The sequence below is a fragment of the Vreelandella hamiltonii genome (assembly GCF_014651775.1).
Classification (GTDB): domain Bacteria; phylum Pseudomonadota; class Gammaproteobacteria; order Pseudomonadales; family Halomonadaceae; genus Vreelandella; species Vreelandella hamiltonii.
On the sequence record NZ_BMXN01000025.1, the window covers coordinates 1 to 48,907 of the forward strand.

Annotated in this window: 45 protein-coding genes; 19 read left to right on the plus strand and 26 right to left on the minus strand. The window is 61.1% G+C overall.

Annotation, left to right across the window (positions count from 1 at the left end):
• Positions 1-98: 98 nt before the first annotated feature.
• Genes IE091_RS15635 through IE091_RS15655 form a run of 5 tightly spaced genes read right to left on the minus strand, consistent with a single transcriptional unit; the run spans position 99 to position 3,360 of the window.
• Complete coding sequence (locus IE091_RS15635; protein ID WP_189464065.1) at positions 99-983, minus strand: hypothetical protein; 885 nt, start codon at positions 981-983, stop codon at positions 99-101.
• On the minus strand, positions 980-1,423 hold the full coding sequence (locus IE091_RS15640) for a pilus assembly PilX family protein (RefSeq protein ID WP_096921939.1): 444 nt from the start codon (positions 1,421-1,423) through the stop codon (positions 980-982). The genes IE091_RS15635 and IE091_RS15640 overlap by 4 nt, the downstream gene beginning before the upstream one ends.
• A gap of 1 nt (position 1,424) precedes the next feature.
• Positions 1,425-2,459, minus strand: a complete 1,035-nt coding sequence (locus IE091_RS15645) for a PilW family protein (RefSeq protein WP_096921940.1) — start codon at positions 2,457-2,459, stop codon at positions 1,425-1,427.
• Position 2,460: 1 nt separating this feature from the next.
• Positions 2,461-2,868 carry a type IV pilus modification protein PilV gene (gene pilV, locus IE091_RS15650; RefSeq protein ID WP_096921941.1) on the minus strand — a complete coding sequence of 136 codons (408 nt, stop codon included), beginning with the start codon at positions 2,866-2,868 and terminating at the stop codon, positions 2,461-2,463.
• Between the two features lie 21 nt (positions 2,869-2,889).
• Positions 2,890-3,360 (minus strand): GspH/FimT family pseudopilin, encoded by a 471-nt coding sequence (locus tag IE091_RS15655; protein ID WP_039174952.1) that lies wholly within the window; start codon positions 3,358-3,360, stop codon positions 2,890-2,892.
• A 362-nt stretch (positions 3,361-3,722) separates the two neighbouring features.
• Here IE091_RS15655 and katG point away from each other — a divergent pair, with 362 nt between their 5' ends.
• From katG to IE091_RS15675, 4 genes are all read left to right on the plus strand, one after another.
• Positions 3,723-5,876 carry a catalase/peroxidase HPI gene (gene katG, locus IE091_RS15660; RefSeq protein ID WP_096921942.1) on the plus strand — a complete coding sequence of 718 codons (2,154 nt, stop codon included), beginning with the start codon at positions 3,723-3,725 and terminating at the stop codon, positions 5,874-5,876.
• Positions 5,877-6,124: 248 nt separating this feature from the next.
• Positions 6,125-6,373 carry a helix-turn-helix domain-containing protein gene (locus tag IE091_RS15665; protein WP_016915307.1) on the plus strand — a complete coding sequence of 83 codons (249 nt, stop codon included), beginning with the start codon at positions 6,125-6,127 and terminating at the stop codon, positions 6,371-6,373.
• Positions 6,374-6,376: 3 nt separating this feature from the next.
• Positions 6,377-7,684: a type II toxin-antitoxin system HipA family toxin gene (locus IE091_RS15670; RefSeq protein WP_189464066.1), complete on the plus strand. Its 1,308-nt coding sequence runs from the start codon at positions 6,377-6,379 to the stop codon at positions 7,682-7,684.
• A gap of 169 nt (positions 7,685-7,853) precedes the next feature.
• On the plus strand, positions 7,854-9,875 hold the full coding sequence (locus IE091_RS15675; RefSeq protein WP_189464067.1) for a PhoX family protein: 2,022 nt from the start codon (positions 7,854-7,856) through the stop codon (positions 9,873-9,875).
• A gap of 18 nt (positions 9,876-9,893) precedes the next feature.
• Here IE091_RS15675 and IE091_RS15680 read toward each other — a convergent pair whose 3' ends face one another.
• Genes IE091_RS15680 through IE091_RS15690 form a run of 3 tightly spaced genes read right to left on the minus strand, consistent with a single transcriptional unit; the run spans position 9,894 to position 12,288 of the window.
• Positions 9,894-10,838: a 5-oxoprolinase subunit C family protein gene (locus tag IE091_RS15680; RefSeq protein ID WP_189464068.1), complete on the minus strand. Its 945-nt coding sequence runs from the start codon at positions 10,836-10,838 to the stop codon at positions 9,894-9,896.
• Entirely contained in the window at positions 10,835-11,539 is a 705-nt protein-coding gene (gene pxpB, locus IE091_RS15685) for a 5-oxoprolinase subunit PxpB (RefSeq protein WP_189464069.1), read from the minus strand. Before pxpB ends, IE091_RS15680 begins: the two co-directional genes overlap by 4 nt.
• A complete protein-coding gene (locus IE091_RS15690) occupies positions 11,536-12,288 on the minus strand; it encodes a 5-oxoprolinase subunit PxpA (protein WP_189464070.1) in 753 nt (250 codons plus the stop codon). The genes pxpB and IE091_RS15690 overlap by 4 nt, the downstream gene beginning before the upstream one ends.
• A 412-nt stretch (positions 12,289-12,700) precedes the next feature.
• On the opposite strand from IE091_RS15690, the gene IE091_RS15695 reads away from it, so the two are divergent.
• The 4 genes from IE091_RS15695 to IE091_RS15710 all read left to right on the plus strand — a co-directional run bounded on the left by IE091_RS15695 (position 12,701) and on the right by IE091_RS15710 (position 16,653).
• On the plus strand, positions 12,701-13,690 hold the full coding sequence (locus IE091_RS15695; RefSeq protein ID WP_189464071.1) for a LysR family transcriptional regulator: 990 nt from the start codon (positions 12,701-12,703) through the stop codon (positions 13,688-13,690).
• A gap of 17 nt (positions 13,691-13,707) precedes the next feature.
• Positions 13,708-14,697: a TRAP transporter substrate-binding protein gene (locus tag IE091_RS15700; RefSeq protein WP_039174994.1), complete on the plus strand. Its 990-nt coding sequence runs from the start codon at positions 13,708-13,710 to the stop codon at positions 14,695-14,697.
• Between the two features lie 64 nt (positions 14,698-14,761).
• On the plus strand, positions 14,762-15,325 hold the full coding sequence (locus IE091_RS15705; RefSeq protein WP_039174996.1) for a TRAP transporter small permease: 564 nt from the start codon (positions 14,762-14,764) through the stop codon (positions 15,323-15,325).
• Positions 15,326-15,348: 23 nt separating this feature from the next.
• A complete protein-coding gene (locus IE091_RS15710) occupies positions 15,349-16,653 on the plus strand; it encodes a TRAP transporter large permease (protein ID WP_189464072.1) in 1,305 nt (434 codons plus the stop codon).
• On the opposite strand, the gene IE091_RS15715 is transcribed toward IE091_RS15710, so the two are convergent.
• Positions 16,650-18,194, minus strand: a complete 1,545-nt coding sequence (locus tag IE091_RS15715; RefSeq protein WP_189464073.1) for a sensor domain-containing diguanylate cyclase — start codon at positions 18,192-18,194, stop codon at positions 16,650-16,652. The two genes, IE091_RS15710 and IE091_RS15715, sit on opposite strands and share 4 nt — an antisense overlap.
• Positions 18,195-18,411: 217 nt before the next feature.
• Between IE091_RS15715 and IE091_RS15720 the strand changes: the two genes are divergently transcribed.
• The 9 genes from IE091_RS15720 to IE091_RS15760 all read left to right on the plus strand — a co-directional run bounded on the left by IE091_RS15720 (position 18,412) and on the right by IE091_RS15760 (position 29,517).
• Positions 18,412-21,111 (plus strand): bifunctional diguanylate cyclase/phosphodiesterase, encoded by a 2,700-nt coding sequence (locus IE091_RS15720; RefSeq protein WP_189464074.1) that lies wholly within the window; start codon positions 18,412-18,414, stop codon positions 21,109-21,111.
• Between the two features lie 72 nt (positions 21,112-21,183).
• Positions 21,184-21,912, plus strand: a complete 729-nt coding sequence (locus tag IE091_RS15725; RefSeq protein ID WP_144980954.1) for an HAD family hydrolase — start codon at positions 21,184-21,186, stop codon at positions 21,910-21,912.
• Positions 21,905-22,615 (plus strand): UTRA domain-containing protein, encoded by a 711-nt coding sequence (locus IE091_RS15730; RefSeq protein ID WP_144980951.1) that lies wholly within the window; start codon positions 21,905-21,907, stop codon positions 22,613-22,615. Before IE091_RS15725 ends, IE091_RS15730 begins: the two co-directional genes overlap by 8 nt.
• A 114-nt stretch (positions 22,616-22,729) precedes the next feature.
• Complete coding sequence (locus IE091_RS15735) at positions 22,730-23,761, plus strand: putative 2-aminoethylphosphonate ABC transporter substrate-binding protein (protein WP_189464075.1); 1,032 nt, start codon at positions 22,730-22,732, stop codon at positions 23,759-23,761.
• A gap of 41 nt (positions 23,762-23,802) precedes the next feature.
• Positions 23,803-24,930, plus strand: a complete 1,128-nt coding sequence (locus tag IE091_RS15740; protein ID WP_189464076.1) for a putative 2-aminoethylphosphonate ABC transporter ATP-binding protein — start codon at positions 23,803-23,805, stop codon at positions 24,928-24,930.
• Positions 24,927-26,621 carry a putative 2-aminoethylphosphonate ABC transporter permease subunit gene (locus IE091_RS15745; protein WP_144980942.1) on the plus strand — a complete coding sequence of 565 codons (1,695 nt, stop codon included), beginning with the start codon at positions 24,927-24,929 and terminating at the stop codon, positions 26,619-26,621. The genes IE091_RS15740 and IE091_RS15745 overlap by 4 nt, the downstream gene beginning before the upstream one ends.
• A 57-nt stretch (positions 26,622-26,678) precedes the next feature.
• The gene (locus IE091_RS15750; RefSeq protein WP_222114790.1) at positions 26,679-27,809 is read left to right on the plus strand and encodes a 2-aminoethylphosphonate--pyruvate transaminase; all 1,131 of its coding nucleotides are present in this window, start codon (positions 26,679-26,681) and stop codon (positions 27,807-27,809) included.
• Positions 27,809-28,627: a phosphonoacetaldehyde hydrolase gene (gene phnX, locus IE091_RS15755; protein WP_039175012.1), complete on the plus strand. Its 819-nt coding sequence runs from the start codon at positions 27,809-27,811 to the stop codon at positions 28,625-28,627. The genes IE091_RS15750 and phnX overlap by 1 nt, the downstream gene beginning before the upstream one ends.
• Positions 28,624-29,517, plus strand: a complete 894-nt coding sequence (locus tag IE091_RS15760) for an EamA family transporter (RefSeq protein WP_016915278.1) — start codon at positions 28,624-28,626, stop codon at positions 29,515-29,517. The genes phnX and IE091_RS15760 overlap by 4 nt, the downstream gene beginning before the upstream one ends.
• A gap of 9 nt (positions 29,518-29,526) precedes the next feature.
• On the opposite strand, the gene IE091_RS15765 is transcribed toward IE091_RS15760, so the two are convergent.
• From IE091_RS15765 to IE091_RS15780, 4 genes are all read right to left on the minus strand, one after another.
• Entirely contained in the window at positions 29,527-30,270 is a 744-nt protein-coding gene (locus IE091_RS15765) for a sulfite exporter TauE/SafE family protein (RefSeq protein ID WP_081136022.1), read from the minus strand.
• A 74-nt stretch (positions 30,271-30,344) separates the two neighbouring features.
• Positions 30,345-31,703, minus strand: coding sequence for a magnesium transporter (gene mgtE, locus IE091_RS15770; RefSeq protein WP_039175018.1), 1,359 nt, complete (start codon positions 31,701-31,703; stop codon positions 30,345-30,347).
• Between the two features lie 149 nt (positions 31,704-31,852).
• The gene (locus tag IE091_RS15775; RefSeq protein ID WP_189464077.1) at positions 31,853-32,191 is read right to left on the minus strand and encodes a DUF6482 family protein; all 339 of its coding nucleotides are present in this window, start codon (positions 32,189-32,191) and stop codon (positions 31,853-31,855) included.
• Positions 32,192-32,341: 150 nt separating this feature from the next.
• A complete protein-coding gene (locus IE091_RS15780; RefSeq protein WP_189464078.1) occupies positions 32,342-33,358 on the minus strand; it encodes a 1-aminocyclopropane-1-carboxylate deaminase in 1,017 nt (338 codons plus the stop codon).
• A gap of 207 nt (positions 33,359-33,565) precedes the next feature.
• On the opposite strand from IE091_RS15780, the gene IE091_RS15785 reads away from it, so the two are divergent.
• Complete coding sequence (locus IE091_RS15785) at positions 33,566-34,072, plus strand: Lrp/AsnC family transcriptional regulator (RefSeq protein WP_189464079.1); 507 nt, start codon at positions 33,566-33,568, stop codon at positions 34,070-34,072.
• Here the strand turns inward: IE091_RS15785 and otnC are convergent.
• The 6 genes from otnC to IE091_RS15815 all read right to left on the minus strand — a co-directional run bounded on the left by otnC (position 34,069) and on the right by IE091_RS15815 (position 40,649).
• Positions 34,069-34,728 carry a 3-oxo-tetronate 4-phosphate decarboxylase gene (gene otnC / locus IE091_RS15790; RefSeq protein ID WP_039175063.1) on the minus strand — a complete coding sequence of 220 codons (660 nt, stop codon included), beginning with the start codon at positions 34,726-34,728 and terminating at the stop codon, positions 34,069-34,071. The two genes, IE091_RS15785 and otnC, sit on opposite strands and share 4 nt — an antisense overlap.
• Positions 34,725-36,011 (minus strand): 3-oxo-tetronate kinase, encoded by a 1,287-nt coding sequence (otnK, locus tag IE091_RS15795; RefSeq protein ID WP_189464080.1) that lies wholly within the window; start codon positions 36,009-36,011, stop codon positions 34,725-34,727. The genes otnC and otnK overlap by 4 nt, the downstream gene beginning before the upstream one ends.
• 22 nt (positions 36,012-36,033) lie before the next feature.
• A complete protein-coding gene (locus IE091_RS15800; RefSeq protein WP_016915250.1) occupies positions 36,034-37,524 on the minus strand; it encodes a tripartite tricarboxylate transporter permease in 1,491 nt (496 codons plus the stop codon).
• Positions 37,525-37,581: 57 nt separating this feature from the next.
• Positions 37,582-38,052, minus strand: a complete 471-nt coding sequence (locus IE091_RS15805; RefSeq protein ID WP_039175301.1) for a tripartite tricarboxylate transporter TctB family protein — start codon at positions 38,050-38,052, stop codon at positions 37,582-37,584.
• Positions 38,053-38,163: 111 nt separating this feature from the next.
• Positions 38,164-39,147 carry a Bug family tripartite tricarboxylate transporter substrate binding protein gene (locus IE091_RS15810; RefSeq protein ID WP_189464081.1) on the minus strand — a complete coding sequence of 328 codons (984 nt, stop codon included), beginning with the start codon at positions 39,145-39,147 and terminating at the stop codon, positions 38,164-38,166.
• A 77-nt stretch (positions 39,148-39,224) separates the two neighbouring features.
• Complete coding sequence (locus tag IE091_RS15815; protein ID WP_189464082.1) at positions 39,225-40,649, minus strand: flagellar biosynthesis protein FlgA; 1,425 nt, start codon at positions 40,647-40,649, stop codon at positions 39,225-39,227.
• A 286-nt stretch (positions 40,650-40,935) separates the two neighbouring features.
• Here IE091_RS15815 and IE091_RS15820 point away from each other — a divergent pair, with 286 nt between their 5' ends.
• On the plus strand, positions 40,936-41,598 hold the full coding sequence (locus IE091_RS15820; protein WP_144980915.1) for a GntR family transcriptional regulator: 663 nt from the start codon (positions 40,936-40,938) through the stop codon (positions 41,596-41,598).
• 9 nt (positions 41,599-41,607) lie between these two features.
• Here IE091_RS15820 and IE091_RS15825 read toward each other — a convergent pair whose 3' ends face one another.
• From IE091_RS15825 to IE091_RS15855, 7 genes are all read right to left on the minus strand, one after another.
• Complete coding sequence (locus IE091_RS15825) at positions 41,608-42,354, minus strand: ATP-binding cassette domain-containing protein (RefSeq protein ID WP_189464083.1); 747 nt, start codon at positions 42,352-42,354, stop codon at positions 41,608-41,610.
• Complete coding sequence (locus tag IE091_RS15830; protein WP_229800867.1) at positions 42,348-43,394, minus strand: FecCD family ABC transporter permease; 1,047 nt, start codon at positions 43,392-43,394, stop codon at positions 42,348-42,350. Before IE091_RS15830 ends, IE091_RS15825 begins: the two co-directional genes overlap by 7 nt.
• A complete protein-coding gene (locus tag IE091_RS15835) occupies positions 43,391-44,281 on the minus strand; it encodes a heme/hemin ABC transporter substrate-binding protein (protein ID WP_189464084.1) in 891 nt (296 codons plus the stop codon). The genes IE091_RS15830 and IE091_RS15835 overlap by 4 nt, the downstream gene beginning before the upstream one ends.
• The gene (locus IE091_RS15840) at positions 44,278-45,330 is read right to left on the minus strand and encodes a ChuX/HutX family heme-like substrate-binding protein (protein ID WP_189464085.1); all 1,053 of its coding nucleotides are present in this window, start codon (positions 45,328-45,330) and stop codon (positions 44,278-44,280) included. Before IE091_RS15840 ends, IE091_RS15835 begins: the two co-directional genes overlap by 4 nt.
• Positions 45,331-45,345: 15 nt before the next feature.
• A complete protein-coding gene (locus IE091_RS15845) occupies positions 45,346-47,319 on the minus strand; it encodes a TonB-dependent receptor domain-containing protein (protein ID WP_189464086.1) in 1,974 nt (657 codons plus the stop codon).
• An 85-nt stretch (positions 47,320-47,404) separates the two neighbouring features.
• Positions 47,405-47,572, minus strand: a complete 168-nt coding sequence (gene hemP, locus IE091_RS15850) for a hemin uptake protein HemP (RefSeq protein ID WP_016915235.1) — start codon at positions 47,570-47,572, stop codon at positions 47,405-47,407.
• A 205-nt stretch (positions 47,573-47,777) separates the two neighbouring features.
• The gene (locus tag IE091_RS15855; protein ID WP_039175046.1) at positions 47,778-48,629 is read right to left on the minus strand and encodes an alpha/beta fold hydrolase; all 852 of its coding nucleotides are present in this window, start codon (positions 48,627-48,629) and stop codon (positions 47,778-47,780) included.
• Positions 48,630-48,907: the final 278 nt, after the last annotated feature.

Sequence of the window (48,907 nt, forward strand, 5' to 3'; positions counted from 1 at the left end):
GGGTGGCGGCGCATACCGCACTGGAGCAACTGTTTGCGGGGGAGGTGCCAGCCTTCATGCAGCAAGAAGCCCCGACTCAGCCAACCGGTGCTGAATAGTTACGTTAGTTCTTGGTAGCGGTCTATTGAATGATCCTGTCTGGAGGTGGGGTAAGCATTAGTACGCCAATACTCTGTTCTGTCGTCTGAAGGGCCTGGAAGGTCTCGTAAGTCACGATCGACGATGAAATAACCAGGAACGCCCACATTAAAAAAGGCGTAGAAATCGCTGTTGGGTAAACGAGTGCGATAGCGTTTGGTAGTGGCGTTCCAGGCACCGTCAAAATCAGGGTTATACCAGCTTGGGTTGCTCTGCAGTGAGTAGCGAACGTCAACAGCACGTTCTGTCAAGCGCCACGCTACGGTGTTGCCAGAATTGAAACTATTTCTGTCGGTAGAGGCAGGGTTCTGTTGATAGGCCATTAAACCCAGATTGATGCTAGTACGATAGTCTTTGATTATTTGTAACCCAACACGCTTCATGGTGCTGGATTTGCTCAACGGTGAGCGTGCACCAGCGGGGCAGTTTTCTGCATTGAAAGTATCGGGCTGACAGGCCTCCAGATTTTCTCGGTCACCGTCTTCCTCGCCAATCGCCACCCGGCCATCCAATCCCTCCTGGCCACTTTCCGAGTTGTCCAGAATCAGCAGAACATTGGGGGGCACTCGACTGACGACGTTCAAAGGCGCTGGGGAAATACCGACACGGTCACTGGGAATATCGAAATCTTCGTCGATAGGGGCATCGTCACCTCCGCCAATGGGGGGCTCTGGTTCTGGTGGCGGATCAGGCGTTGGTTCTGGTTCCGGGTCATCCAGATCCAGGTCTTCGTCTGGATCATAATCTGGGGGTGGTGGTGAAGTTCCTCCATGGGCTGGTTCATGTGCCATGCTGAACATAAAGGTAGCCACCAGAATTAACGGTAAAAAACGGATGTGCTTCACGGGGTCACTACCTCCACCGGCTGCTGGCGAACGAACAAGGATTCAAGTATCACGCGAGTATCTTCACCACGGCCAAATCCTTGGGCTTCAACGCGATACAGAATATCGAGGACCTCACCGCCTTCATTATCGGAGCGCAAGTCGATGGTCCCGATTCTTTGTGAACGGTAGCGCGGGTTGCGATTGAGCTGAGCCATGTTCATGGTGTGCGTTGACCACTCCTCCGAAGGGTCTGCGCCGTTTTGCAGGCGTGTCTCAGCTTCCCGCAAGGCGGCTTCGGCTGCCTGAAAGGCAATGCTATGGTCGCGTTGGCTGGAGGCCATGCGGTCCTGTGTCATGGCCCCTTGCATGGACGAAAGGCTCAGTATCGTCACGATGGCCAGGAAAATAAGGCTGAGCACCAGCGCCATGCCTTGCTGTGGGTGGCCTCGCGTCGACATGTCAGCGGTTCCTCAAGGCGATGGTGGTGGTGAACGCCTGATACAGTCGCCCTTCACCGCCGATAAAGGCGTTGGCGCCTCGGAAGTTGCCTACGGCCAGGGTGGTGTCGGCATTGCGCAGGTTGGGCCGGTCGCTTTGCACGATCAGGGTAATGCGTACCGCCCGTACGGCGGGCCATTGGGCATCGTCGATGTCATCCGCTGCGAGATAGTCATCGTCCACCAGAAACGCTGTCCGCATGGCCACCACATGGCTGGCCAAGATTTCATTGCGTGGCGTGGCTTGACTGATATCCAGCCGCATCAGTGCTGGAGTGTCATTGTTGTCCGGGTCAAGGCCCAGGTAGTAGATGGCACTGCCCAGCGCGCTCAGCGATACGTCTTGCCCTGACTGATAGCCGAGCCCGCTGGCAGCGCCCCAAAGGCTGGTATTGGCCGCTACGTTACTCTGCCAACCCGAGGAGCTGGCTTTTCGCAGTACGCCAGCATTATTGGAGGTGTTATAGAAAATATCGCAGTTCAACAGGCCCTGCAGCAGCACCAGCCGTTGATTGAACACGGCACCTGTTTGCGCGTTCAAGGTGATCTGTTGATTGCTGTCGACGCTGGCGATCTCCAAGGAGTCATCGGCAAAGCCAGTGCGTGCAATCAGGCCGCCTCGAAACGCCAGCACATCCTGGTTGGCCAGCGGGCTATTCAAGCTGTCGGCAAAATCGGCGTTGGAGATATCCCGCCATGCCTGTAGCGGCAGGGGCGCGCTGCTGGCATCGGCAATGTTGCGTACGTGCACGGTGGTTTGCGGCAAGGCGCAGCCGCCGCTGTAGTCGGTTTGGCGCAGTTCGCGTGACAGCGTATCCAGGGCAAATCGGCCTGTGTCCTGCATATCGGCCAGGGCCGTCTGGAAGCGAAAGCTCTGCTGCGACGAAATGAACAGCTGCGTCGCCCCCGCCATGACCAGAAGGCCAATGACCATGGCCACCAGCAGCTCGACCAGCGTAAAACCCGCCTGGGTTTGAGGGGGAGTGACATGGCTCACGCTAGAGCTCCGATACCAGTTGGATTTGCCGAACGTCGTCGGGGGCGGAGGTATCGTCCCAGCGCACCGTGACACTGACGCGCCGATTGGCCACCTCGATGCCGCCTTCGCCACCGGGCAGTGCTGCGGCCAGGTCCTCTACCCACTGTGTCTGGTCACGGCCGGGAAGGCCGCTCCCTCCGGGGGCGCTGCCTAATCCCAGCGTGTAGGAGGGGGCTTGTTCGCGATTGGCACGCACTCTGTCCAGCATGTCTTGTGCCATGTTGGTGGCCTGGGTTTCGAAATAAGCGGCGCGGTTATGCACCAGGGATTGGGTTTGTAGCCCCAGTACACCCAACAGGCCGATCGACAGCATCAGCAGGGCAATCAACGATTCCAGCAGTGAAATACCGCTTTGGGCCTTGGGCATCAGGTCATACTCGACGTTGAGTTAGTCACAGGCTTGCCGCTGGGTCAGCACCCGGGAGATTCCGCTAGGCTCCACACGCACGCAGCGGCCGATATCACCCAGCGTTAGCGAGACATTCTGAGAGGTAAAGTCGGCACCCACCAACCGCCCCAGGCTGTTGAACCTGAAATTCGCTGGCGCATCTTCGATCGTCAGGTCCGCCGCAGAGGGCTCCCAGCGGCGCAGGCTTTCACCGTTGGCGATCACTTCCCAACCCGTGCTCCACCCTCCGGCGGCAGGCTGCAGGCGAACTGTCTGATTACGTCGTACGGCCTCGCTGCGCGCAAAGCTCAGCGCTATCTTGTAATCGTTGGTCGTCGTGATGACCCGATTCTCCTGGATGATTCTGGCGAAGCTGGGAACCGCGATGGTGGCCAGCGTGGCAAACAGGGCAAGCGCGACCAGCAATTCCAGCAAGGTAAAGCCGGTGGAGAGACGTTTTGTCGTCAGCATGCAGTGCTACTCTGATAGTCGAAAGGCCGAGTACCACCTGACCAGATTCATCATATCGTTGTTTGATTTTACGTCATGAAAGTATAGCGTTAATAGAGGGACGGGCACGAACCCTGAACGTGGGTATCGGTCATCCTCGTCAACGCTCGTATAAGGGGTATCGACGTAAAGGCCAAAATATTCAATAGTCGAGAGCTATTGAATTGGTCAGAAAATGCAAATTGTGGCTATCGGTAAGGTGCTATAAAACTGTGACACATCAATAATGCATCCGAGGCGCCAGCAATCATCGCCTTCAGCGCAGATGCACTGTACTTGTTCCCTTGGTCATTCCAAGGCATAGAGCAATAAGGGAGAGAGCTATGAGCGGTAAATGTCCTGTCATGCATGGCGGCAACACATCGACTGGTACTTCCAACAAGGACTGGTGGCCGGAAGGGTTGAACCTGGATATCTTGCATCAGCAAGATCATAAATCAGACCCGATGGGCGCAGACTTCAACTACCGTGAAGAAGTGCGCAAGCTCGACTTCGACGCATTGAAAAAAGACGTTCATGCGCTGATGACCGATAGCCAGGAGTGGTGGCCAGCCGACTGGGGCCACTACGGTGGCTTGATGATTCGTATGGCGTGGCACTCCGCAGGCACCTATCGTATCGCCGATGGCCGTGGGGGCGGTGGCACTGGCAGCCAGCGCTTTGCGCCGCTCAACTCCTGGCCGGACAACGTCAGCCTGGACAAGGCTCGTCGTTTGCTGTGGCCGATCAAGAAAAAGTACGGCAACAAGATCAGCTGGGCCGACCTGATGATCCTGGCAGGTACCGTGGCCTATGAGTCCATGGGTCTGCCCTCCTACGGCTTCTCGTTTGGCCGTGCGGACATCTGGGAGCCGGAAAAAGACATCTATTGGGGCGACGAGAAAGAGTGGCTGGCGCCCTCCGACGAGCGCTACGGCGATGTCGAAAAGCCCGAGACCATGGAAAACCCGCTGGCGGCCGTTCAGATGGGGCTTATCTATGTGAACCCGGAAGGCGTGAATGGCCAGCCCGACCCGCTGAAAACCGCCCAGCAAGTGCGCGAAACCTTTGCTCGCATGGCGATGAACGACGAAGAAACGGCCGCGCTGACGGCGGGTGGCCATACGGTGGGCAAGGCCCACGGTAATGGCGATGCCGGTGCGCTGAGTGCCGAGCCCGAAGCGTCCGACGTCGAAAATCAGGGCTTTGGCTGGAACAACCCGCACATGGACGGTAAAGCCAGCAAGGCGGTCACGTCGGGCATCGAAGGGGCGTGGACCACTCACCCGACGAAATTCGACATGGGTTACTTCGACCTGCTGTTTGGCTACGAGTGGGAGCTGAGAAAGAGCCCCGCCGGTGCCCATCAGTGGGAGCCGATCGATATCAAAGAAGAAGACAAGCCGGTCGACGCCACCGACCCCTCCATTCGCCATAACCCGATCATGACCGATGCGGACATGGCGATGAAGATGGACCCGACGTATCGCGCCATCTGTGAAAAATTCATGGCGGACCCGGAGTACTTCAAGCAGACCTTCGCAAAGGCCTGGTTCAAGCTCACCCACCGCGACCTGGGCCCGAAAGCGCGCTACATCGGCCCGGAAGTACCGGCGGAAGACCTGATCTGGCAAGACCCGGTGCCCGCAGGCAGCACCGACTACTGTGAAGAAGTCGTCAAGCAGAAGATTGCGGCCAGCGGTTTGTCCATCGGCGAGATGGTCGCGACGGCCTGGGACAGTGCCCGTACCTATCGTGGTTCCGACATGCGCGGTGGCGCCAACGGCGCGCGTATTCGTCTGGCACCGCAAAAGGATTGGCAGGGCAACGAGCCCGAGCGTTTGGCCAAAGTGCTCAGCGTTTACGAGCAGATTTCAGCCGACACCGGTGCCAGCGTGGCGGATATCATCGTGCTGGCGGGTAGCGTCGGTATCGAGCAAGCTGCCAAGGCGGCGGGCTACGATATCCGTGTGCCCTTCCTGAAAGGCCGTGGCGACACCACTGACGAGCTGACCGATGCGGACTCCTTCGCACCGCTGGAGCCGCTGGCCGATGGCTTCCGCAACTGGCAGAAGAAAGAGTACATCGTGAAGCCGGAAGAGATGTTGCTCGACCGTGCGCAGCTGATGGGCCTGACAGGCCCGGAAATGACCGTGCTGCTGGGTGGCATGCGTGTGCTGGGCACCAACTACGGTGGCACCAAGCACGGCGTCTTCACGGACCGTGAAGGCCAGTTGACCAACGACTTCTTCGTCAACCTGACCGACATGGCCAACACCTGGAAGCCGGTGGGCAGCAACGCCTACGAAATTCGCGACCGCAAGACCGGTGCCGTGAAATGGACCGCTTCGCGGGTGGACCTGGTGTTTGGCTCCAACTCGCTGCTGCGCTCCTACGCCGAAGTGTATGCCCAGGACGATAACGCCGAGAAATTCGTCAAGGATTTCGTGGCCGCCTGGACGAAGGTGATGAATGCGGATCGCTTTGACGTCGCGTAATCACTATTAATGCCAGCAAAAACCCCGCATCTCAAGATGCGGGGTTTTTGCTATCTGCAGCCCTCGAGTCTTTACGTGCCAAAGTCCTTTCTGAGGTGCTCTGAACATGCTACGGCCAACAGGCATATCAAGAAATCCTCTATAGCGGATAATTGCGAAAAATCCTTTATAGGGTATAAAATGCGGTTTATCCGCTAAAGGGGATAGATCCAAGGAATCGTCCTGAGACATCGTCCTGAGACATAGCCATGAAAATTACCTCACCCGATATGCTGGCCAAGGCCTTGAAAGAAGCCCGCTCCCATAATGGCATGAGCCAGAAAGATGCCGCCGAACAGGTCGGCATCAAACAAGCCACCGTCTCCGCTTTCGAGAATCATCCGGAAAAAAGCCGCGTTGAAACGCTCTTCAAACTGATGGCTGCCCTCGGGCTAGAGTTACATGTGGCAAAGAGAGAGAGTAAGCAAAGTGAACAGGTGTGGGATGAGGAGTGGTAACCAGTGGCTAACCTGACGGTAGCACTCAACGGTATCGAGGTAGGCCGACTCAGCCTCGGCCGTTCCGGCGCCATGGCTTTCCGCTATCTGCCTAAATGGCTAGACCGCCCCGGCGCACGCGCTATTTCATTATCCATGCCGTTATCTTCGGCAAGCTATCGTGGCGCGGTGGTTTACAACTTCTTCGATAACCTGCTGCCCGACTCCGAGGCGATTCGCGCCAGAATGCAGGCAAAATTTCAGCTGGCGACCGGACACCCCTTTGACCTTCTCGCCGCCGTAGGTCGTGATTGTATCGGCGCTATTCAGCTGTATCCCGAGACAGACACCATACCCAATGTTCGACAGATCACAGCAGAGCCGCTGGATGAGACGGATATCGCGACCTTGCTCAGCGGCTACCAAGAGTTACCGCTTGGCATGCATCGTGATGGAGACTTCAGAATCTCGCTCGCCGGGGCGCAGGAAAAAATGGCTCTGCTTTGGCACAGGGAATGCTGGCATCGGCCATCATTTGCCACGCCCACCAGCCACATCTTCAAGCTGCCCATTGGGTTTCTCAGTCACAGCAATATCGACCTTCGCGATAGCAACGAGAACGAATGGCTATGCCTGAAGATTCTCGAGGCCTTTGGAGTGCCGGTTGCTAACGCCGAGCTGGCGCGCTTCGAACAGCATACCGTGCTGGTGGTAGCGCGATTCGACCGACGCTGGTCGAGCGACGGCAGCTGGTTGATGCGTCTCCCGCAGGAAGACTTTTGCCAGGCACTGGGCATTGCACCGGCACTGAAGTATGAGAACGACGGTGGGCCAGGTATCCGGGCAGGCATGGAATTGCTGATGGGTTCCCAGCAAGCCACGAGCGACCGGGAGAACTTCTTCAAGGCTCAGATCATGTTCTGGCTGTTGGCCGCCATCGATGGGCATGCCAAGAATTTCAGTGTGTTCATCGAGCCACAAACTGCTTACCGAATGACGCCGCTCTATGACGTTATTTCCGCCTATCCCCTCATGGCAAAAGGAAGCCTGCCCGAAGCAAAGGCCAAGATGGCGATGTCGCTGAAAGGCAAGAACCTCCACTATCACTGGTCACGTTTCTTGCCACGCCACTTTCTCAGTACGGCCCAGCAGGTGGGGTTTTCTCGGCGGCGGACGCTGGAAATCATACAGAGCATACTCGCACAGGCTGACGCAGCCATGAGCCGGGTAGCGGCGCTGCTGCCGGATGATTTTCCTGACACCGTGAGTGCCCCCATCATGGAAGGACTGGGTCGACAGCTAAAGAGACTGGAAAAAGATATAGACCAATGACACCTGCTCCCTGTTCAGGTGCTATTCAGGCTTCGTCAAACCTTCACCCAACCGTCACGAGCATGACATGTTGCGCGCCGATGCTGCTGAGCAAGCCATATTGGCTGTTTCTCATATAAGCAAGCAAATGGGTAAGCCAGCAGTGGGCCGCTCATCAGGGAGATGCATCATGACGAAGAAAACTGTGGCAGGCAGTGTCGATAGCGTAATGGCTCAGGGGGATGAGCCGCTCAGCAACCGTTCCAGCAATGCCTATTTTGGCGACATTCTGGAGCGGCGTTTGAGCCGCCGAGGCGTCATAAAAGGGGGGCTGGCAACGGTGATCGCGGGCCTGATGGCGACCAAGCTGCCGTTGACGCAAGCGCTGGCCGCCAATGCGGGCGTGGGTTCACCCACCATGGGATTCAACCCTGTAGGTATCAGCGCTGCCGATAACGTCGTGGTGCCTGAGGGCTATCGTGTGCAAAGCTTCATCCCCTGGGGGACGCCCATCACGGGCGACATGCCCGCGTTCAGCCTGGCGGCTTCCGGGGAGCAGCAGGCGCATCAGGTGGGCAGCCATCACGACGGCATGCACTTCTTTGCGCTGAACGGCAGCTCCACCGACGGTCTGTTGGTGCTCAACCATGAATACGTGGAGCCACGCTTTTTGCACGCGGCGGCCAGTGGCCTGGCGCTGGACCGGGATGCCTTTCCTCAGCATGAAGATGGCAGCCGCGATGCCGATCAGGTGATCAAGGAGATGAATGCTCACGGCGTGAGTGTCGTGCGCGTTCGTGCCAATGAGCAAGGCGAGTGGGAAGTGGTGCAGGATGCCCTGAACCGCCGCATTACCGCCCAAACGCCCATGCAGCTTTCGGGCCCGGTGGCGGGCACGGAACACCTCATTACCCAGTACAGCCCGGAAGGTCTGATGACGCGTGGCACCTTGAACAACTGTGCCCACGGGGTCACGCCCTGGAACACCTACCTGGCAGCCGAAGAGAACTGGGCGGGCTATTTTGCCAACACGGATACCGACATCGATCGTCGCCAGTCGCGCTACGGGATCGAAACCCGCGACACCGGTCGTTATCAATGGCACCGCGCCGATCAGCAGAGCGATCAGTTCAGCCGCTTCGATGCCAGTAGCCGGGGAGCCAGCCCGGCAGACGACTTCCGTAACGAACCCCATGCGTTTGGCTGGATGGTCGAAATCGACCCGATGAACCCCGATTCCGTGCCGGTCAAGCGTACCCACCTGGGGCGCTTTGCCCATGAAGGCGTCATCTTTGCCCCTGCGGTGGAAGGGCAGCCCGTGGTAGCGTACTCTGGGGACGACTCCCGTTTCGAGTACATCTACAAGTTCGTTTCACGGCGCCCCTTCGACGCCGCGACGGCGGACGGCAGCCTTTTGGATGAAGGCACGCTTTATGTGGCCAAGTTCAACGATGATGGCAGCGGCGAGTGGTTGGCGCTGGCCCCCGGCCAGAACGGCCTGACGCCCGAGAATGGCTTTGCGGACCTGGCGGATATCCTGGTCAATACGCGCAGTGCCGCCGACCATGTGGGCGCCACCAAGATGGATCGCCCGGAGTGGGGCGCCGTCGACCCGCAAACCGGCGACGTCTATTTCACGCTGACCAACAATACGCGCCGCGCAGAGGGCGACGAGCACCCCGCCAACCCGCGCGCCAACAACAGCTTTGGCCATATCATCCGCTGGCAGGAAGAGGGCTCTCACGCAGGCGAGCGCTTTGCCTGGGACCTGTTCGTGCTGGCAGGCGACCAGGACGATAGCCGCGACCTGGCGGGCAATGCACTGGTAGAAGACAACATCTTTGCCAGCCCCGACGGCCTGTGGATCGATGCCGACCGCCGAGTATGGATACAGACCGACATCAGCGAATCCGAAATGAACACCGGTATCTACGAAGTCTTCGGCAATAACCAGATGCTGGTCGCCAACCCGGAAACCGGCGAGATCAAGCGCTTCCTGACCGGGCCTGTGGGCCAGGAAATCACCGGCGTGGTGACCACTCCAGACCAGCGCACCATGTTCGTCAACGTCCAGCACCCCGGCGCCACCACCACCGAAGAAGCCTTTGCCGAAGGCCGCTTCACCAGCCACTGGCCGGAGGGCGGCAGCGCCATCCCGCGTTCCGCCACGCTGGTCATTACCCGCGAAGATGGCGGCATTATCGGCGCGTGAGTGCGGTTTTCAACGCCCTCACGACCAGGCATCCAGCAGGCGGCGATACGCCGCCTGCGCCTGGGTTGCGCTGATAGGCTGCAAACGCACTTCTGTACCCGGCAGGCACTGCGCCAGCCGGGCGCAGGCCATGGGCGTCAAAGCACCTAAACGCGGGTAGCCCCCAATGGTTTGGCGGTCGTTCATCAGAATGATCGGCTGGCCATCGGGGGGGATCTGCACGGCCCCTAAAGGAATCCCTTCAGAGACGATGCCGCCCAGGCGGCTGTTCAGCGCTTTGCCGGTGAGCCGAATGCCCATGCGGTCGGCGCGCTGGTCGACCGTCCAGGGCTGGTTGAAGGCATCGAACAGGCTGCGCCCGGCAAAGTGGGCGGCCTGGGAGCCCAGCACCATATCGAGTCGTACCGTTTGCGGCGTGCTGGAAATCGCAGCCGTTGGCAGCTCAGCGTGGGCGGGCAGCGTGCGCACCGACGCCGAAATGCCTTTCCAGGTCAGCGTATCGCCCGCCTTGAGCGGCTGGCCATCTTCATGCAGCCCGCCTATCTGCTCTCGGGCGGTGCATGCTCGGCTGCCCAGCACGGCGGGTGCATCGAGCCCGCCAGGGAAGGCGAGATATGCGCGCAGGCCTTGCTTTGGCTGACGAAAAACCAGCGTCTGGCCCGCCTGCATCAGGAAGCTGGCGTTGGGGGCAAGGGGCTGGCCGTCCAGTGTGGTGGCCAGGTCGGCCCCGGTCAGGGCGAGGCGTACGTCGCGGTTGGCCACCAGGGTCAGGTTGCCGCCCATGACGATTTCCAGGGCTGCGCTATGCAAGGGGTTGCCCAGCAGCCAGTTGGCCCAGCGGAAGGCGATCCAGTCGGCGGCACCGCCTTGGGTAATGCCCAGGTGGCCAACGCCGAAGCGGCCTGCATCCTGAATCAGCGCCAGCGGCCCGGCTTGCTTGACGGTCAACATGGGCTGGCTCATGGGCGCTCCTCCAGCGGGGTGGTGTCGCCGCCGGCCGCTTCGAACTCGGCTTTTGAGATCGCCTTGAAGCGCACTTTATCGCCGGGGCGCAGCAGCGGCTCGCCGCGTTTGGCGTGCTCGAACAGCGGCACGGCGGTTCTACCCAGAATGTTCCAGCCGCCCGGGGAAAGCAGCGGGTAGATGGCCGTTTGTCGGTCGGCAATGCCGACGCTGCCCGCCGCGACGCGGCGGCGGGGCGTTTTCAATCGTGGAGTGGCAATGGCCTCGTCCACCAGGCCCATGAAGCCGTAGCCAGGGGCAAAGCCCAGCGCAAACACGCAGTAATCGTGGCTGCAGTGGCGCTCGATCAAGGCATCGACGCTGAGCCCGGCGCGCGTTGCTACCATGGGCAATTCGGGGCCAACGCTTTCGTCGTACCACACGGGAATCTCGTGCAGCTGCCCCTGCTGGGTGTCGGCAGGGGTGAGATCGTGCAGCGCGCTACGCACCAGCGTCGTGGCCTGGGTAAAGGTGAGCTTCTGGCAATCGTAGTGCACCAGCAGAGTGGTGTACGAGGGAATCAGGTCGATCAGCGCATGAGCAAAAGCGCGGCGTAGTGCCTCGTCGGCGGCCATGATCCAGGCCATATTGCGTTCATCGATGGCGTCGAACAGGCGCACCGTCAAGGCGTCCATGGCGGCGGTTTCCAGGCGTAGTTTCACGCGGACTCCAGCGCCGTGAAGGCCTCGCGAATGGCGCGCACGGCAGCCACGGATTCGGGGTTGTCGCCATGCACGCAGAGCGTGTCGCAGGGTAACTGCAAGGCGCTGCCATCTCGGGCGGTGAGCGCTTCCCCTTTGGCCAGCGCAACCGCTTGGGCGACGATGGTGGTCTGGTCGTGGTGCACGGCCCCTGCCAGGCGACGAGAGGCCAGATGGCCGTTGGCCTCATACGCGCGGTCAGCGAAGGTCTCGAACCACAGCGTGACGCCCATTTTTTTCGCTAGCTGACGGTGCGGCTCTGGGTCAGCGGTGGCCATCACCATCAGCGGCAGGCGGGCATCGAAGGCTTTCACGGCGCGCATGGCGCCTTCCAACAGCGCCAGGTTGGCGGCCATGTCGTTGTACATGGCCCCGTGGGGTTTGACGTAGCTCAGCGCCGTGCCTTCTGCCTGGCAAATGCCCGCCAGCGCGCCGATCTGGTAGAGCATCATGTCTTCCACTTCATCCGGCGTGCAGGCCATGGAGCGGCGGCCAAACCCCATGAGATCCGGGTAGCCCGGGTGCGCACCGATCTTCACGTCGTGCTGGACCGCCAGGGCCACCGTCTTGCGCATCACATGGGGGTCGGAAGCGTGGTAGCCGCAGGCAATGTTGGCGCAGTCGACGTAGGGCATGACGTCTGCGTCCAAGCCAATCGACCAGTTGCCGAAACTTTCGCCCATGTCGCAGTTGAGAAGGGGAATGGCCATAGCACCTCCAGCAGATGGATTATGTTTTTGATTGTGCGAATCAATATATGGAGGCGCGATATCAAGTGCCAATCGTTTTTAGCGATACTTAATATCGGCCCTTCCTATCATGCTGTTATTTAGTGGAAAAATGGTTGACGCTAGGGCGCGATACGATTATCAACTAAATAAAGCACCTCAAAAAAACATAAAAGAAACGCTCAGGCAGGATTCGGCAACACGTCATCGCGACGCAGAATAATGGCCGCCCACGAGTGATTTCCCAGGAGTGCATCATGCGGTCGTCGCCAGCCCCGCGACAGCGCATCCGGGATTGCCCGGATATGCTGAACATACATTCTCCGTACAGCCCCCTGTGCTTGCCTTGCGGCGTGGCATTCTGTGGCTGTCTCGATATGGCTGGTTAGGCATCATGCTCGATTTCAAGGAACTGGACGCCTTCGTCTGGGCGGTCAAGCTGGGGTCCTTTCGCAAGGCGGCCTTACGCTTGCACATCACTCAGCCGTCGGTTTCCGAACGTATCTCGCGGTTGGAAAACAGCGTGGGCGACATCTTGCTGGAGCGCTCGGCGCGCCCCATTCAGCCCACCATGCGCGGCCGCGAGTTCTACCTGCATGCAGAGCGCTTGCTGGCCCAGCGCGAAGAAGCCCTCAAACTCTTCGACAACGACGAAACGTTTTCGGCGCCGCTGAGGCTGGGCACCATCGAAACCATTGCCCACAGCTGGTTCCCTACGTTCATGCAGCAGCTCACGGCGCGTTACCCTGCGCTGATCATCGAGCTGACCGTGGATTACTCCCCGGCGCTCAACGAGCGGCTGCTCTCCAACGAACTCGATGTGCTGCTGGCCATGAACGGCTACCTGCCCACCGAACAAATCGAGTACGACACCCTCAGCCCCTATGAAATGGGCATGTTCGTGTCGCCCCGTCATGCGCGGATGCTGGGCGAGCACCCCGATGCCTGGGTAAGTAGCCTGCCGTTCATCTCGTTTGGCAAGCTGGCGCGCCCTTATGAAGAGCTGCTGCGCTACTTGAGCGACCAGGGCGTTCGTCAGCCGCGTATCCATAGTGTCAGTACGCTGATGACCATCGTGCGGCTCACCGTGGAAGGGCTGGGCATCGGTGCCCTGCCGGTGGCCACGGTGCTGGAGGAGTGGCGGCGGGGCGAGCTGTACCGGCTGGCGCTGCCTGCGCCGCTGCCTGCCATGCACTACGACGTCATCTGGCGCACGGCCAACCACTCCCGGTTTTGCCGCAGCGTGGGCCGTCTGGCCCAGGAGTGCGCACGGGGCTATGCCCATGACAAGCAGAGCGACATTCGTCATACCGCTTCTACCGGCCGCTGGGTGACCCCTGGCGTGCTTCCTTCCCACCCCGTTGCATCATCCCTATCAATATGAATAAAAGGATCATTCCCATGCGTACACGTTTTGCGACTCCGCTGTTGCTGGCCACTGCCTGTAGTCTTGCCGCCGCTGCCACGGCGCAAGCTGCCCAGTGGACCATGGCCACGCCCTACGGCGATGCCAGTTTCCATACTCAAAACACCAAGCAGTTCGCCGAAGACGTGGCCGAGGCCACGGGCGGTGAGCTGACCATCACGGTACACAGCGGCGGCTCGCTGGTATCGCATGGTGAGATCAAGCCTTCAGTGCGCCGTGGCACCATCGATGCCGGTGAGGTGTTCCTGTCGGTACTCTCCAACGATGACCCGATTTTCGAGGTCGACACACTGCCAGGCGTCGCCGGTAGTTACGACGATGCCTACGCCCTGTGGGAAGCGACCAAACCGATGATCACGGAGTTGTTCGCTTACGAGGGATTGATTCCGCTCTACGCCGTGGCATGGCCCGCCCAAGGAATCTATACCGCCAAACCGCTGACCGACCCGGCACAGTTCGAAGGACTGCGCGTGCGTGCGCCCAATATCAACACCCAGCGCTTCGTCAACAACCTGGGCGGCAGCCCCACCGAAACCGAAGAGTCGGACATCCCCACGGCGTTCAGCACCGGCCGTGTGGATGCCATGATTACCTCCAGCTCGACCGGTAACTCCATGGCCGCCTGGGACTATGTCTCGGACTATACCGATGCCAACCTGTGGCTACCGAAGAACATCGTGTTCATCAGCCAGCGCAGCTTTGATCGCCTGGACGAGGCCACCCAGGAGGCGCTGATGGAAGCGGCAGCCCGTGCCGAAGAGCGTGGCTGGCAGATGAGCCGCGATAACAACGAGGCCAGCCTGGCGGCGCTCGAAGCCAACGGCATTAGCGTTTCCGAGCCCAATGAGGCCGTGGCTGCAGCGTTGCAGGCAGCAGGCGATGCGCTGTTTGCCGACTGGTTGGCCCGTGCCGATGATGAAGCCGAACAAGCGCTGGAAACCTATCAAGCCCAGCGCGGCGAATAATCTGGCTCCACGTGGGGCGGTGTGACCGCCCCTTCTTCTCTGCGCACTGTGCGAGACTGCGAACATGACGTTTAAATTCGACAAACTCTACCGCCTGGGTGCCTGGGGAGCCGCCGCGTGCATGGTGGCGATTTGTGCGCTGATCGCCCTGCAGGTCACCTTCCGGCTGGTGGATGCACTGCTGGTGCTGGTGGGTCTGGGGCGGCTGGGCATCAGCATTACCGGGGTCTCGGAAATGGCCTCTTACCTGCTGGTCGGCGCCACGTTTCTGGGGCTGGCCTACACCTTCGTTCACCACGCACACATTCGTGTCACCCTGCTGATTTCGCGACTGCCGTCCGCCATTCGCGTCTGGTTTGAAGTCTTCGGTCTCATCGTCGCGCTGGCCATCAGCCTGCTGCTGGGGTACGGGCTGATCGAACTGGCCAGGGAAAGCCTGCAATACAACGATGTCTCGTCGGGGTTCATGGCCATTCCGCTGTGGATTCCGCAAACCGTGTTAGCCACGGGGGTGGGATTACTGTGCCTGGCGCTGCTGGAAGCGCTGATCACGGCGCTGCGCATTGCCGCCCGCGACCCGTCCAGCTTCCGCGAAGCGACGGCCACCGATGACAGCGAGATGCCCTAGCTCGGCTACTCTGGAGAATTCCTGTGCTACTACTTAGCTTGGTGACGATGTTTACCCTGGTGCTGCTGTTGGGCAGTGGGGTGTGGATCGCGTTTGCGCTGATCGGAACGGCGTGGATCGCGTTGGAGTTTTTTAGCCCGTTTTCACCGGGGCCGATTCTGGCCTCCGATTTCTGGGGCGCCAGCTATGGCTGGGATTTGACGGCGCTGCCCATGTTCATCTGGATGGGCGAGATTCTGTTTCGCTCGGGGCTGGCCGACAACATGTTTCGTGGCCTGTCGCCCTGGTTGAACCGCCTGCCGGGCCGTCTGCTGCATACCAATATCATCGGCAGCGGCATGTTCGCGGCGGTGTGCGGTTCGTCGGCAGCCACCTGTGCCACGGTCGGTAAAATGACGCTGCCGGAGCTGGAACGTCGAGGCTACGACAGCAATATGGCCATTGGTACGTTGGCCAGTGCGTCCACCCTGGGCCTGCTCATTCCTCCCTCCATCGTGCTGATCGTGTATGGCGTGGTGACCGAGCAGTCGATCTCACGGCTGTTCATGGCCGGTATCGGGCCGGGCCTGATGATTCTGGCCCTGTTCATGACGTATCTGGTGCTCTGGGCGCTGCTCAAGGGCAACCGGGAACAGTTGACCGGTGCCGACGAGTCGAGCATGAGCCTGGCGGAAAAGCTGCGCAACACCTGGGCGCTCATGCCGATACTGCTGCTGATCGGCGGTATCATCGTGTCCATTTACGGTGGTTTGGCGTCGCCGACGGAAGCCGCCGCCGTGGGGGTCGTGCTGTCGATGGTGATTGCTTACTTCAATGGTCATTTCAACCGAGCCATTTTCACCAGCTCACTGTTTGCGGCGGTGCGGACGGCGTGCATGATCGCCTTCATCATTGCCGGGGCCTCGTTCCTGACCTCGGCCATGGGCTTTACTCAGGTGCCCATGCAGCTGGCCCGTGCGATTGGGGAAATGGGGCTGTCGCCCACCATGCTGCTGATTGCGCTGACGGTACTGCTGCTGCTGATGGGCTGTTTCCTGGACGGCATTTCTCTGATTCTGCTGGTGACGGCGATCATCATGCCCGTCATCAGTGCGGCAGGCTTCGACCTGATCTGGTTCGGTATCTATCTGGTGATCGTGGTGGAGATGTCGCAAATCACGCCGCCCGTCGGGTTCAACCTGTTCGTGATCCAGGGGCTTACCGGCAAGGATATCCTGACCATCACCAAGGCAACGCTACCGTTCTTTCTGCTGATGCTGTTGGCAATCGCCTTGATGCATATCTTCCCTGAGATTGCGCTGTACCTGCCCCAGGCGATGAACCGCTAACGCGATAAAATCGCTCGCCCGTAAACGGCGATACCGCCCCGACCAGCGCGCTTGATGGCGTACATGCTCTGGTCGGCGGCGTCGATCATCTCTCTTTCATTGGCAAACTCGCCATCGTCGAGACACGCAATACCGATCGAGACGGAGATATAAAGCAGCTCCTGGCCAACCTCGGCCATGGGCTGCTCCTGCAGGCGTTGGGCAATCCGTTCGGCAAAATGCTGAGCCGTTTCGGCCGTTTCGTCGGGCAGGATGACCAGAAACTCCTCACCGCCATAGCGGCCCGCCAGGTCACCCGCCCGAGTCAGGGCCGACAGTGTACTGCCGAACTGGGCAAGCACCTGGTCGCCGGCCTGGTGGCCGTAGCGGTCATTCAGCACCTTGAAGTGATCCAGGTCGATGAACACGACCGAGAGCGTGCGCTGCCGGGAGCGGCAGCGTTCGAAGCATTCATGCAGCTGCTCTTCCAGCCAGGCGCGATTGGCAAGCTGGGTCAGCGGGTCGATGCGGCTACGCTGTTCGAGCTGCGTGTAGTCCTTCAGGAGCGATTCACTGCTCCTCTGCTGCGCTTCCAACTGAGTGCTGAGCATCAGCGTGTGTTCGAACAAGCGCTGATGGGCACGTTCGATCAACGAGTAACTATCCACGGTCACGGCTAGCGGAATGTCGAGCGAGTGCGACAGCGGTGGCAGCGTTTGCTGCAGATAGGTCAGCAGCGTATCAAGGGCCAATGGCTGAGGGAGTGCCATCAGGCTTGATTGGCGCATCAGCAGCGCCAGCGCCTGGGCCGGGTCGGGGGAGAGCCAGGCATCGGCGACCAGCCCCGACAAACGGATGCACAGGTCAGCCAGGTTGTCGGTCTCCAGTGTGCCATGGCTTTCATACACGCTGCGGGCCAGCGTCTCGTGTGCGCCCCATTTCGCTAACAGCCATGCACCGACCAGAGTGTGATCACAGCCAAACAGGCGCTGCTCGGCTTGCGTGACCTGCTGGTGCGACACGCCTTCATTGCCATAAAGGTGTTCCGCATCGACCGGGAAGGCTTTCTGCAGGGCAAGCATGCCAATATCCTGCAACAGCGCGGCCGTGAACACGCACCCAGCCTGTTCGGGGCAGTGTTGCTGGGCGAAGTAGCTGGCCGTGACGGCCGCCGTGAAGGCTCGCTGCCAATAAAGGCCCTGACTGGGCGCTCCACTGTGCTGCTCAAACAGCTTGAAACTGAGCACCGTGGCCAGGGTGGCATCGGTGCCTAGCCGTTGTGTCGCTTCGAAACAGGTCAAGGGCGGCTGGCTGGCGCGCAGGTAGTGCACGCTGTTGGCCACGCTCAGCACTCTGGCCGTCAGGGCGGGGTCGTGTTCGATGGTCGTGGCGTAATCCGTCAGGGTGGCGTCGGCCATACTGGCCACCTCCAGCACACGCATGGCGACCATGGGCAGTGAAGGAAGGCCCTGACACTGCAGCAGCGCGCCTCCCAAGGCAGGGGGCATCTGATCGGCAAGCTGGCGGTAAAACGTTTCGCTGATGGCGGCTGAGCTCGTCATGTGATTTCCTCGTACGCCGAACAGCGGTGTGGGCGACTTATCGTATAGGGAAAGCTATTGTTTACCATAGTGTACGCCGCACCGATATGACGGGGGTACAGCCTCTATCCCTAAGACCCTGGTTTATGCTGCAAATGTCACTGTGTTTTTTTACCTGAATTCAGGTTAAAAAGAGTCAAAGCCGAGCTGCTTAAAAATGACACAAGCGAGTGCCGTGATGCACACCAGACAAGAAGCAGCAGAGATGTTTCGCCAACTGGCAGAGGGGCTTGGGCATAGCCACCGGCCCTCCTTTTTCGATGCGCTGGTGGAGCAGTTGGCGCGACTGGTGGCGGTAGAGCATGCCCTGATCGCAGTGATCCGAGCGCCTAATATAGCGGAAACCTTGTCCGTATGGTCAAACGGTGCGCTGGCGAGCAATATCCGCTACTCGTTGACAGGGACGCCCTGCGAAACCGTCGTGGGCCACCAACCCTGCCTCTACCCCTGCAACGTGCAAGAGCGTTTTCCGCAAGATGAGCTATTGGTGCAATTGGGCGCCGAGAGCTACATGGGCTTGCCGCTGTTTGCTGCCGATGGTGCGGCCATTGGCATTCTGGCGGTATTGAGCAATCGGCCTCGGGCATTCGATGGGCTCGAGAACGAAATCCTGCGTATTGCGGCAGCTCAGGCGGGGGCCGAGCTGGGCCGTCGCCAGGCCGAAAGCGCCTTGCAGGCAAGCGAGCTGGCAGCCAAAGAGAGCGAAAGGCGTCTGGATACCCTGCTCAATCACCTGCCCGGCATGGCGTACCGGTGCCAAAACGATCGCGACTGGACCATGCTACTGGTGAGCCAAGGCGCCACGGCGCTGACCGGATACCACCCGGATGAGTTGGTGAAAAGTCGTGTCATCAGCTTTGGTGAGCTGGTGCACCCAGAAGACTTTCCACGCCTCTCGGCGGCCGCGCAGCGGGCGGTCGAAGAGCGCTGCCCTTTTCGCGTGACCTATCGGCTCCGGCATCGCGATGGGCGCGAACGCTGGGTCTGGGAGCAGGGCCAGGCCATCTATACGGAGAGCGGCGAGCCGCTCTGCTTTGAAGGCTTCATTACCGATGTGACGGATCAGCAAGTGTCACAGCGGGTGCAGCAAGCCGTGGTGGAGGTGGCGTCGACGGTGACCTCGCGGATCGGGGACGACTACTTTTTACAGCTGATCACGACCCTGACGCGCCTGCTGGAGGCAGATGCAGGCTTGATTGCCCTGCTGGAGCCCCCTCTGCCTGGCGAAGGCTTGCCTGATGCAACCGATGCCGTGCCGGTACGCACCGCCAGTCTGGTCAGCCTGGTCGTGGATGGCCAGGCTCAGGCGAGCGGGCACTTTGCCTTGCCTGGCACGCCCGCCGAGCGAGTGGTCATCGAACAGGAAAGTACCGAACTGCACAGTGCTGGCTACTGGCTGCCGGGCAACGCCCTGAGGGCCGAGGCCTGGATCGGGCGGCGGCTGGATAATGCCCAGGGCGATGCCATTGGGGTCATGATGGTGTTCTACCGACAGCCGCTGTCCACCAATGCCTTTGCCACATCGGTACTGCAAATACTCTCGACCGGTGCGGCGGCCGAGCTGGAGCGGCGCCGAGATCATCGCCGTATTCACCAGTTGGCCTACATCGATACCATCACCGAGCTGCCCAATCGCGCCCATTTCATGGAGCAGTTGGCGACGCTGGGCGCCCAGGCCCAGTGCGAGCGTAAGTCGCTGACGCTGGTGCTGCTGGACCTGCGTCATTTCAAGGAGATCAATGACCTGCATGGCCATCAGGTGGGAGACGCGTTGCTGGCCACCGTCGCCAGGCGTCTCCAGCAGCTGCATGACCTGAGCGGCCACTGCGCGCGGCTCTCCAGCGATGAGTTCGCACTACTTCTGCCGCAGCATCAGGGAGTCGCACTGGAAGCCTTCATCAGGCAAGTGATCGAGGCCATCAGGCACCCGATTCATCTGGAGCACCGTGAGTTTCAGTTGGATGCCAGCATCGGTTTCGCGCGCTACCCCAGCGACGTGGCCGCCCCCGCCGAGCTGTTCAACGCCGCCAGCATTGCGCTGCACGATGCCAAACAGCGCGATGCGGGCATATCTCCCTATACGCAGACCATGCGCCGCACGCTGGAGCGCCAGCAGTGGATGACCGAACGCTTGCACCGCGCCATCATCGAGCGGCGTCTGGAACTCTACTTTCAGCCGCAGGTAGACCTTGAGACCTATGCACTGACCGGTGCCGAAGTGCTCTGCCGCTGGCATGACCCGGAGTGGGGCTGGGTCAGCCCCGGCGAGTTCATCCCCCTTGCCGAACGGCGTGGGCTGATCCGCCTGCTGGGCGATTGGGTATTGGAAGCATCGGCGCGTCAGTGGTCGGACTGGCAGGTGGCGGGCACTCCGCTGCCTGGGCGGCTGTCGATCAACATGGCCGCCCAGCAGTTTGCCGACCCACGGCTCACCGAGCACGTCGCGCGGCTCACCCAAGGAGTGCCGCCGCAAGCGCTGGCCCTGGAGCTGACCGAAAGCGACTTCATGCGGGATCCGGATCAGGCGGTCATGATTACCCAGGCCATGCGTCAGGCGGGGTATGCGCTGTTGATCGATGACTTTGGCACCGGGTATTCGTCACTCTCCTACTTGCGCCGATTCGAGGCGGATGCCTTGAAAATCGATATCTCTTTCGTGCGCGACATGCTGGACAATCCCCATGATCGCGCCATCGTGCAGACCATCATCGCCATGGCCAACGCGCTGGGCATGAAAACCCTGGCCGAGGGTGTCGAGCAGCAGGCCCAGGCCGAGCTGCTGGCACAACTGGGCTGTCATCAGGCTCAGGGGTATTGGTTTGGGCGGCCTCTGCCAGCGGCTGAGTTTGCCGCCACCTGGCTAAGCCGCCAGGGCTAGCCGCGCGTCATCGTCCTGTCATCATCCATGGCATACCCTACGCGCGCCATACCGCGACGATAGGAGTTTGCCATGCGCCTGGCCCTGTTCGACCTTGATGACACCCTCCTGGATGGAGACTGCAGCGACCGCTGGAATTTATGGATGATAGAGCAAGGCTGGGTCAGCGATGCCGAAGGTTTCATGGCCCGCGCGGAAGCGATGCAGCAGGCTTACCATGCGGGCAAGTTGAAGCTGGAAGAGTTCCTGGCCATGACGCTGGCGCCGTTGCGTGGCCGCCGGGTCGACGACGTTCAAAAAGAAGTCGAGCGCTTCGTGGCTACTCACCTTCAGCCACGCATCTTCGAGCAGGCATGGCGCTGTCTCGATGCGCACCGACAGGCGGGCGATACGCTGGTCTTGATCTCGGCGTCGGCCTGCCATCTGGTCGCGCCCATAGCGGCCATGCTGGGGATCGACCACGTGCTGGCGGTGGAGCTGGAGCAGGACCGCTTGCCAGGCGGCGCCGTGTACACCGGGCGCAGCGTGGGGGTGCTTTCCTACCGTGGCGGCAAGGTCACGCGGCTACAGCAGTGGCTGGCGGAGCAGGGGCGTCCTGCGTGCCATACCACGTTCTATTCCGATTCCCGCAACGACCTGCCGCTGCTGCAATATGTCGATTGTGCGATTGCCGTCAACCCGGACCCGGTGCTGGCGGAGGTGGCTGGCGTCGAAGGCTGGCGACGCTTAGACTGGCGTTCAGGCACCCCACCGGGTGCGTCACCCCCTACGGCTCCTCCAGGAAAATCGGCGCATGCCTGATGCCTACTACCTACAGCTTACCGAACAGCTTCGCTACCTGATTGCACGATATGCTACTCAATGGGAGGGCAAGTTACCCGCTGAGCGCACCCTGGCCGAGCGTTTCTCGACTACCCGAGTGACGCTGCGCCAGGCCTTGGCGCAGTTGGAAGGAGAGGGCTTGATCCACCGCAGCAATCGACGCGGCTGGTTCATCTCTCCGGCGCGCCTGATGTACGACCCCACCCGAGACGCGGGCTTCAATGATTATGTTCGTGCCCAAGGCCGTCAGCCGCGTACCACCGTGCTCAAGCTGGAGTCGCGGACTCACCCTCCAGCAGCAAGAGCCCTGAGCCTCCCGGAGCATCAGGTGTTTCACCACATCCGCCGCCGCCGCTACGTCGATGACCGCGCCGTGTTGGCAGAGTCGTTGTGGGTCGTCCCTGAGCGTGCTCCCGAACTATTGGACATTTACACCCATCAGTCGTTATGGGGGCTGTTGCGCGAACGCTGGGGACACCACTTGGCGAATCGTTCGATACATATGGTCTCCGAAGCCTTGACCCCAGGCGATGCCGAAGAGTTGTTCGTGGCGCCCGGCACGGCGGGGCTCAATATTTGTCGTGCCATCTTCGATGATCGGCAGCGCCCCCTCGAATATGACGAAGAGCACTGGCTGCACGACTCACTGTGCATTCGGGTCGAGCTGTCGGGGCAGCAGTAAGAAGCGCCTGCGCATCCGCAACATGAAATTAAAGAATCGTTCAAACAAGCGTCACGGCTTTGTCATTTTTTTTATCCAGAATTCTGGTCTATACCAAAAACCTGGAGTCCTTCCATGTCAATGTCGCGCCGCGTGTTCCAACCTGCCTTGATGGCGAGTGCCTTCGCTTTTGCTACCACCGTCAGTGCCACCGAACTGACCGTCTATACCGCCGTAGAGTCCGATGATCTGCAAAAATATGCCGAGCGTTTCAACGCGGCACATCCCGACATCACCATCAATTGGGTACGTGATTCGACGGGGGTGATCACGGCACGCTTGCTGGCCGAGAAGAACAATCCACAAGCGGACGTGATCTGGGGCCTGGCGGCTACCAGCCTGCTGCTGCTTGAAGAAGAAGGCATGCTGGAGCGCTATGCGCCGGAAGGCGTCGACAACCTCGAGCCACGGTTCGTGGATCCGGCCTTCCGTGAGGGGCAAGATCCCGCCTGGGTTGGCATGGACGCCTGGGTCGCTGCGATTTGCTACAACACCATCGAAGGTGAGCGTCAGGGCGTGCCGATGCCTACTTCCTGGGAAGACCTGACCCAGCCTGAATTTGCAGGCCACGTCATCATGCCCAATCCCAACTCATCGGGTACCGGGTACCTGGATGTCGCCAGTTGGATCCAGCTCTGGGGCGAAGAGCAGGCTTGGGACTATATGGACCGTCTGCACACTAATATTTCCCGCTATACCCATTCTGGTTCGGCACCGTGCAGCCTGGCCGCCACGGGTGAAGCCGTAATCGGCGTCTCGTTCGCCTTTCGTGGAGCGCGTTTGAAGTCTCAAGGGGCGCCCATTGAGGTCGTATTTCCGGAAGAGGGGCTGGGTTGGGACATGGAAGCCGCTGCGGTCGTGGCTGGCACCGACAAGTTGGAAGCGGCACAAACGCTCATGGACTGGGCAGCTTCGCGGGAGGCCAATGAACTGTATAACGAAGGCTATGCCGTCGTGGCCTACCCAGGCGTGGCACAACCCATCGAGAACTACCCCGCCGACATTACCGAGCGCATGATCGATGCCGACTTCCAGTGGGCTGCCGTGAATCGTGAGCGCGTACTCGCCGAGTGGCAGCGTCGCTACGACGGCAAGACCGAACAGTAATCGTGAACAGGCCCCAACGTTCGTTGGGGCCGGGAGATGTTATGCAATCGACCCTGACATCGCCGCTCACGGCTGACTCGGCTGCAGCGGCGCCGCTCACACACTCCACCCATTTGGCCATCGAGGGAGTCACCAAGCACTTCGGCAGCTTTACCGCGCTGGACAACATTTCTCTGAGCATCCAGGAGGGTGAGTTCGTCTGCTTTCTTGGCCCGTCAGGCTGCGGAAAGACCACGCTGCTGCGCACGATTGCGGGGCTGACACGTCAGAGCGCAGGCGTACTCGTTCAGCGTGGCAAAGACATTTCCACCCTGCCGCCACAGGCACGGGATTTCGGCATCGTCTTTCAGTCTTATGCGCTGTTTCCCAACCTGACGGTCTTCGACAACATTGCGTATGGGCTGCGTAATCGCCGCGTCAAGCGTGAAGAGGTCTCGGCGCGGGTTGCCGAGCTGTTGGCGTTGGTGGATTTGACGGGCAGCGAAAGCAAATACCCGGCAGCGCTTTCCGGTGGCCAGCAGCAGCGTGTGGCCTTGGCCAGGGCCCTGGCCATGGAGCCCGCCTTGCTGTTGCTGGATGAGCCGCTGTCTGCGCTGGACGCCCGAGTGCGCGGGCATTTGCGCAGTCAGATTAAGGCGCTTCAGGAGAGCCTTGGCGTTACCACCATCATGGTCACCCATGATCAGGAGGAAGCGCTGACCATGGCAGATCGTATCGTGGTGATGAATCATGGCGTGGTCGAGCAGGTCGGTACACCGGCCGAGATCTATCATCAGCCAGCCAGTGCCTTTGTGGCCTCCTTTATCGGCACCATGAATTTTATCGATGTGACCGCCTCGACAGGCCAGCAGGTTCTGTTGGGCGACACGTGTTGCGACTGTCAGTCGCACACTCATGCGCCGGGCCAGCCTGCCCGTCTCGCCATACGCCCTGAAGCAGTGGCGCTGACGCGCCAACCAGGGCCACTGCAAGGCGAAGTCGTCGGCATCGAGTTCATGGGGGCTTACCAACGCCTTGCTCTGCAAGTGGCATCTACCGGCCAAATCCTGTTGGCAGACGTTCCCAGTCGTGACCAGCGGGCGATTGCGCCCCGCATTGGCCAAACACTGGGCATTCATCTGCCAGCAGAAGCCTCCTTTATCTATCCGGCGGGGAGCGTTCATTCATGACGTCGCTCACCCATGGCCGGTTGGCCCGTCACATGTCCCGTGAGTCGATTGTTCGCCTGCTGGTACTGCTGCTGGGGGCGGCATTGATGGTGGTGGGGCTGCTGTTTCCTCTCTTTGCCATGCTGGTCAAAAGCGTGCAGGACCGCAGCGGCGACTTTATTGGACTGGCGAATTTCGTGCAGTACTTCCAGACCCCGGCGCTGGTCAATTCGATCGCCAATTCGCTCCGGGTAGCGCTGATGACCACACTTATCGTGGTCGGTCTGGCCTTTCTGTGCGCCTATGGCATTACCCGTACCTGCATGCCCGGTAAGCGGGTATTTCGTATGCTGGCGATTCTGCCCATTCTGGCGCCCTCGCTGTTACCTGCCATTAGCCTGGTCTACCTGTTTGGCAACCAGGGGTTTTTGCGCGATGTGCTGATGGGGCAGTCGATCTACGGCCCGATTGGCGTGGTCATGGGGATGAGCTTCTGGATATTCCCCCATGCGCTGATGCTGCTAACCACGGCATTGACCCATAGCGATGCGCGGCTATACGAGGCGGCAGAGTCACTGGGCACACCCAAGTGGCGGACTTTCCTGACCATCACGCTTCCCGGTGTGCGCTACGGGCTGATTTCCTGTGTGTTTGTGGTGTTTACACTGGCGATCACCGACTTTGGTGTTCCCAAGATCATCGGCGGGCAGTTCAGCGTGCTGGCGACGGATGTCTATCGTCAGGTCGTGGGGCAACAGAATTTCCAGATGGGAGCGGTGGTCAGCGTGATTCTGCTGCTGCCAGCGGTGCTCTCTTTCCTGGTAGACCGCTGGATTCAGCGGCGTCAGGTGGCCCAGCTTTCAGCGCGGGCCGTGCCTTGGCATCCTACTCCCAGCCCGCTGCGTGATGGGGTGTTTGCACTGCTGTGTTTCGCCGTGGCAGGCGTGATTCTGTTGGTGATTGGCACGGCGATCTATGCATCGCTGGTACAGTTCTGGCCCTACAACCAAGCGCTGACCCTCAAGCATTACGCCTTTCAGGGCCTGGGTGGCGGTGGTTGGGGTGCCTGGTGGAATTCGCTGAGGCTGGCGTTCAGCGTGGCGCTGATCGGCACCCTGGTGATTTTCTTCAATGCCTGGCTGATCGAAAAAAGTGACGGTTACCGTGCGCTACGCCAGGGGTTGCACCTGATGGCCATGCTGCCAATGGCCGTGCCGGGGATGGTGCTGGGGCTTGCCTATATCTTCTTCTTCAATCAGGCGGGCAATCCACTCAACTGGCTGTACGGCACCATGGCGATTCTCGTGCTCAATACGCTGGTGCATTTTTATACGGTCTGCCACCTCACTTCCGTGACGGCGCTAAAACAGCTCGACCCAGAGTTCGAGGCCGTGGGGGCATCGCTCAAGGTACCTTTCTGGACCACGTTCCGGCGGGTGACCCTACCGGTATCGCTACCTGCCGTGCTGGATATTTCGGTCTACCTCTTCGTCAATGCCATGACGACGGTATCCGCCGTGGTGTTCCTCTATAACAGCGATACGCGGTTGGCGTCGGTGGCCGTATTGCACCTGGACGAAGCCGGCTATTTCGCCAGTGCGGCTGCCATGGCAGTACTGATCTTTTTCACCTCTCTGGTCGTCAAGCTTTTACACGCGGCCCTCACCCACGTTCTTCTCAACAATGCACAGCGCTGGCGTCAGGCGGGCTAGACAGCCCGCCATGTGGATCGCTACTCTGTATGCATTATCTGGTATAGACCAAATATGATGTCTCAAACAGCTCCCTATTTACTAACCCCCGGGCCGCTCACTACCTCGCCCGAGACCAAAGCCGCCATGCTGAGTGACTGGGGCTCCTGGGATGATGATTTCAACCAGGTCACTGCCGACGTACGTGCTCTGCTGCTGAGCATGGCCAACGCCCCAGCGGAGGAATTTGCCTGCGTGCCCATGCAGGGTAGCGGCACCTTCGCGGTAGAGAGCGCGCTGGCTTGCGCCGTCGCACCTGAGGCCACAGCCCTGGTCCTGATGAATGGCGCTTACGGCAAGCGCGCAGCGCAGCTGTTGAGCATGATGGGCCGACGTTACATCACGCTGGATACAGGGGACTACCTGCCACCCCAGCCAGAAGATGTCGCGGCACTGCTGCATCAACATCCAGACATCAGCGCGGTCTTTCTGGTGCACTGCGAAACCAGTTCCGGGATTCTGAACCCGCTGGAAGCCATTGCAGACATAGTGCATGCCCATGGTAAAACACTGGTTGTGGATGCCATGAGTTCATTCGGGGGTGTGCCGATCAGCCTGGCCGATACCCCTATCGATGTACTGATCTCCTCTGCCAACAAGTGTATCGAGGGCGTGCCAGGGTTCGGCTTCGTGATCATTCGGCGCAGGCTGCTGGAAGCAGGCCAGGGGCGGGCTCACTCGCTCAGCCTGGACTTGCACGACCAGTGGGCCTACATGGAGCGCACCGGCCAGTGGCGTTTCACGCCACCGACGCATACCGTGGTTGCCTTTCAGGCGGCGCTTCGCCAACACCAGCAGGAAGGGGGTGTTGCCGGGAGGCATGCGCGCTATGCCCAGAATCGTGACGCGCTGGTACAGGGCATGCGTGCGCTCGGTTTTCGCACGCTGCTGGAAGATCGCTGGCTGTCGCCGATCATCACCACGTTCATGAGCCCGGATGACCCTGCCTTTGTCTTCAACGCATTTTATGCAGCGCTCAAGGCCCGCGGCTTTTTGATTTATCCTGGCAAGCTGACAGAAGCCGAGAGCTTCCGAGTTGGTTGTATTGGCCAGCTCGACGTCACGATCATTGCTTCCCTGCTGCTGGCGATTCAAGAAGCGCTGAGCGAGATGGGCGTTTCTCTTTCCTCCCAAACATGGAGCCCATGATGCATTACCACTCTCCCCGCTGCCTGCAAGCGGTCATCTTCGACTGGGCTGGTACGCTGGTCGATTTTGGCTCGTTTGCCCCTACCCAGATTTTTGTCGAAGCGTTTGCCGAACTGGGGGTAGCCATCAGCCTGGAAGAGGCGCGTGGCCCCATGGGCATGGGCAAATGGGATCATATTCATACCCTTTGTCAGCAGCCCGAGATAGCCGAACGCTTCGTCAAGGCAGTCGGTCATGCCCCCAGCGATGCCGATGTCACGGCCCTCTACGAACGCTTCATGCCCCTGCAGATTGCCAAAATTGGCGATCATTCAGCGGTCATTCCCGGGGCGTTAGCGACCCTGGCGGCGCTGCGCGAAAAGGGGCTCAAGATCGGCTCGTGCTCTGGTTACCCTGCGGTCGTGATGGACAGAGTGGTGGCCCTGGCCGCCGAGAACGGATTGCAGGTCGACCATGTGGTAGCAACGGACGAAGTGCCCAATGGTCGGCCTTACCCCGCCCAGGCGCTGGCTAACGTCATTGCTCTGGGGGTGAGTGACGTGGCCGCCTGCCTCAAGGTGGATGACACCACGCCGGGCATTCTGGAAGGCCGCAGCGCGGGGATGTGGACGGTGGCGTTGACCTGTTCAGGCAACGCGCTGGGGCTCGATCATGCGCAGTACCAGACGTTGAGCACGGCCGAGCGTGAGGCGGCCCATCAGCGAATAGCCACTCAGTTTGCGGCCGCCCAGCCCCACTACTGCATTCCCAGCATTGCGGAGCTACCGAGTGTCGTGGCCGATATTCAGCACCGTCTGCAGCAGGGGGAGCGGCCTTGAGCCCCACCGCGCTCGCGCTGGTGCTGGTCTCTGTGTGCATGCACGCAGGGTGGAACGTGCTGGGCAAGCGCAACGCGCCCTCGCTTGGGTCGTTTGCGCTGGCTTATGGCGCTGGGGGTGTGGCGCTGTTGCCGCTGCTGGTGCTGGGCCCCTCCTTGACGGCGCTGCCGGGTGCCTTCTGGGGCTGGCTGGTGCTGTCCGGGTTTTGCCAGATGCTCTATATGGGAGGGCTCGCCTGGGCCTACGCCCGGGGAGAGGTGAGCGTCCTCTATCCCATTGCCCGTGCCTTGCCGGTGGTGATGGTGCCACTGGTATCGATTGCCTGGCTGGGCAATCGTGGCCTTGGCCTCTGGGATGGCGTCGGCATGCTGCTGATCATGCTAGGGGCGCTGGGCTTGCCACTCAGCCGACCCGAGGCTCGCCGTCTTGCTTCGTATCTGTCCCCCGCCATGGGCTTTGCGCTGCTGGCGGCGGTGGGCACCGTGGGGTACTCGCTGATCGACAAGCAAGCCCTGGGAGTCATGCAAGGCGCTGGCCATAGCAGTCTGACGGCAGGGGCGGTCTTCATGGTTCTACAGGCATTGATGACGCTGCTGTGGGCGCTCCCGCTGCTGGCCGTGTTGCCGGCAGAGCGCCGCCGATTGCCTGCGCTGCGACAGCAGGGGCTGACGATGCTGGTGGCCACGGGCTTGATGATGACCTGTACCTACGGGCTGGTGCTCATGGCCATGGCGCTGACCGACGAGGTCAGCTACGTGGTGGCGCTGCGCCAGCTCTCGATTCCGGTTGGCGTGCTGATGGGGGTGTTGTGGCTCAAGGAGCCTGCCTCCAGCGCCAAGACGCTGAGCACGCTGGTGATGCTGCTGGGGCTGTTGATCGTGGCGCTGTAATGCTTGCCGCTAGCGCAGCGCCTGCCAGACCAGGTTGAGGCCCACCACGAACATGGCCATGATCACCAGACGATAAAACAGCTTTTCATTGACGCGGCTTTGCAGCCAGAGGCCGTTGCGCACCCCGATCCAGGCAACCGGTACCAGCAGCAGTGACGCCCAGGCGCTGGTCATGTTGACCTCGCCAAGCCATACATAAGGGCCCAGCTTGATACTGTTGACCACGGCATAGGTCACCGTGCAGGTGGCAATGAACGTCTCCTTGGAGAGCTGGCGAGGCATGAGGTACATGTTCATGGGCGGTGCCCCCGCGTGGGCGATGAAACTGGTGAAGCCGCAAACGCTGGAGGCGGGCAGTGCCCAGCGGGTGGAAATGGGCTTCTTCGCCACGGGCTTGAGCAGCATGTAGGCCGCAAAGGCCACGGAGAGAATGCCCAGCACCAAGCGCACACCCTCTTCGCTGAGGCTGCCAAACAGCAGCGTGCCGACGGTCACCCCGATGAACAGGCCCGGCACGAAACGCCATACCTCCGCGCGGGAGTGCTTGCCCCACCATGCCTTGACGGCAAAGGCATCCATGACCAGCAGCAGCGGCAGCAGCAGACCCGCCGCCTGGGTAGGGCTGATCGCCAGGGCCATCAAGGGCACCGAGAGCGTGCCGAACCCGCCTGCGAATCCGCCCTTGGACACCCCGGTCAAATAGACAGAAAAGATGATCAACAGCCAGGCGATGACGGAGTAATCAGGAAGCATGGGCGCCTCGAATGCTTGGGTCGGTTAAAGGTTAGCGGGCGAAGGACATCTTACCCGATAGACCGCTTGGCTGATCACAAAATGATCAGCGTCGCGAGCCCCAGAAACGAGAGGAATCCCACTACATCCGTCACGGTGGTCAGAATGACCGCGCCAGACAGCGCCGGGTCGATCTGCAGGCGCTTCAGCACCAGCGGGATCAGTACGCCCGAGAGGTTGGCGAGGCTCATGTTGATGAAGATGGCGAGGGTAATGACCAGCGTGATCAGGGTCTGGCCAAACCACAGGTAGGAAATGCCGCCCACCACCAGGGCCCATACCAGGCCGTTGCTCATGCCGACCCAAAGCTCCTTGTTATAGAGCCATCGCTTGTTGTTACCGGCAATTTGCCCCAGGGCCAAACCGCGTATGACCACGGTCAGGGTCTGGCTTCCGGCAATCCCTCCCATGCTGGCCACGACCGGCATGAGAATGGCGAGTGCCACGATCTGGTCCAGCACCGCCTCGAACTGGCCAATGACGAAGGCTGCCAGAAAAGCCGTCAGCAAATTGATGCCCAGCCAGATACCCCGGCTTTTCGCGCTGCGTACGATGGGGGTGAACACTTCTTCTTCATCGCTGACGCCGGACATGTGCTTAAGCGTCAGGTCCGCGTCATCCTGCGTGATTTCGAGTATGTCGGCGGCATTCAATTGGCCCACCAACTGCCCTTCGCTGTTGCACACGGGCACGAAGTGAAGCTCTTTCGAGCGCAGCAGGCTGGCAGCGTCGCTGACCTTCATCTGGTCATGCAAGGTGTAAGGCGCGCTATCCATGAATTCGTCGACGGAGCACTCCTGCGACTGCTTGACCAGGTCGATCAGCGTCAGCGTACCGAGCAGGCGTTTATCCTTGTCGGTCACCATGACCTGCTGAGAGTCGACATCCAGCAGCCGGTGGATACGAATGTAGCGCTGAACGGCTTCCAGAGAGACGCCTTGTTTTACATTGACCGTTTCCGGGTCCATGTAACGGCCCACCATGTCCTCTTCATAGGTGTAGAGGTTTTCGACCTGGGCGCGAATCTCCTGGTCCAGGCTGGCATAAACGGACGTTTTGATCTCTTCGTCCGCAACATCGAGAACCTCGGCGACTTCCTGAGCATCCAGGCCTTTGACGATCTGCTCGACATCGCTGGCGGTCAGGTCTTCGATGTAGTCGGCGCGGATGTCTTCGTCGACTTCCGCCAGCACCTCACCAATGATGGTTTCGGGAATGTAGTCCCATAGCTGGTCTCGGGTTTTGGCAGGGAACGACTCGAGGGTGCGCGCGATGGCCAGAAAATCGAGCTCATTGAACAGTTCGTGCAGGGCTAGGGTGTCTTCGTCATCCAACAACTTTTGCAGGTACAGCAGTTGCTCTTCGGTATTGGTGTACTTCTCTTCGTCACGCATAGAGCCCATCCTCTGGGAAAACTTTTTGAAACAACTGCTTGGAAGCCCATGATGGCTCATTGACCATCTTATCGGCAGGTCAGGTTGAAAGCCACGGGGGGATTGCCCCTTGGGCAGGGTCGACCGCGATGGCCGCGACGGGTGACGCCTCAATGCCGCGTGGCAAAGGCCACGCGGACGCCCTGCTGAAGGCGCTGTTGGTCAGAGACGGGGGGCGTGGGGTGGCCAATCATTTCATCGGCAGCCTCTGCCCAGGTCAGCGTGCCATGGGTAAAGCCCAGGGGCGCCAGGGCGCGGCTGACCCACTGGGTGCCGCTGAAGCGCTGAGTGTCGCCTTGGGCCGTGCTGAGCAGGCTGACGGAGTCGTCACGATGGAGCCGGACGATGTACCAGCCCATGTCGAGCCCGTGCAGTTCTACCTCGGGCCGCGGTTCGGCAAGATGGGCCAGCTCGTCCAGGGTCAGGCGAAGGGGGAGTGGCGATGGCATGGTGTCACCTCATTGGCTTGCAGGTATGCCAGATGAGTCTAATAGATGTGACATGTTTGTATAGCTTTTGTTGGGTTGGCCACCCCTCGCCAAAAAGCCCGAGCAGCTGCCCGCTCGGGCTTGGGCATGGCCCAACCGCACTCGGTCTGGTCAGCCGTTGCGGAACAGGAAGCTGTAGGCATTGAGCGCGGGCACGCCGCCCAGGTGGGCATACAGCACCTTGGATCCCGCCGGAAACTCGCCGTTGCGCACCTTATCGATCATGCCGTGCATGGATTTGCCTTCGTACACCGGGTCGGTGAGCACGCCTTCCAGGCGGGCGCAGAGTCGAATGGCCTCCAGCGTGCCGTCATTGGGCAGGCCGTATTCGGGGCCGCCGTAGCGAGTGTCCAGGATCACGTCGTCATCGGCAATGCCGCCTTCCAGTTCGACCAGCTCGGCGGTGTGGCGGGCAATGCGCAGGATCTGCTCGCGGGTCTGCTCGGGCTTGGCCGAGGCGTCGATGCCGATCACCCGCTGGGCGCGGCCATCGGCGGCAAAGCCCACCACCATCCCGGCCTGGGTGCTGCCGGTCACCGAGCACACCACGATGTAGTCGAAGGTGAAGCCCAGCTCTTTCTCCTGCTGGCGCACCTCTTCGGCGAAGCCGACGAAGCCCAAACCGCCGTAGGGGTGTTCGGAACAGCCCGCGGGAATGGGGAACGGCTTGCCGCCCTGCTGGCGCACATCCTCCATGGCCTGCTCCCAGCTAGGGCGAATGCCGATATCGAAACCAGCGGCGTCCAGGCGAACGTCGGCCCCCATGATGCGCGACATCTCGATATTGCCGACCCGGTCATACACCGCATCGGAGTAGTTCACCCAGTTCTCCTGCACGAGGACGCACTTCATGCCCAGGTGCGCCGCGACGGCAGCCACCTGACGCGTCTGGTTGGACTGGATTCCGCCAATCGACACCAGCGTATCGCAGCCCTGCTCCAGCGCTTCGGGAATGAGGTACTCCAGTTTGCGGGTCTTGTTGCCGCCGAAGGCCAGGCCGCTGTTGCAGTCCTCGCGCTTGGCATACAGCTCGACCTCGCCGCCCAGATGGGCGCTCAGCCGTTTGAGAGGTGTGATCGGGGAGGGGCCGAACGTCAGTGGATAACGAGGGTAGCGTTCAAGGTTCATGGCAAGCTCCTGCATTGGCAGTCAACGCGATAGACAAGGATCGCTGGGTAACGGTGGTTGGAACGTTGGCGTGCTCCCTGAGGTTTATAGTAGGCGTTTGCCTATCCTGGCGGGTTGCGAAATGAGGGCTTTATAAACAACAATGGATTGTCTGATTGCGTTTATGGGTTTTATTGGTTCGTAAATTCGTTATTTGAGTAAATAATAATGTGTGCCAAACGAGCGGGAGGGGCCTCGGAGCCCCATGCCATGGGCGGTGAGCTGGATCGTATCGACAAGCGTATTCTCAAGCTGCTTCAGGAGGATGCGACGCTTTCCAATGTGGCGCTGGCCGAGCAGGTGAACCTCAGCCCTGCGGCCTGTTTGCGGCGTGTCGAAAAGCTGAAGCGGGACGGGGTGATCAGCCGAATCGTGGCCCACCTGAACCCGGAGCCCCTGCAGGCAGGCATGGTGGTGTTGATTGGCGTGGTGCTGGACCGATCGACGCCAGAATCCTTCGCGGCGTTCGAGGCGGCGGCTCAAAAAGTGTCGGGCTGCATGGAGTGCCACGTGGTCACCGGGGAGTTCGACTACTTCATGCTGGTGCGCACCAGGGACAGCCAAAGCTTCAACCGGCTACACGCCGAGCAGTTGCTCTACCTGCCCGGCGTGCGCCAGATTCGTTCGTTCATGGGGCTGCGGGAGGTGGTGTCGACCCACAAGGTACCTGTTTAGTCTCTGGGAAAGCGCGCTTCCAGCTCGGCAACCTGCTCTGGGGTCAGCCCCCGCGGGTTCTCGCCTCGCAGCAGCAGGTACAGCTTGGCGGTCTCTTCCAGCTCTTCGGTGGCATACACCGCCGCTTCGAGGGTCTTGCCCGCCACCACCGGGCCGTGGTTGGCCAGCAGCACCGCGCTGTGCTTGCCTGCCAGGCCCCGTACCGCCTCGCCCAACTGGGGGTCGCCCGGGATGTGATAAGGCACCAGCGGCAGCTTGCCCACCCGCATTACGTAGTAGGCGGTGAGCGGTGGAATACAGTCGCAGGGGTCTACCCCCGGCAGGCACGACACCGCCACCGAGTGGGTGGAGTGCAGGTGCACGATGGCGCCAGACTGCGGGCGCTCGTCGTACATGGCCATGTGCAGGAACTGCTCCTTGGTGGGCGCATCACCGCTGAGCAGTTGGCCGTGTGGGTCCAGGTGCGAGATACGGGCCGGATCCAGCCGCCCCAGACAGGCGTTGGTGGGGGTCATCAGCCAGCCGCCATCGTCCAGCCGCACGCTGATGTTGCCGCTGGAGCCCATGGTCAGGCCGCGGTCGAACAAGGATTTACCGAGCGTGCTGATCTGCTCGCGCAGGGCGTTCTGATGTCGGTGGCGAAGGGGCGTGCTCATGCCAGCACCTCGAAGGCCCGGGTGAAGAAGTCCACGCCGCCAAAGTTACCGGACTTCAGCGCCAGCGAGAGCGGCGCCTTGCGGCCTGGCCACGGGGTCTGGGTCCAGGGTACGCCGGGGTCGATCTGCTCACCGATGCGCAGCGTGGTAATGCCCAGCGCCGAAACCACCGCGCCGGAGGTTTCGCCCCCCGCCACCAGCAAGCGGCCCACGCCTTCATTGACCAGCGTGACCGCCAAGTGGCTCAGTGCGGTTTCCACCAGGTGCCCGGCCTGGGCAACGCCCAACGCCGCCTGGGCCGCTTTCACCTTGTCCGGGTCGGCCGAGGCGTAGATCAGGGTGGGGGCCTGCAACGGCAAGCGCTCCAGGGCGAAGGCCAGCGCCTGCTCCCACTGCTTGTCGCCTTCGCTCAGCGATAGAGGGTCCAGCGCAAAGCCACCGTCCGGGTGCTTGGCCAGGAAATCGGCCACTTGCGCCAGGGTGGCCCGTGAGCAGCTACCCGACAGTACCAGCGCCCCGCCCGCCGCAGGCGCTAAACGCCCCGGTTCGGTGATCGTCTCCAGCCAGCCTTGGGCTCGGTACTGCGCGGGCAGCGCCTGGCCCAGGCCTGAACCGCCAGTGACCAGCGCCATCGAGACGGTGGCTTCGGCCAGCACATCGAGATCCTGCTCATCCAGGGTGTCACAGATCACATGGCGTACGCCCTGTTCGGCCAGGGACGACAAATGCGCCCCGGTGGCCTCGGCACCGTTCGCCAGCACTTGGCGGCTGGCCAGCCCCACGGCGTGAGGCGTTTGGCGGGAGAGCACGCGGACCAGATCGGCATCCTGCATGGGAGTGAGCGGGTGGTGCTGCATGCCGCTGTCGTTGAGCAAACGGTCACCGACGAACAGGTGCCCCTGGTACACCGTGCGGCCATTGACCGGAAACGCAGGCACCATCACGGTGTGAGCGGCGCCCAAGGCCTCCAGCAGGGCATCGGCCACGGGGCCGATGTTGCCCTCGTCGGTGGAGTCGAAGGTGGAGCAGTACTTGAAGAACAGCTGGCGAGCGCCTTGGGCGCGCAGCCAATCGAGGGCGGCCAGGGAGTCGGCCACGGCCTCTTCCACCGGGCAGGAGCGCGACTTGAGCGCCACCACAACCGCATCGATGTCGCGAAGGTCCACCGCTTCTTGCGGCACGCCGATCACTTGCAGGCAGCGCATGCCGCCGCGCACCAGGTTATTGGCCAGATCGGTGGCGCCGGTGAAGTCATCGGCGATGGCACCAAGGAGAAGAGTCATGGGTCGCTTCCGTGGTCAGAGGTTAAGAAGTCGCTTTATTCAGGCGCGCACGCTTGATGAGCGGCATGACAATGGTGATGGTCAGCAGCAGCGCTGCCACGGCCAGTAACGAAGCGCTGATTGGTCGCGTGAAGAAAATCGACAGATCCCCCTGCGACATGGAAAGCGCACGGCGAAGCTCGCTCTCGGCGATGGGCCCCAGTACCAAGCCAAGAATGATGGAGACCAGCGGGAATTTGAGTTTCTCCAGCAGGAACCCCAGCACACCGAAGCCAAGCATCAGCCACACATCGAACATCGAGTTGCGCACCGAGTAGGTGCCCACGATGCAGCACATGATGATGATGGGCCCAAGGGCGGAATACGGAACGTTCAGCAGCTTGGTAAACAGGGTGATGAAGGGCTTGGAGAACAGCAGGATCATGAAGTTGACGATGAACAGGCCCGCAAACACGGCATAGATCAGGCTACTGTGCGTCATCATGAACATGGGCCCCGGCTGCAGGCCGTGCATGATGAACGCCCCCAGAATCACGGCCGTCGTGCCACTGCCGGGAATGCCCAGAGCAAACAGCGGCACCAAGGCGCCCATGGCGGCGGCATTGTTGGCCGACTCAGGCGCCGCAATGCCCTCGGGTGCCCCTTTGCCAAACTTTTCAGGATGTTTGGACCAGCGCACCGTCTCGCTATAGCTGACCATGGCGGCGGTGCTGGCACCGATGCCCGGCAGAATGCCGATGATGACGCCAATCAAGGAAGAGCGCGTCAGCGTCGGGCCGATCTTGCGCAGGATGGGCAGGTCGAAGATCTTGACCTTCACCTTCTTGAGCGGCTGATGGGTATCTTGATCCAGCGCGCGCTTCATGACCTCCGAGACGGCAAACAGGCCCACGATCATGGGAATCAGCCCGACACCTTCCATCAGGTTCAGGTTGTCGAAGGTGTAGCGGCTGGTGCCGGTGAGCGGGTCGATCCCGATGGTGGCGATGAATAGCCCCAAGGTCGCGCCGATCAGGCCATATATCAAGCGTCCGCCGAGTGACGCCACCACCGTCAGCCCTAAAACCGCCAGAGCAAAATACTCCGGGGACGAAAAGCGCAGCGCCATGGTGGCCAGCATCGGTGTGAAAATGATCAAGGCAATGGTGCCGACCAGCCCGCCAATGGCCGAACTGAGCACGCCGATGCCCAGCGCTTTGCCAGCCTGGCCTTGCTGCGTCATGGGGTAGCCATCGAACGCGGTCATGACCGCTTCCGGGGTGCCCGGCGCACGGTAGAGAATGGCCGTGATCAGCCCCGAGAAAACCGTGGCTCCATAAATGGCCGTCAGCACCATGAAGGCCGTGGTGGAGTCCATGCCGTACGTGATGGGCAACAGAATCACGACCAGAATCACGCCGCTGATGCCCGGCAGGGCGCCACCGATGAAGCCGATGAACACGGCAGAAGTCAGCAGCAGCAGGTTCAGGGGCTGCATCACGACGGCTAACCCGCCAAGAAAATTCTCAAGCATGGGTAGCTCCTTGACAGAAAACAGTGATGACAAGGGAGAGCATCAGGCGTAACGCGCTCATAGCGGTATCCCCAGCAGCATGACGAAGACGCCTTGCATCAGCAGCGCGGCGATGACCACCGTGGCCGCGATGACCCGCCAGGAGCGTGCGCCCAGCAACAGCGTACATACCAGCGTGAACGCCACGCTGGCCGCCAGAAAACCGATCAGGCCAATCAGCCAGGTGTAGACGAGCGTGGCAGCGATCAGCCACCAATGGCGCGTCGATGCCAGCGTAAAGCGCCACGGCGGTGGGGTTTCGTCAACGGGGTCGTCGTCATAGCGCTTGCCTTGCTTGGCATCCCGCCAGGTGATCAGCAAAAGCGCCGCGCCTAATCCGATGAGCGCCAGCAAGAGGGTCAGCGGCCAGACACGTGGGCCGATGAAGGTCGACACTTGCTCCGAACTGGGAAACTGCAAGGTAGGCACGAGGCTGGCAAGGCCGAGCACTACGATGGCTATCGCAAAGAAAGAAATCCTGGCGTACATGATCAACCCCGAAGGGAGCATGGCGCGAACAACCCGCAACGCATTGCTCGTGCCGATGAATATCGAAAGGCAAGCAGCGGTGGCTGCCTGCCTTGCCCTGGTACGAGTGGCTTACTGCTCGTTGTTGAGCAGCCGCGAGTAAAGCTCGTAGTTGTGCTCGAGTCGCTCGCGGTAGGCGTCGCCTGCCATCCAGCCGTCGCGGTAGGTCAGGTTCACGCGCTCGGCATAGGCCTGGTAGTCTTCCGAATCGAAAACGCCCTTCAGCACTTCTTCCAGCCGTTGAACGAGCGGGGCCGGGGTATCCGCATGGACGAACACGGCTCGGTCGTTGCCATCGGTCAGGTCCCAGTCATGCTCCACGGTAGTGGGGACATCGGGAAAATCTGCCAGGCGCTCATCGCTGAACACGAGAATCGGCATCATTTGACCCGCTTCGATGTAGCTCAGCAGCGGGCTCAGCGAGGTCGTGGTGGCATCGATATTGTTGCCCAGGACATTGGCCGTGGCGTTGCCGGTGCTGTCGTAGGGAATGAAGCTCATGTCCAGGCCAGACGCGTCACGCAAGGAGAGAAAAGCCACGTGGTCGGGGCTCGCCGTGTGCGTGCCGCCCACGGTGACCTTGCCGGGGTTGGCTTGGGCATACTCCAGGAACGACTCGAAATCCGGGTAACGCTGCGGATTGACGAACAGCGCCATGACGTCCGACTGCATGCGGGCCACGGGGGTGATCTGATCCAGGCCCACCGGGTTCTGCCCAGCCGCCAACGAGGTCACGTAAGTGGTCGAGGCAAAGTCCAGCGTATGGCCATCCGGGGCGCCATTGGCCGTGCGCTGGTGGGCCAGTGCGCCAGAGGCCGCGGGCAGGTTGACCACCGTGATGCGCGCGCCTCCCAGGGCCTCTTCGAACATGGGGCGAACCACGCGGGCGAAGTTATCCACGCCGCCTCCGGCACCCGCGGCCACCAGGAACTGGATCGGCTTGGTCGGGTAGTCGGCGGCTTCATCGGCCTGGGCGACCATGGCGGTGCTGATCAGGGCAACGCCCAGGGTCGTCATTTTCAGTGCGTGCGGTGTGAGCAAGAGCTTGGTAAGCATGGTGTTTCTCCTGACGGATTATTGTTGCTTTATTGTTTTGCGCTAGGTGCGCAATGGGCCCGTGGCACCAGCGACCCTCAGGCCAGCGTGCTGGCGTGTTCGGCGTTATCGACAGCGTATTGTTGCTTGAACAGCTCATCCTGCTGGCATCGCAGCTGCCTGAGTGTAGAGTCCGGCAGGGCGACATCGGCCAGCGTGATGGGCTGCTGGGGTGCGATATCACGAATGACCTCGGCACCGGGTAGTAGGTAAAAGGGCACCTTGGCGCTGGGTGAGAGCGGCTCGGCGGGATGAATTTCAGGGCGCAGGCCTTCGATGTGGCGATGATGCCCGCGCATCTCCAGGCGCTGACCAGCCGCGATGGGCTGGGTAGCCCGTGCGGTCAGGTCGAAGCTCGGTGTAGTGGCGTGGCCGCCGCCGGAGGTCTGTTGATTGAGCACCACATCGAGCAGCGAGATGGGCGCTTCCAGCCCCAGCAGGTGGCGCGGCAGGTAGATCATGGCGCTACGCTCGCTGCGGCTCAGCACATGCCCCTTGTCGCGCAGCAGTGTCCAGACATGCGGGTCTTCACAGCGCACGACCACGAATACCCCACCGGCAAAGCTCAGTTCATCCGGGCGGCGCAGGCAGTTGAACACCTCAAGGCGCTTCAGCCCTTGCAGCACACCCCCTTCCGCCTGCAGGTCGAGCAACGTAGGGACTTCGGCGGTACGCAAGACCATGGCGTGAAACTCAGGCCGATCCGGGCACAGCCCGGTGGCGTTGGCCACGTTGACCATTTCGCACAGGTCCGGCACGGAAATTTGCGGAATGTCGGCCAGCAGGCGGCTGCGTGCCTCGACCACCTCGCGTTCGCCCCCTGGAGGCAATTCCCACAGGTCGCTCAGGCCCGCGGCAGGGTAGCGCACGCCATTGCACTCGACCGTGGCGTTGGCCTCATCCCAGATGAAGTCGTACTCGCTGCTCTTGCCCGCCGCAATGATCTCGAAACCCAGTGTCTTGGCCCAGGTGAGCAGGCCAATCAGCAGGCTCGGCTGGTCGCCATCCATCGGGGTAAACAAGCGGCCCTGCTGATAGGCCAGGCGGGTCAGGTAAGGGCCCACCACGGACTCGGTCTCTTTGGTGGCAATGCCGACGTGTTTGCCGGCCAGCAAGGCGGCTTCGGCGTAGCGTGCGCCAACGTCCGGAATGCCCGTGGACTCGACCAGGATATCGAACGGCAGTGCCTTGATGGTTTCAAACGAAGCGGTGGCGATAAAAAAGCCGTTTTCCCAGGCCTGTTCTGCGTCACTGGCAGAATGGCATACCATTATTTGAGCTTCTGGAACCCCCGCATGGCGAAGCGCCTCGACCGCTTTATCGGCATGGATATCGATGGCGATACGTGCCGATAGGCCACGCATCTGGCGTGCCTGACGTAATACGCCACGACCAAAATCCCCTGCGCCTGCGATGCAGGCTTCTACCACCTTGTCGGTATTGAAATGTTGTAAGTAGTTCATGAGGTGTGGGTCTTCCTGTGTCGGGACGCTCAGCCGAGGCCATCGCCTGGCTTGGAGTGGCGTTGTGTGGCGGCAAGGCCAGGGTTGTCATTTGCATGAAATGTAGTGGTATACCATTTTGAGGGTCAAATGCTGGAGGGTTATACTTTGGTATCTGTTGGTCTGTTTTTGGCTCTATATGGCTGAAAATAATGATTTTTAATTTTCGCCTAAATAGCCTTTAGCTATTTGAAAGCCAAGTTATGGTATGCCATTCTTGTGGCTCGCACATCACATGAAGACAGCCATGGAAGACATCACCCCGCCGAGCCAGCCGGGCCTGGTCGAAAAAGTCGCTCATTACCTGCGTGAACACATCGTGATGGATCATTTTCAGCCAGGGCAGCGGCTGCCTGAACGCACCCTGGCAGACGAGCTCCAGGTATCGCGCACGCCCATGCGCGAGGCCTTCAAGATCCTCGCTGCCGAAGGGTTGGTGGTGCTGTCGCCCAATCGTGGAGCCGTCGTGGCCGAGGTGAGCCCCGCAGACATGCAGGAGAAGCTGTATGTCTTGAGTGTGCTGGAGCAGGCGGCGGCAGAACTCACCTGTTCCCACGCCAGCGATGACGAGCTGGCAGAGCTTCAGGCGCTGCATTTCGAGATGAAAGCGGCCTTTCTACGCCGTGACCGACAGAACTACTTCCGCCTGAACCAGGCCATCCATCGCCGTATCGTCGAGCTGGCCCGCAACCCGACGTTGACGGACATGCACGCCACCCTGAGTCGGCAGCTTTACCGCGTCCGCTACCTCTCCAACGACAAGAACGAAAAGTGGGCCAAAGCCATGGAGGAGCACGAAGCCATCATGGCCGCGCTGGAATCGCGCGACGCAGAGCGAGTAGGCCAAGAGCTGCGCCGCCACCTGGCCAAGACATGGGTGAAATATACCAGCGAAGCCAGTGACGCATGAGCCTGGGCATCAAACCGCCGGGCTAAATAGCACTGTAGAAGGAGGAGCCAGCGTCACCTCATAGACACGACTGATGTGCGCGGTAGTAAGTACCTGTGCTGGAGGCCCGCTAGCCACCCGCTGCCCGCGATGCATCAGCCATACGTGGTCCGCGAAGGTGCTGGCCAGGTTCAGGTCGTGCAGGACGCAGGCGATGGCCATCTGATGTTGGCTGGCCCAGCGGCGTAGCTGGCGCATGAGGCGTTGCTGTTGGCCAATGTCCAGTGCGCTGGTGGGTTCGTCCAGCAGCAGCAGGCCGCCGTCGGTGGCGTCAGGCAAGCGGCGTGACAGTAGTTGGCAGGCACCTCGGGCAATCATCACGCGCTGGCGTTCGCCGCCGGATAGTGAGAGGACGCTGCGGCGAGCCAGGTGAGTCAGGTCCAGCTCGTCCAGCAGTTGCGCTACCAGTGCCTTCGATGGCTGGCTGCCCAGGCTCATCAGCTCTTCGGTGTGCCAGTCAAAGCCGGGGGGCTCCTGCTGGGCGACCAGCGCGCGACGGTTGGCCAGTGCCGCTATGGGCCACGCAGGCAGGGGGTGGCCATCGAGCAACAGCTGCCCTGTTTCGCAGGGACGAAAACCCGAGAGCAGGCTGAGGAGCGTACTTTTGCCTGCGCCGTTGGGGCCGACGATGGCCAGTAGTTCTCCCGGTAGCAGCGTGCCGCTGAGCGGTGTAAGGGCGGGGGCACGCAGCAGGCCTGCGTCGCAAAGCGTCAGCATGGTCGGTTCCGGCGCATCAGCAAATAGAGAAAGTAGGGGCCGCCCAACAGGCTGGTGAGCAGCCCCACGGGCATTTCGGCCGGTGCCCCCAGCGTGCGTGCCAGGGCGTCGGCCGCGACCAGCAGAATTGCACCGCCCAGCATGGAAGCCGGCAACAGCAGGCGATGCCCTGGGCCTAGCCATAGGCGCAAGCAGTGGGGCACCAGCAAGCCAAGAAAACCGATGACCCCGGTCAAGGCCACGCATAGGCCGACCCCAATCGAGGTGGCGATCACGACCCGGCGCTTCAGGTGCGCGATTTCCAGCCCGGCGGCGTGGGCGGTGGCTTCGCCCAGCTGGAGCAGGTCGAGCTGCGTCGCGCTGCGCAGCAGTAGCCAGAGTGCGAAGGCCACCACCCCCAAGGCAACGGCGGTAGTACGCCATAACGCATTGGTCAGTGTGCCCATGCCCCACAGGCTAAGCTGGCGCAGCTGCTCGTCGCTGGCCAGAAAGGCCAACACCCCGCCGCCAGCGCCTGCCAGGGTATTGATGGCCAGCCCCGCCAGCAGCAGCGACATCACCGCCGCGCTGCCGCCACCTTGACGGTTGGCGATACCAAAAATCAGCAGGCAAACGCACAACGCCCCCAGAAACCCTGCGACAAACTGGCCATACAAACTGCTGGCGGCGCTGCCCTGTACCAGCACAATCCAGAGCGCCACGAACAGCCCGGCTCCGCTGGCCAAGCCCAGCAGCGTGGGGTCGGCCAGCGGGTTGCGAAATAGCCCCTGCATGGCGGCCCCGCTGCCTGCCAGCATGGCCCCCACGGCCATGCCCAGCAGGAGCCTGGGCAGGCGAAGTTGCCACCATACTTGCAGGCTCAAAGGGTCTGCTGTGCCGCTCAGCGCTGCCCACGGGGAGATGCCGAGCACGCCGGTACTGGCGCTGATGGCCAGCGTGGCTACCAATGCCAACGCCAGGCCGCTCAGAACCCGAGTGGAGCGGGTCATGGTCGGTCGGCCCAGGCGCACGGAGATATAAGCGGGTTGCCGTGGGTTCATCGGCGGGCCTGTGCAGCGTGGTGACTGAGCAGGGCTTCCACCTGCTGGCGCAGTGTCAACAGGGCCTCGGGCGTGCGTGGGCCAAACCCCAGCAGTGCCTGATCATCCACCACGATCAGGCGCTGGTCGCTTCCCGCCGGGGTCATGGCCATGCCGGGCAGGCTCCAGAGTGCCGCTTCTCCGCCGAGTGCCTCCAGGCCTCGTGTGGACATGACGACGACCTCAGGAGAGCGCTGCACCAAGGCTTCTGCCGACACGTTGTGGTAGCCCGTCATTTCCGCAAAAGCATTGTGCAATCCCACAGCTTGCAAAGCGGTATGGGCGGCTGTCTCGCGTCCGGCAGCCCTCGGGGTCAGGCCGCTGTGTTGCAGGATGAACATGGCTTGAATGTCGGGCAGTGGGGGCAGGGCGGCCAATCGCTCAAGGTCGCTGGTCAGCGACTCCGCCAGCGCTGAGCCGGCCTGCGGTTCGCCGATGTATTCACTGATATGGCGCACCTTGTGGGCAATGGCCTCCAGTGAGGCCGGGGCACTGACGACCTCTACCGCCACGCCCACCGCAGCCAGCTGCTCCAATACTTCGCGGGGGCCCGCCTGCTCGGCGGCCAGAATGCGTGTAGGCGAGACGGAGAGCACGCTCTCGGCCGAGAGCTGGCGCAAATAGCCCACGGAGGGCAAGGCCGCCATCTCGGGGGGGTAGACCACCGTATCGTCCCGGGCGACGACGTGCTGCTCGGCGCCCAGGGCGCTCAGGGTTTCGGCGATATCGCCTCCCAGCACCAGCCAGCGCTCGCTGGCCAGTGCGGAGGCGCTCAGCGCCAAACCCAGCAGAGCGACTCCCAGGGCTCGAAACGGCCTGAGTGCAAAGGCATGGCCTACGAGTCTCATGCCACGGCCTCACGCTGGCTCAAGGTGTTCAAGAGTTGCCGCCACTCCCGCCGTTCGCTGCGCCCTTCCTGGCGCTCTGCGTAGAGCTGCAGCACCAGCGAGCCCTGCGCATCGAAGGCCTCGACACTGGTCACACCGCCATCGCGGTTGGGTTTGTTGACCACCCATAGCTGCTCGATGGCCGTGTCGTTGAGGTGCAGCGTGAACTGTTCGCCAAACAGGTTCAACCAGCCTCTGGCGCGCACGGCTGCGGGCAGCGTGCCCGTTCGGATCTGCACGCAGCCGGGGCTGGCCACAAACAGCATCAGCGGCAGCGCTTGCCGGTGCGCCTCCTGGAACAGAGCCTCCAAGGCATGCACGGGGAGCGGATTGGTGTAGTGGCCTTCCATGAGCTGGTTGGCTTCCAGCCGCTCCAGGTGATGGCGCTGTAACAGGGCAAAGAACTGGTGTACGTCGCTCATGGCCGCCCACTCCTGGGCCAGGGTGGGGGCGCTGGGGAGCGGCCGCTTTATGCGCTGCATGCTGTGAGTAAAGGCCGGTGTATCCAGTGTGCCCAGAGCGGCCAGCGCCTCCCAGGCCTCGGTGCGCGGTTCGTCCAGTGCGAAACACTTGTGAATGGCACAGCCGTGCTGATCGAATACCTGTAGGCTCCAGCGGTGCGTGATGGTGCCTGTGTCGGTAGGCATGGGGTCGTGTATCAGGCAGGCCCAATGCCAGTGGCTGTACAGCAGGCGCAAATCCAGCCCGCCGGGGTCGAGCATCAAGCCGGTGTGGGAGCCTCCCGCCAGGCTTGGGTAGGTGCCGTGCTGCTCCAGCACGGCCAGTCGCGAGCGGGTCAGTGCCTTCACGTGGCCCAACTGATGCCACCAGGCTGCCAGCGCCCTGGAGGCGAGTGGCAGTGTCCATACCTCCCTGCCCAGCCGGGCGGCCTGAAGCTCGCCCTCACTGATGCCAAGCCGTTCGGCGATCTCGATGGCCGGTAGGCGGGGTTGGGCAGCCCGTGCGCTGCTGAAGGCTTCCAGAATCGCGGTTTGTTGGGGGTGTGTCATGTGTCGGTCTCCTGATTACCACTGCCAGTTCAGTGTGGCGAACAGGCTGCGGCCATCGCCCAGACTGCCATCCGGGCGGTACCACTCCTTGTCGCCCACGTTGGCCAGGCGCAGCGATGTGTCGAGAGCAGGGGTGACTTGCCAGGCCAGATGCAGATCGTGCAGGCCATATCCTGGCAGCCGTTCGTCGCTGCTCTGTTTGTCGAAGTCGCGGGCGAACCGGCCCTGCCAGCCCACGCGCAACGCGCGGTCGTAAAGGGCCAGCTCGCTGCCCAGGGTCATTTCCAGAGGCGTCTGGCTGCCCAGCGCTTCACCGTTGTCGCGGTCCTTGCCCGAGACCTCGGAAAGGCCTGCAAAGCTGGTGAGTAGCGGGAAGGCGCTGGGCTGCCAGGCAAGGCGAGCGTCGTATCCCCATAGCTGGGCACGCTGCACGTTCACCGCCTGGGTGGTGCCCGCCATGATATCGACCTGGGTATCGATGAAGTCGTCTGCCCGCGTATCGAAATAGCTGGCGCGCGCTTGCCAGTCGCCTTGGTGCCATACCACACCGCTCTCCCAGGTATGGCTGGTTTCCGGGGCCAGCTCCGGGTTGGGGATCCAGAAGTTGTCCGGAGTACAGAAGAACGGGCCTGCACAGAAGCCCGCAAAGTGCCGCTCACTGGCGTACAGCTCGGACAGGCTTGGCGCGCGGAAGGCCTCGGCATAACCCGAGAACAGCATCACGCCTTGCTGCGGTCGCCAGGCCACTCGGAAACGTGGCGATACTCGGTCGTGGACGCTGGCATCGCTGGCTTGGCCTGAGGCGTCGTAGCGGTCATAGCGCGCGCCCACACCTAAATCCCACTGCCCGGCGCCGCCCTCTGCCAGATAACGCCCCGCCGTGAGGGTGGTATCCAGATAGGCCGCTTGCGTGTCGATGTCGGCATGCGGGAAGCCGTTGGCACTGCCTTCCGGACGCTGGCGTGCCTGCTCCAGCTCGGCCCCGAAGACCAGCGTTTGTGATAACCAGCCATGCTCCAGGCGGTGATAGCCGTCGCTTTGCAGGCCCACGCGCTCCAGCGTGCGGCTTGCCTGAGGCTCGCTAATCTCCTGCTGGCTGAAACTGAGGCGTGAAGTAATGTCGGTCGCCGGGCTGGGCTGCCAGCGATGACCCAGCTGCAGGTTATGGCTTTCCACCTCGCGATCACGCAGCGGATTGCTGGTGGTGACATCGCGCTGCTGAGGGTTGGCGGGCTGGGTAGTGTCCTCATCGTAATACTGCCAGCCGATGAACAGCCGGTGCTCGTCGCTGGGCTCCCAGCCACCTTTGACGAGCAGGCTGTTGAGGCTGGCATCCTCCTCGGCCTTGTCGCCCCCCGCCCGACGTATATCTCCCGACTCGCTGCGCCCTACGGAGAACAGCCCGTCTACCTGTCCTCTCGATGTGTCCTGGCGGCCAAAGGCGCTCAGGTTGCCGCGCAGTTCACCGCTGGCGGTCGCCCCGCCCAGTGAGAGCCGAGCCCCGCTGTTTTCCCCAGCGGCCAGTAAGTCGCTGGCTTCCACCGTGGTGAAGCTCACCACACCCCCCATGGCATTGCTGCCGTACAAGCTGGAGAGCGCCCCCCGCGCCACCTGCACCTCCTGAACAAGAGCCGGGTCAAGGAAGAAGTTGCCTACGTGGCCGGTGGTAATGTCCTGGCGCACGCCATCCAGCCGCACCAGAACGCCATTGCGACCAAAGCCGCGCATGCTCAGAGTCTGGCCGTTGCGACGCCCCTGGCCTGCCACATGCAAGCCAGGCTGACGGCTGAGAATGTCCTCCACGCGGCTGGCGGTGGCTAATTCCGTATCCGTGCGGTCGATGATGTCGATGATCAGCGGGGCGGAGGAGAGGTCTGTCGGTGCCCGTGTGCCGGTGACCGTCACCGGATGAAGCGCCGAGTCGTCAGCCTGTGCGTTGAGCAGTGGCAGCAGGGTGAGGCAAATGCCCAGAGAGTAGGATGGTTTCATGAGCCAGCAATATCCAACGTAGCGTGATGGAGTGACTCGCTGGCTGGGTACGCAGGCTACCTGGCTGGCTGAAGTAAAAGGAAAATCAAGCGGTCAGGATCAATTTGCCGCTTTTCGTACGACGAAGCACGTAGCGCCGCTGTTCGTGATGAATCACCAGTTGGCCATCCTGATCGAGCAGTGCTTGGCTGGTGACCTCACGGGGTGAGCCAGATGAGCCTTCTGTCGGGGCATCTTTTTTATCAGGCTGCATGAGAGGATATTCCCTGTGTTAATGATAACTATTGCTATTAAGTTAACAGGCTTTGGCAATGTGCTCAAGAGGGAGAGGATCGAAAGGCTGGCAACACCCGGTGCATGCTGATGGGAAAAGGAAGGGGAAGGGGGAAAGGGTAAAAGCATCGCCGAGCAGTCTCGCCTGCTCGGCGATGGGGTACAAAAGCCGAGGGGGTGAACGGTTACGCCACTTGTTGAGCACGCTCCGTTGGCGTCGATAGCAGGAAACCACGCAGTATCTTTTCCATGCGCCTGCGCGCATCTGCATGTTCCAGGTCGAGAAAGTGGCCAGCGCCAGGCACTTCCTCAAACAGGCAGTTTGGCATGTAATGGCTGGCCGCCTGGATATCTTCGGGGGATGTGTACTCATCCAGCGTACCATTGACGAACAGAGTGGGTACTTCGATATTACTGAGTACTTCTTTATAGTCGGTATCGTTCATGGACAAGATCTGCTCGATATGAAAGCACGTTTGTGACAGTTCTTGTTCATCCAATCTTGATAAGTGTCTATAGTTGATATGCTTGAGCAGACGAGGCAAGTATTTGCCCACTTCGTCATTTAACAAGTGTGCGGCTGCCTGGATTTCACCTGTCTGGATATAGTGCCTTGCGCCATGTATATAGCGCAGCATGTCATCATTCAACTGTGTGGAAAACGATGCAAGTACCGCTTTTTTGATGGAGCTGGGTGACTGGGCAAGTGCCATCATGGCGGCATATCCCCCCCAGGAAACCGACAGCAATGACGTGGGCTCGTAGCGTTCGATCAATGCCATGAGAATGGCGACTTCGTCTTCCTTGGTAATGATGTCCGTATTTGGGTTGTGCGGTTTGGATTGCCCGGAGAAGGGGAGGTCGAACAGAATGACGTTCATGTCTCCACTTAAGTATTTGACACAGTTGGTAAAAGAGGCCGTGGTCGCGAGTGCCCCGTTGACCATGATGACGCTTTCCGCATGGCTGGGGTGTTGGTACGTTTCCACGTGAATGCGGTACTTGCCTATCGGTATGACGCTTTTATCGGCTTTCATGATGTTTCCTCACTGCGGCTTGTACATCGGATGATGTGAGCTCGTGCGTGCTGGTATCAGTGCTGAAAAAAGTCAGCGCATTTGCTGTCACGGAGATCGCAAGTAAGGTTGTTATTGTTGGAGAGTTGTTGTTTCTATCTGATCTTCATCCAATGGGACTGTAATGTATGTAAGACCTGAATCCGTGAAGCCGGCGCCGACACTTTCCCTATCACCGCCAGCGAGCACTTTTTGATCATTCGCCCCGTGCAAGTTGGCTTTCGCAAGCCCGTTATTGC

Coding starts and splice junctions, on each gene's coding strand:
- IE091_RS15780 (WP_189464078.1), bottom strand. CDS start 33,358: ATGAACCTTGAACGCTACCCTCGTTATCCACTGACGTTCGGCCCCTCC.
- IE091_RS15740 (WP_189464076.1), top strand. CDS start 23,803: ATGCAATCGACCCTGACATCGCCGCTCACGGCTGACTCGGCTGCAGCG.
- IE091_RS15765 (WP_081136022.1), bottom strand. CDS start 30,270: ATGCTTCCTGATTACTCCGTCATCGCCTGGCTGTTGATCATCTTTTCT.
- phnX (WP_039175012.1), top strand. CDS start 27,809: ATGCATTACCACTCTCCCCGCTGCCTGCAAGCGGTCATCTTCGACTGG.
- IE091_RS15840 (WP_189464085.1), bottom strand. CDS start 45,330: ATGACACACCCCCAACAAACCGCGATTCTGGAAGCCTTCAGCAGCGCA.
- katG (WP_096921942.1), top strand. CDS start 3,723: ATGAGCGGTAAATGTCCTGTCATGCATGGCGGCAACACATCGACTGGT.
- pilV (WP_096921941.1), bottom strand. CDS start 2,868: ATGCCCAAGGCCCAAAGCGGTATTTCACTGCTGGAATCGTTGATTGCC.
- IE091_RS15830 (WP_229800867.1), bottom strand. CDS start 43,394: ATGAACCCACGGCAACCCGCTTATATCTCCGTGCGCCTGGGCCGACCG.
- IE091_RS15655 (WP_039174952.1), bottom strand. CDS start 3,360: ATGCTGACGACAAAACGTCTCTCCACCGGCTTTACCTTGCTGGAATTG.
- hemP (WP_016915235.1), bottom strand. CDS start 47,572: ATGCAGCCTGATAAAAAAGATGCCCCGACAGAAGGCTCATCTGGCTCA.
- IE091_RS15730 (WP_144980951.1), top strand. CDS start 21,905: ATGCCTGATGCCTACTACCTACAGCTTACCGAACAGCTTCGCTACCTG.
- IE091_RS15725 (WP_144980954.1), top strand. CDS start 21,184: ATGCGCCTGGCCCTGTTCGACCTTGATGACACCCTCCTGGATGGAGAC.
- IE091_RS15825 (WP_189464083.1), bottom strand. CDS start 42,354: ATGCTGACGCTTTGCGACGCAGGCCTGCTGCGTGCCCCCGCCCTTACA.
- IE091_RS15835 (WP_189464084.1), bottom strand. CDS start 44,281: ATGAGACTCGTAGGCCATGCCTTTGCACTCAGGCCGTTTCGAGCCCTG.
- IE091_RS15750 (WP_222114790.1), top strand. CDS start 26,679: ATGTCTCAAACAGCTCCCTATTTACTAACCCCCGGGCCGCTCACTACC.
- IE091_RS15805 (WP_039175301.1), bottom strand. CDS start 38,052: ATGTACGCCAGGATTTCTTTCTTTGCGATAGCCATCGTAGTGCTCGGC.
- IE091_RS15680 (WP_189464068.1), bottom strand. CDS start 10,838: ATGAGCCAGCCCATGTTGACCGTCAAGCAAGCCGGGCCGCTGGCGCTG.
- IE091_RS15720 (WP_189464074.1), top strand. CDS start 18,412: ATGCACACCAGACAAGAAGCAGCAGAGATGTTTCGCCAACTGGCAGAG.
- IE091_RS15640 (WP_096921939.1), bottom strand. CDS start 1,423: ATGTCGACGCGAGGCCACCCACAGCAAGGCATGGCGCTGGTGCTCAGC.
- IE091_RS15785 (WP_189464079.1), top strand. CDS start 33,566: ATGTGTGCCAAACGAGCGGGAGGGGCCTCGGAGCCCCATGCCATGGGC.
- otnK (WP_189464080.1), bottom strand. CDS start 36,011: ATGACTCTTCTCCTTGGTGCCATCGCCGATGACTTCACCGGCGCCACC.
- IE091_RS15675 (WP_189464067.1), top strand. CDS start 7,854: ATGACGAAGAAAACTGTGGCAGGCAGTGTCGATAGCGTAATGGCTCAG.
- IE091_RS15695 (WP_189464071.1), top strand. CDS start 12,701: ATGCTCGATTTCAAGGAACTGGACGCCTTCGTCTGGGCGGTCAAGCTG.
- IE091_RS15700 (WP_039174994.1), top strand. CDS start 13,708: ATGCGTACACGTTTTGCGACTCCGCTGTTGCTGGCCACTGCCTGTAGT.
- IE091_RS15855 (WP_039175046.1), bottom strand. CDS start 48,629: ATGAAAGCCGATAAAAGCGTCATACCGATAGGCAAGTACCGCATTCAC.
- IE091_RS15705 (WP_039174996.1), top strand. CDS start 14,762: ATGACGTTTAAATTCGACAAACTCTACCGCCTGGGTGCCTGGGGAGCC.
- IE091_RS15690 (WP_189464070.1), bottom strand. CDS start 12,288: ATGGCCATTCCCCTTCTCAACTGCGACATGGGCGAAAGTTTCGGCAAC.
- IE091_RS15820 (WP_144980915.1), top strand. CDS start 40,936: ATGGAAGACATCACCCCGCCGAGCCAGCCGGGCCTGGTCGAAAAAGTC.
- IE091_RS15775 (WP_189464077.1), bottom strand. CDS start 32,191: ATGCCATCGCCACTCCCCCTTCGCCTGACCCTGGACGAGCTGGCCCAT.
- IE091_RS15735 (WP_189464075.1), top strand. CDS start 22,730: ATGTCAATGTCGCGCCGCGTGTTCCAACCTGCCTTGATGGCGAGTGCC.
- IE091_RS15800 (WP_016915250.1), bottom strand. CDS start 37,524: ATGCTTGAGAATTTTCTTGGCGGGTTAGCCGTCGTGATGCAGCCCCTG.
- IE091_RS15715 (WP_189464073.1), bottom strand. CDS start 18,194: ATGACGAGCTCAGCCGCCATCAGCGAAACGTTTTACCGCCAGCTTGCC.
- IE091_RS15815 (WP_189464082.1), bottom strand. CDS start 40,649: ATGAACTACTTACAACATTTCAATACCGACAAGGTGGTAGAAGCCTGC.
- IE091_RS15845 (WP_189464086.1), bottom strand. CDS start 47,319: ATGAAACCATCCTACTCTCTGGGCATTTGCCTCACCCTGCTGCCACTG.
- IE091_RS15810 (WP_189464081.1), bottom strand. CDS start 39,147: ATGCTTACCAAGCTCTTGCTCACACCGCACGCACTGAAAATGACGACC.
- IE091_RS15665 (WP_016915307.1), top strand. CDS start 6,125: ATGAAAATTACCTCACCCGATATGCTGGCCAAGGCCTTGAAAGAAGCC.
- IE091_RS15745 (WP_144980942.1), top strand. CDS start 24,927: ATGACGTCGCTCACCCATGGCCGGTTGGCCCGTCACATGTCCCGTGAG.
- mgtE (WP_039175018.1), bottom strand. CDS start 31,703: ATGCGTGACGAAGAGAAGTACACCAATACCGAAGAGCAACTGCTGTAC.
- otnC (WP_039175063.1), bottom strand. CDS start 34,728: ATGAGCACGCCCCTTCGCCACCGACATCAGAACGCCCTGCGCGAGCAG.